This window comes from Metabacillus malikii (genome assembly GCF_030813355.1).
GTDB lineage: Bacteria > Bacillota > Bacilli > Bacillales > Bacillaceae > Metabacillus > Metabacillus malikii.
Genome location: NZ_JAUSUD010000011.1, coordinates 57,672 through 115,342 on the forward strand (window position 1 = coordinate 57,672; position 57,671 = coordinate 115,342).

A 57,671-nucleotide genomic window follows, 5' to 3' on the forward strand; every position below is an offset into this window, starting at 1 on the left:
AAAACTTAGAATTATTACTAGTGCGAGTACTACTATAGTTGTGCGTAAAGCAATCTTACTCCTCATGCTGTGACCCCTTCCAGTTCGCTATCATTGTATGTACTTTTCCTAATTGCTTATAAGCCTCCTGTTCCCCAATTTCGATAATCTCTTTAATATTTGTAAATGCCCGGGAACTAAACTGCTCCACATGTGGTCTTATCATAATGTCTGACGCTATTTCTCGATGATGCACAAGTTCATCCTGCATAATATCGAGACTTTGTAAAATAACATCGAAAATTGACGTTATCTCTTCATTTTTCTTTACATGTGAAACATCCACAGCGATGACAATATCAGCCCCCATCTCTTTTACAACAGATACAGGAACTCTGTCAATGACACCTCCGTCAACTAAAAGTCTACCATTAATTTTTTCTGGTACAAAAATACCTGGAATGGCAATGCTAGCTCTTACTGCATCCGCTACAAGACCACTGTTAAATATCACCTTTTTCCCTTCATACAAATCGGTAGCAACGACTGATACTGGTATATTTAATTGTTCGAACGTCTTATTATGAGTAAACAGTTGGATTAACTCCTTTACACGATTACCTGCTATAAAACCCATTTTTGGTACTGTAAAATCCAAGAAATATTTTCGCTTGAATGCGAGGGCAAATTGATACATCCTCTCGATACTTAAACCAGAGGCATAAAAACTACCAATTAGCGCCCCCATACTACTCCCTGCTATATAATCAATCGGTATATTTTCTTCATGAAATACTTTTAAAATACCTAAATGAGCAAACCCTCTTGCGCCACCTGAACCGAGCGCTAGTCCAATTTTTGGATAAGTCAAGAAAATCCCCCTTATCATCTAATATCTTATGACAAAACGTAACTATTTACATATATTCTAATTATTCAAGGCATTAGAAATGAAAAAAATTTATATACTTCAATCTTATGGTCTAAAATGTCCACCTATTCTCGTATATTAAATTAATGGTTAGTACAACCCTCATGATTAGATTAAACCTCACAAACAGTATACATACATAGGAGGCATCACATTTTGAGTCTTTCAAAACTTAAAACAATATTCATCGCCTTATTTATTAGTGGACTGACGATCGCTATTATAGTTAATCCAAAGGAAGCTTTAGAAGCCTCACTTAGAGGGTTAGATATTTGGTGGAAAGTCGTATTTCCATCGTTACTACCTTTTTTTATCGTTTCTGAATTGCTCATCGGATTCGGTATTGTAAAATTTATCGGCGTCCTCTTGGAGCCTCTTATGCGCCCGATATTTAAAGTGCCTGGTGTCGGTGGATTTATATGGGCAATGGGAATGGCTTCAGGAAACCCTGCTGGAGCTAAGCTAACTGCACGAATGAGGCAGGAAAAACAGCTTTCAAAAATCCAAGCCGAAAGACTTGTATCTTTTACAAGTTCTTCCAACCCCCTTTTCATTTTCGGAGCTGTTGCGGTTGGTTTTTTTCAAGATCCTGCCCTAGGAATTCTCCTAGCTGCTGCTCATTATTTAGGAAATATATGTGTTGGTCTAACAATGAGGTTTTATGGAGGTACTGATGATGAGTTAAAAGCTGAAAACAAAAAAAGTCTTCCTTCATTTAAAGTTGCATTCAAAGAATTACATTCGACCCGCATAAACGATAAAAGACCACTTGGAAAAATGCTTGGAGATGCAGTAATTTCTTCTATTCAAACATTATTAATGATTGGCGGGTTTATTATTTTGTTTTCGGTATTTAATAAGATTTTAGCCATCATCCATATAACAGCTATTTTTGCTGCTTTAATCTCTGGAGGATTAGCCTTATTACAAATTAGCACAGATTTAAGTATTCCGCTTATAACAGGGATATTTGAAATTACATTAGGAAACCAATTAGCTAGTGAGACTACTGCAGATTTAATCGATAAAGTCATAATTGCCAGCTTTATTCTTGCATTTGGCGGATTGTCGATACAAGCTCAAGTCGCAAGTATTTTAGCAGATACCGATATTAGATTCAGGCCATTTTTTATTGCAAGGATATTCCAAGGTGTCTATTCAGCTATCCTAGCATTACTATTATTTAAACCTTTATACTTAAATCTAAAAGAGGAACAGCCAACTTCATTTCCCGTCTTTACTATGGGGTATAACCCGGAATGGTTTACACAATATTGGACCCCCATAGTTCAATACGGCCCAATCATAACCATTTGTTCATTATTATTATACGTATACTTATATAGTAAACGTCATTTGGGCAACCGATTATTATAAGGCTAACTGACTTCTTCGTAGTTTTTACTATATTCTTTTGGAGTGTCCTAATTAATAGTTACTCCTCACTTAAAGGTGAATGTTTTCATAATCACTTAGAAACGTGCCGACCGCCACAATACTTTGGAAACAAAAAGACGACTTCATTCATTTGTTGAATGACAGTCGTCTTTTTTCGTCTTCCATTAGTATGGCAAGCTATTTTATTGTCTATATAAGCTATTGGAGGTATGTTTCAGACCCTTTCTCCTTCTCTACAAGCAAGGTTATCGCCTTATTTTCTTATTTATAGTGGGACCTATATGTTCTCAATAAACTTCTTATTTAGTGCCTTTTCTACTGCTTCAGGGACGAGCTCTGAAATATCTCCCTTATATTTTGCGATTTCTTTAACAATACTAGAACTCAAAAATGAATATTGATTGTTTGTCATCATAAAAAAAGTTTCAATTTTATCATCAAGTACCCGATTCATTGAAGTAATCTGCATTTCATATTCAAAATCAGACACAGCTCGTAAGCCTCTTAAAATTGCTTTAGCTTTCTTTTCATTAGCATAATCAATTAATAACCCCTGATACGTTTCAACAACCACATTTGGGATATCATTTGTCACCTCTTGAATGAGGTTACAGCGTTCCTTAACAGTGAAAAGAGGTTGCTTAGATGAATTATTCAATACGCAGACATAGATCGTATCAAAAACTTTTGAACCTCTTTTTATAATATCTAGATGCCCGTATGTAATTGGGTCAAAACTGCCGGGGCATACTGCAATATTCTCCATTATTGTTCCTCCTCTTCGATCCGACTGTTTCCATAAACAGTAACCGAACTCATTCCATATGTTTCATGTTTTATTTGAGTGTACTTACCAATAGCAGGAGGTAACGTAATACTTGCATCATGTTCAGTTACAATATAGCCATTTTCTTTTAATAATTGATTTTCGTTCATTAAAGATATAAGCGCTTTCAACTTTTGTTGCTTATACGGTGGATCAAGAAAAATTAAATCAAACTGAAGCTCACGTTTAATTATCGCCTTCAAAGCCCTTTCCGCATCATTTCGGTACACCTCTGAAAAATCTTTCGCCTGGCAAATCTCTAAATTCTTATGTATCGTTTGTATAGCTTTCATTTCGCGGTCTACAAAAATACTAAGCTCAATACCACGACTTATTGCTTCAATTCCTAAGCCACCGCTACCTGCAAATAAGTCTAAACTAATTCCACCATCGAAATAAGGACCGACCATATTAAAGATTGCTTCCTTCACTTTATCTGTTGTTGGTCTCGTTGTAACACCTGGAACTGCTTTTAATTGTCTACCTTTAAATTTCCCTGATACTACTCTCATCATTTCACCACTACTTTAAATTTGTAGATATAGTTTATAGATAACTCATGCACATATTACTTTCGAATAAACCTTATTCCTTCACCATTAAACAAAGTTCATTTAATAACGATAATGAAACTTTATAATTAAAAGTTCTGTTAAACTAAAGACCAATAGAAAAGGTACACTCTATCCTACCATAGCAATTAGTCTGGAGACAATATTTGATGATTTAGATAAGTTGTAAAAATTTATGATTATATGTATACAGATGTATGATTTGGTGATAATGATAGTAACAACATCGATTCGTTGATGTTGTTGCCAACCGCGGAGAAGACTTACGTTTCCCCATAAGTTCTTCCTCCGGTTTCTCCTCTCCCTTTGCCTTCAACCTTTTAATTTCTAAAAGGTTATGAAGGACCCTACAGGTTTCTGTAGGGATTTTTTTTATTTAATTATCGTTTCCGATTGATCACTACAGAGTACTCTCCACGTGTAGGTGGCAAGCCTCAAATGTACAGCTGCACGAGAAAGTAAAACTTCAAGTCATCGACGATTCTTCAAAGGCGATCATTAAAAAAATTCATTTATCTCATTCTGTTCCTCTCGAGATTGTATGTCAATTGACAAGCAACCCTCCGCTTTTCAAACTCCCTGGCTTATGCCTCTACATGTGATACTCATTAGCTCCATCACCCAAAATAAGTTTAAGAGCCCATATTATATAGTAATCACTTCACATGTACATTTCTAACCTATGGCATACTCTTTCAAATGAACGAAAGGTGAAACTATTCAAAACCTTTACAATGAATAAACATCAAAGATTAATTGTGATTTACAAGGTGGAGCTATATTGTATATCATAAATAGGGATTAAATTATTAGGGGGAATTAGATGATTCAACGATTTATTGAATTAGGTGAAGGTTATTCAGATATATATGAACTTATTGAGACAGCAAAATCAAATCACCATCGTGTTTCAAATTTACTGGCTCTACATACTACTGTTAAAGATAAACCTTTAACATCATTAGTAGTTGCAATGTCTCCAACTAATACAGGAAACTTTCAGGCTTTGTATATTTGTAGAGAAGGGATACCAAATCCACATATCACTCAAAATAAGCGCTACGATTTATTTAAAGAATTAAGTACATATTTAAATAAGGATATTATAGAGATGGATGTAAAGCCTTCTACTATTTTTAAAGAGAAGGAGCTTTATTTTCATTATCTTATCGGTATTTTACGTCTTAATCACTTAATTCCACCACTACAATAATAAAAAAAGGCTGCTTTCGCAAACATAGTTGCTTATTACTTAGTTGTCGTTTTGGTTTCCACTATAACCAACCATTGATAAAGTCTATGCGAAAAGCAACAATCTTTAAAAAAAGAGCCTAAAAAAACGAGAGTGACTTAGTTAACGTGGAGATTCTTCTAAAAATATATAGGCTGCATAATTGTCCTTATGTAAAAACTATACATTGTACTTTTAGAGGTTATACTCTTTCGTTATGAGTCACCCTCAAACAGTTTAGGGAAACTATATGTTATCAAGACATCAGTAATCACACTTACAGTCCAATTTTATAGTCATACTCTTTAGCCTTATCGACCTTTGTCTCAAATTCCTGTTTTAGAAAAGGTTTATATGAAGGTTCAGCATGTTTAACAAAGGAATATGAAGTTAGCTTCTGTATTGTTTGTTCGACGGCTTCCATATTACAATACAAAACGACGTATTTAAGACGCTTTGAAACATAATGAATATTCCCAAATTTCCTTAACATCTTTACTTGCTTTAAAGAATGAAGCCAGATTACAACCCCTTGACGCTTTTCATACATATATATTCTCCTTGTAAAAATATAATAATCAACATATCGATGGTTTCGTTTACTAAAATATGAAATTAGTTCGATTTCATTTATACTAATTTTAGTCTAGCAAATATATGATTTTGTCACAATATATACTTAATTAAAATGGATATGAGTAGCACTACTTATGTTATGGTAATCAAAAGAAAAAAACGAGTCAAAGACCCGTTTTTTATGAAGCACAACCGCAGCTGCCACCCGAACCACAACCTCCACCACAGCTTGATCCAGATTCAAAAAATGGATTTCCTGTAGGGACCTTTATATATTTTGAAACAGCTTGCCCTACTTGAATACTAATTTCATCAAGTAAGCCTTGAAGTTCAGTTTCTGCCACTTTAAAATTAGCAACACTTTCGTTAAGGTCTAACTCCCTTTTTATATCTCGCATTTCTTTTGATATTTTACGATAGTCAGGATGATATTTACCAAAGCGTTGGACATCTTCGTAAAGTTCCTTAACTTTTGAAAATTGTTTAATTAAGTTCTGAGCATTCTTATCATTCTTTAATATATGATAATGACGACGATATTCTTCAGCTAATTCAGATTGGAGAACTAACTTAGCTAAATTTTCCGCCTCATCGAGTAATTGTATACTTTCAATTGTTGCAAACATAGAGTTCTGCACCTCCATCATTTATTTTACCATGGATAGAGGTAAATGAAAAATTAGTACACTTATTTGGTTATATTAACATCGAATGATTCCTTTAAATGATATGTTGTAGAATCGTTATGAAACACCTCAACTGTTAGTACATGTTTGCCTATTGGTAAATTTTTCACCACAAATGCTGCTGTATCGATTTCGTCGATTAACTTTCCATCGACATAAACTGCTAAATACCCTTCACCGTTTTTCTTCTGTCCCCCCTTTTCTTTAAAACTGAAATTTGGAATGTAAGATTCAACAAAGACATCTTGATTACGAATATGAAAGTTTAGCTTTAATTCAGATTTTATATTTTGCTGAGAAACTTGAATGACTTCTTCTGAATTTATATCGGTGACATGTAGTGGCTGAACTTCTAGAATATCCGCTTTTGGTCGGTCTTTAGCACAGGCTGTTAATACTAAACATACAATGACGATTATCATGTTTAACGGCTTCATAAGATTCCTCCTTATATGTAATTTACCTTACACATTTATTAGTAACTTTTTTCTATTGTTAACAAATACATAGTAAAACATGAAAAAAAGGCTTAAAAAAAACGACTATTTGAAAAAGTCGTTTTAATCTTGGTTCTTCATCGCATGAAACATTCCTAGCATCATTTGTGCCATTTGGATAGAATTAGATAATTGACCAACTCGATGTGGAATCGTCTTTTGGTAATAATTCATCATGTTAATTTGGAAAGCATCAAGTTCGTTTGGGTTTCTTGACAATTTCCGATACCATTGTGGTTGTTCCCTAATAAATTGCTGCCGCTCGCTGTTTCCTTGCAAATATTCCTGTACGTCTTTTCTCATTTAGTCCATCCTCCTTGTAAAGTACTATTAGGATTTGTTAATCTTTACGAAAGGAAAATGGTTGATGATTTCCACCTGACTGGTGTTGTTTAGGTCCTTTTGTCCCGCCAAATTGATTAAATAAATCTTGTATTGTTGCCAATGTGGAACTTACATTTGTAATATGATGATTCACTTCGTTCATATCCATCTTTTTTATTGCAGAAACCATTTGCGTCATAAAGTCTTTTTTCTGCTCCTCTGTTTCTGTTTCCTGTTCCTCTTTGTATGGTTTCCAGATAACGTCATTCTCACCTAACAAGTACCAATCTTCATATACATCTTGCCATTTTTTATTTCCCTTTCTTACTTCTTGAATTAACTTAGGATGTTTCCTTACAAATTCCTTAAATTTGTCGACCGATGAATTTGATTTTTTTGTTGACATAGACTTCACCTCATTGTTACATTTGCCTACAATATTGTATCAATGTGGTTTATTTATTGTTCGCCCATTTTCTAAAACATCCTGAGAATGTATTAAGAAATATTATGATTTGCCATCTCAAAATGATAACGAAAAAAGTCAGCCCTCAAACACTGTATAGATATATCTATACCTGCGTAATCGGTCTGACTTTTAACTTACTCACTTAAAGAAAATGGTTTCCAGATTTTTATAAAATTTTGTGTATAATATAACCCATCTACTCCAACACCTAGATGAGTGAATTCTTCGTTTAATAAAGTGTCACGATGTCCTTTACTATTTAACCAACCTTCAGAGGCAGCAATTGCATCCACATATTGTGCAGCGATATTTTCTCCTGCCATTTCATATTTAATATCCAGTTCTGAAAGTCGGTCTACTAATGTTTTACCATCAGGTGTTTCATGAGAAAAATAATTTTTCAGTCTCATATCTTCACTATGACGAAACGCAACTTTAGACGTATCTTCATCCCACTCGACTTTCGGTACATTATGTCTAGTTCTCAGCATATTTGTAATTGATAATATTTGCTTTTCGGCTCCGACTTCAATGTTACTCCACTTATCCTCATTTATTTCTTTTGGTTCGATTAACTCACCACGGTATGTAACCTCATAAGAACGTTGCTTAATAAATGTTTCAGCATCCATGATGCGTACACTTGATAAGATGCCGTCAAATTTATCAATGTACAACTGAACGTATAACTCACCGATTTTCACTGTCGGTCGTGTATTCATGTCTTCTTCTGAAAATTCAAAGCGATACGAGTTCCCACTATATTCCATTGATAAATTTGGTGTAACTGTTACAGTCTTAAAGACGTCTTGTACTGATTGTCCAATTTTTAAAGGCTTAGCATTTATTTCAGGACCAATTCCATACACAGTTACAACTTTTTGATTTAGTATACCAATTTGTATATATTGCTGGTCAGAAATATGATAAATCCACCAATCATAGTCATAGGCAGAAGGATCAATACGGTCTGGTTCTCCTAATATTGCATTAATTTCTTCAGAGGATTTATGCATAAAGGACAATAATCCTTCTTCAGGTAGCTTATCATTAGCTTTTTCATCTGAATTTTCATCACTTTCTAATTCTTCATTAGAAATTTTAACATCTTCCTCCTCATGCTGTTCTGAAGGCGTATATTGACCAAAATAGATAAATAATGTATAACTGATAAAGATAATTATAAAAATAACAATTGTACGTAAAATAATTCGTATGATGATCCCCTCCTTCAGTACTAATTTCTCTATCATTATATGAAAACAATCGATTGATATTCTAGTTAATTGTTTCAATTAGTAGTATTACTATTATTCCCATACAACGTAGGTCATAAACGTATCAACTTTGATTAATCATCTCGTAATTATAATCATAATTATAGTATATCATTTTGTCTTCATAGAGTTAGACTATTTCTTAAGTTGTATTTCAATCTTTCTACTTAGCCATTACTTGCTTTACTATTTTTACGATGTCCAGTAATGTCACAGTCTCCAGTACTCCCAACGGAAACTTTACTTCTGCTTCAACCTTAATAGATACAAAACTGCTCCTGGCTACTCTTCGTAAACAATATTTCTTTATTCGACTATTTGTAGTGTTCATATTTAAGTATAGACGAATAAATAGTCGATATTAATCATACACAACATTTGATTCATTGAACAAATAATAAGCAACAGACTTATAAAAAAGATGACAATCTACTCTAATAAATTATGGCTCTTTTCTAAAGGATTTTTGCTTTTTGCATTGACTTTATCAAGGGTTGGTTGGAGCTGATTGCGAGACTCCTGCGGGATGAGTGGGAGCCTTGACAGTTTCGTTCATATCAGGAGGCTCACCGCTCACCCGCTATTGCTGAGTACTGCAAGAGGAAACCAATTCAAAACGACAACTAAGTAAAAAGCAACAATGTTTGCGAAAACAGCCTAAATTTTAAAAAATAATCTCAGAATTATAACTAAGCATTGCAAGTTCATTGTATTCATACTATTATTAAAATTGGAGATTTTTCAAATCATCAAATGATTTAGCAACTACATACTTTTTAACCATGATTCTTTATTAATTATTTATCATTCCACTATACTATTAAAGTGAAAAGGCTTTAGGAGGGACTTTGTATGAGGATAGAAAACACAGGACTTGAAGGAGTTACGATAGATTTAGAACTATTAGATGATATAGCTGAAAATATCGGCCTCGTCCGTGCAGGTCAATGGGATTATGAACGTGTTACATATGACCGTAAGATAGAATTCAAAGGAGATATCTTTTATTTGCGTGTCCAAGGATATGCAATTGAAGGTGAAGTAGATGGTAAACATGCTGTTATAAAATTAATTACACCATTACTTGGAAAACATTACTATCCACATGGCGTAGAGTATGGTGAAGGTGAACATTTTCCTAACACTGTTTTAAATACGAGTAAAAAATTATTAAACGATTTATCAGAAGCGATAAAAAATCTTAATAGCTCACAATGATTATTTATCGATTGGTATAACTCACACTTGTTAATTAAAAACTTTATTAAATAAATTTATTTAAGATTAAAAGCAAAGGGTTTCCTTTGCTTTTTTTATGCAAGTTAGTCATCAATTGTATTTGGACGAGATTAAAAGATATTCTACACTAAAGGGCCTAGAATAAAATTTTATAATTATTATCAGAAGTAGTCTGCATGGGTTACTCTATTTATGCTGAGAAGTAATGTAGCTACCCCATTGACATCGATTTAAGTTTTTTCGCACAGCTAATAATAGCAATTGCCTCAATCTAAATCAACATTCTTCTTTTAAACCGAGCCTATTGAAAAAATATTTCAAATAATGATGTTTTTCTTATAATTCTTATGTAATTCGTACTATAATGTAAGAAGAGAATTATTCTGTACATTTTATGAGAGAGGGGCAACACCATTTTGACCGCATTTCTAAACAAAAGAACATTGATGATTATTTTAACTATTTTATTAGTAAGTGCCATCATATTTCTTATCTTACCAATATCTATTCCTTTAATCATTGCTTTTATTACAGCCCTTTTTCTTGAGCCATTAACACGAGTATTACAACAAAAAGGAAAATTAAAAAGGAATTTCTCAGTATTAATCGTTTTCTTAATTTTTCTTATAATTATAAGTGTAAGTGGATATTTTTTAACAACAAAAGTTGTTGGTGAAGTAGTACAACTTGCACAAAATGCACCTTCATATATAAATGATATTGCAAAAGTATGGGAAGGTTTAGAAGATGATTTCTCAACAACTGTACAGGATTTACCACCCGAAGTAGTTCAAGAAATTACGAATCAAATAACAAATTTCCTCCAAAAGTCGAGGACAGAATTAGCAGGTTACTTAAATATTGAAAATGTCAAAACTTTGTTTACAAACATTCCAAATGTTTTAGTTAATTTAATTGTTTATTTAATAGCTTTATTCCTGTTTATGCTCGAATTGCCTAAACTAAAAACAAAGGCTTATTCTTATTTAACTGATAAAACAGCTGAAAAGGTTTCATTCATGTTATCGCGCTTATCCTTTGTTGTCTTAGGCTTTATTAAAGCTCAATTTTTAGTCAGTATACTTATTTTTATTGTCACATTTATTGGTTTGTTGTTTATAACACCAGAGTTAGCCCTAATCATGTCGTTAATTATCTGGATAATTGATGTTATCCCGCTTATCGGTTCAATAATAATTATGGGACCTTGGACGTTATACCACCTTATTACTGGTGATATGGCACTCGCAGCACAACTTGGAGTTTTAACAGTCATCCTATTAGTTATTAGAAGAACTGTAGAACCTAAGGTTATGGGTTCACATATTGGATTATCTCCGTTAGCCACACTTATCTCAATGTACTTAGGATTAAAATTATTCGGTATTTTAGGCTTCTTTATCGGTCCAATGATATTAATTATTTATAATTCAGCACGGGAAGCAGGAATTATTAAATTTAAATTTAAAATATAAGCAGTTTCGAACTGTTAAATGTTAAAGGTGATAATAAAGAAGATGAAGATGCTTCTCACCCAATCGAAAACAATAGCTACAAATCTTCAAATGAGCTGTACATGTACATTCATTAATCATGAAATCTTAAAAAAACTAATATTGCAATTAAAAACGAGGTGGATTAAATTCACCTCGCTTTTTTGATCAATTTAGATATACAGACTTTGTCATATATCCTTCTACCACGATTTCAGAAGGTCAGCTACTAATTGATTAATCCCCCTTACTAATTTCCCAAATTAACACTTTCCCTTCCTTTTTTTTGCACACTAACCCCAGTCTCGTATAGAGTGCAATGATGTCATGTTGTTTTTCATCACATTCCATCAATACTTTATTAACCTTTTTTTGATATGTTAACCAATCTATAAATGCATCAATTGCTTCGTATGCTATTGTTTCATCGAGGTCTTGATTTGTATGATATGATAACTGTACAGACTCGTCTATAGATGGCCGACCTTGTAAAACAATATCACCAATTATTTTCTTATCTTCGTAATAAATAATTAACCATAAACCACATTCATACTCTTTTTCTATCGTTTCCTCCAAGTTTTCAATATAAAATGGTAGAAAACTTTTAATGTACGGAGATGGCCAATTATGCGGGAATTCTATTGGTGATCGTTGATTTAATTCTGTACGATGGAAAATCAACGACTTAGCAATATCTAAAGAGCATGGAATAATCATTAACCTATTTGTAAGAATTTCAATCAACAGATTCTCTCCCCTCTTTGATCATAATCATAAAAGAGACCCGAATGAACCATTAAAAGTCACATCTAGTTCATCGTGTAAATCGTAATATTGATAAAACTAAGTGGAACAAGAAAAGATATGAACGAGAGAGTAATTTTTTAATGCTTTAACATGTATCCTAATCATCAATTGAAAGCTATATTGACAACAAAAAAGGTGGTATAGAACATCATATTCTATACCACCTTATAATTATGTTAAAAAGCATAAGAACGATTATATAATCGTAATAAAACATAAAGTCTAAAAAATTTAATTCGTTTCATTTTTATTACTTAACAGGTTCCGGATTGTAATCTTCTTTAAATACAATTTCATCTTTTTGACGTTCCTTATTTGCCCATTGGAAGAAGACATAGGCTAAAATTGATCCGTAGACAATTTCCTGGATAATCTTCATCAATACTCCACCGAGCTGTTGATCATCAATAAGCGGTAAAATGTTAAACATATCAGGTCCTGTTAATGTTAAACCAGATAGCATATCTGCTGGTACACATAATTGTAATGCATTAATCCATGCCTGCGGCTCTGAATATGTCAAATAGAGCGGTTCTGGTGCAAAAATAATTAAAGCACACGCTGGTGTTAAAAGAACTCCATCGGCAAAAATATATCCGATTTTTTTAATACCTGTTAGCGTTCTCCACTCAGGAATTGTATTTAAAAGTGGCAACCACATCATTAAAGCCGCAATAAAAATTAACGATGTCATGCAAGCATGGTAAAATGCGTTTGTTTTTACAAAGTCAAACACTAAGGGCACATGGTATACCGAAAATAAACCATTAAAGACTATTAGCGCTAGAATCGGTTTCGTAAAGAATTTAATCATTGGATAAATAAATGGTCTTTCAATAATTGCTTTCCATAACCAGTTTGGAATCCCCAGTATAAGTAAAGGTGGAACAACTAAATATAAAATTGCCATTTGGGTCATATGCGCACTAAACATGATATGACCTAATAAATCAACAGGACTTCCTTTACTGATATACAACGAAATAATACCTGAAATAAAGAGTAATTTTTGTTTAGTTGAGACAGGGGTACTATTGTTAAATTTATGACGCCACGGTCCTATGATTACAAAATACCCGATTAGTATTAAAACCATAATCGACAAATAATAAGGACTCCATAGTGCACGAAATCCAAATATATCAAAACCCATTCTTTATTGCTCCTTTCAAATGCTAATCCTACCAATTAATTATACACATCAGTCAGTCTTGTATCAATGAACGTTCAGTGAAATAGAGTTAGGGATTATATATAGTTTTTTCAACACGAACTTATATGTACTAGTATATTTTCTATGCAAGATTATCAACCATCGTATTTAGGCTGTTAACATTCAAATTGTATAGAAAAGAGCAATCAGCATAATTGCCAATTGCTCTTTTTGTTTTTACCACCAAATAATTGTCATAAAAGCCAATACAGTTAGCACTGCTACGAACACACCTGAAAACAGGAATAATGCAGATGCTTCATGTCCTTTATGTTTCATATGCATAAAGTAGTAAAGTTGAAAAATTACTTGAATAACTGCAAGCGTAAGGATGAAAGGAACTTTGAACCATTCACCAATTCCGTCATATCCAACAGCTATAAAAGCAACGATTGTTAAAAAGATCATCATCGAAAATGTAACAACTTGTTGCTTCATTTCCTCTGCATTTCTTTTCTTACGGTAAATTAAATCTACTTTAGGGTTTGTTGAATTATGATTATTTGCCATCACTTTATCCCACCATTCCCATTAAGTATACGACTGTAAAAATGAATACCCAAACAACGTCAATGAAGTGCCAATAAAGACTTGCAGTATAATACTTAGGAGCATTATAAAGGCTAAGACCACGTCTTGCATTACGAACAATTAACGTAACAATCCAGCATAAACCGAAAGTGACGTGTAAGCCATGTGTTCCTACTAACGTATAGAAAGATGAACCTAGCGCACTTCCTGTGATTGTAAAGTGATATTCATGAACATAATGAGTGAACTCATAAATTTCCAATATTAAAAATGCTAACCCTAAAAGGACTGTTATGATTAACCATAATTGCATTTTTGCAAAATTGAAATTTTTCATATGGTACATTGCATATACACTCGTTAAGCTTGATGTTAATAATAGCATCGTTGCCGCAAAAACAAGTGGTAAATCAAATATTTCTTGGGTAGTAGGTCCACCTGCCGCAGAATCTTTCAAAGCTAGGAAGGTAGCAAAGAGACTAGCAAAAAGAACTGTCTCTCCACCTAAAAATAACCAAAACCCTAAGAATTTATTTTTACCTTCTAATGTTGCCTTTTCTGGAGAGGCAGGAAAGTTTTCTGCAGTTAATTTTTCTTCAACATGTGCCATTATGCTTTCCCTCCTTTTCCATCGTTAAGCAAATCTTCCTTATGGATATGGTATCCATGGTCATCGAGAATTGAGCGGAAGAACATTGCACCGAATGTAATGACAAATCCGAGAATTAAAACAGCTAAGCCCCAACTGTAATCTTCGCGATATAAGAACCCAAAAGATGCAATAAATAGACCTAAAGAAATAATAAACGGTAAAATAGAACCGTTTGGCATATGAATATCACTTAACGGCTCAGCCGGTGTGATTTCTTTATTTCCCGCCATTTTCTCAACCCATAATGGATCTAAACCACGTACAAGTGGTGTCTGTTTAAAGTTGTATTCTGGTGGTGGTGACGGAATTGCCCATTCAAGCGTACGTCCATCTCCCCACGGATCGTTTCCAACTCTTTCTCCCTTAATTGACGTTTGGATAACGTTAATTAATAAAACAATTGTTGCTACCGCCATGAAGAATGCACCAACTGAACTTACTAAGTTCGCTGCTTCCCACCCTTGATTTGGTAAGAATGTGAATACACGACGCGGCATTCCCCAAAGACCTACAAAGTGTTGGATAAAGAATGTTAAGTGGAATCCGATAAAGAATAATACAAATGTAATTTTACTTAACGTTTCATTTAACATTTTACCAAACATTTTTGGCCACCAATAAGTTGTACCTGCAAAAATTGCGAAGACAACTCCACCAACGATTACATAGTGGAAGTGAGCAACAACAAAGTATGTATCATGGAATTGATAGTCAGCTGGAGCAGCTGCTAGCATGACACCTGTTACTCCACCCATTACAAATGAAGGGATAAATGCCACAGACCATAGCATTGGTGATGTGAATTTAATTGACCCACCCCAAATTGTAAAGAGCCAGTTAAAGATTTTGATACCAGTTGGAACCGCAATTGCCATTGTCGCTACTGCAAAAATAGCATTCGCAATCGGTCCTAAACCTGTTGTAAACATATGGTGAGCCCATACCATGAATCCTAAAAAGCCAATTAATACTGTTGCAAACACCATTGATGAATATCCAAATAATCGTTTTTTAGCAAACACCGGTAAAATCTCGGAGAAAATACCGAATGCCGGTAAGATTAGAATATAAACCTCTGGATGTCCAAAAATCCAAAATAAGTGCTCATAAATGACTGTATTTCCACCTAATGCTGCTTTAAAAAATGCAGTTCCGAAAAGGCGGTCTAACATAAGTAATGCTAAACCTACTGTAAGTGCAGGGAAAGCAAATAAGATTAATGCAGATGCTACGAATGTTGTCCAAGTAAACAATGGCATCCGCATATATGTCATGCCCGGTGCACGCATATTAATAATGGTTACTAAAAAGTTAATACCTGCAATAAGTGTTCCTAATCCAGATACCTGTAAACCTAATAAATAGAAATCAATCCCATGTCCAGGCGAGTCAATTGCTAACGATGCATAAGATGTCCACCCTGCATCAGGTGCTCCACCTAAAAACCAACTAAGATTAAGGAAAATCCCTCCGAAGAAAAATAACCAAAAACCTAAAGAGTTTAGGAACGGGAACGCAACGTCACGTGCCCCAATTTGTAAAGGTACAACTGCATTCATCAATGCAAATAATAATGGCATAGCCGCTAGGAATATCATTGTTGTACCGTGCATTGTTAAGATTTCATTATATGTTCCAGCTGCAACAAAATCGTTGTTAGGTATTGCTAACTGGATTCGTATCATTAACGCTTCTAATCCACCTAGAAGGAAAAAGAAACCACCGGTTATCAGGTAAAGGATGGCAATCTTTTTATGGTCTACTGTTGTTAAGTAATCCCATATAACTGCACCTACCCCTTTTTTCTGAGTTAACGTGCTCACAGTGTTACCTCCCTTATCATTGTCATCCAAAAATTAATTATTCGATACTTTTAACCCCATTAAATATTCTGTAAGTGCATCCAATTCTTGGTCATTCAGCTTAGGATACGTATTTGTCATTTTATTTCCTGGTTTATATTTTTCAGGGTCTTTCAACCAGTTTTTAAGACTTTCTTCGTTATGATCCATGAAGCCAGCTATTTTTGACCGTTCTCCGAAATTAGCCAAGCTTGGTGCTGTTCTTGCTGCAGAAGGTCTTTCGTCCTTAGGAGTAACTGCGTGACAAGAAATACATCCTTTTTCTTCAAAAAGTTGTTCACCTTGTTGAGCTAAGTCAGTTGTTGCAGATGGTTCAGTATTTTGCATATCTGCAATCCACTTATCGAACTCTTCACGAGAAACTGCTTTTACCTTAAAGTCCATTAAAGCATGTGATGGTCCACAAAGCTCAGCACACTTACCATAAAAGTACTCTCCAGCTTGGTCAGCTCGTTTTGAGTCGAATTTTAACCACATTTTGTTAAGGTTTTCACCTGTCGCATAATTACCTTCTACATTTGTATCCATTTTCCCCCCGATTGAAGGAATCCAAAACGAGTGTTTTACTTCATTTTGTTTTGATGCCAAATTAAAGTATACTTTTTCATCAGTTGGAACGATTAATTCCTGACTTGTAACAACCCCATAGTCAGGATATTCAAATTCCCACCAATAAAGATTAGCTGTAACATTCACAACAATCTCTTCGTCTGGATTTCGGTTTTCGTCTGCCATTGCATCAACTTCTCCAAGTTTGAAAGTTGCAGAAATAACCGGAACTGTCAGGATAATTAATAAAAGAATAGGAATAACTGTCCAAATAATTTCTAGCTTATGATTCCCTTCTACTTGAACAGGAATGTTGTTTTCTTCACCTTTGCGTCGACGGAATTTTACGACAACATAAATGAAGATGACCGTTACGACTGCAATGACTACAACCATGATTAGTGTACTTAACACCATTAGGTCATATTGCATATCCGCTACCTCACCAGCAGGTTGAAGCGTGGAAAGAAACGGTTCACCACAGCCGGCTAGAACAAGCGTCAATGCCGTAAATAAAGATAATAGACGCCATTTTGTCAGCCTTTTTCTCATAGCTAAATCAAACCCCTCTTTCAATAATTTATAATTCCTATTAGATTAATCAGGAACTTATTTATAAATAAATTCTTTTATAAGAAAGAATTCCAACGATACTGCGGAGTTTTCCGCCCAAAAATTTGTAATTAATTTTAAATTTCACTATTTCAAAAACAGAAAAATAGAATCAATCTGGTAGAACAGAATGTATGTAATGAACGTACATAATTCTTATAAGAAGAACTGATATGTAAATTGTAGGCGGTTCCACCATATAAATGATAGCGAAACTAATTAAAAACAGTCCTGTTGATATTAAATCATACTTCTTAGGTAATTTGTGAACAAATCATGAAGAATTTATGTCTAAATTGTGAAAATGACCTTTTATCACCATATCATTTTATCATAAAATAGAAACATTCTTTAACCGTTTTCAAAAGTTTTCCCATTATTATCTTTTATAACACATACCTCATATATTTCTAACAAAGTGTAAAAGATATTTCAACCTTTTTTAGAATTTTTTAATAAATGTTTTTTACTTAGTGGATGTCGTAATCATTGGTACTGTTTACTTAGTTATCGTAGAGGACTACTTATGCGCTAAATAGGCAAAATGCATCTATCTTACTTCGAGATAAAAACATTAATCCACTATGATTCTATTTATCTCAATCAATTCCGATTTCTAATATATTCTGCAATCTACACATTTCAACTCTCAGCGTTTTGCTCACATGTATAATACCTCCTAGCAAACATCTCGAGACCAGCAACCATCATACTCGAACAAGCGTATTTCATTATTAATTGCCTATAAAAAAATCATTTATGCGTTATTCAGTCGTTTATAAAGCGATAATATATCTTATAATTTTGTGAACTTTTAAGCTATTTCATTGTCTTTTTCCCTTACATTGTGTAGTATACGATGAGTATTTACTATTTAAAATTGTTATCATGAACGAGATAAAGAAGGTGAAGTTAATTTGCAACGTTCTTTAAAATGGTTTGCCGTATTTACGACTGTTATTATGCTATTTGTCTTAATTGGCGGTGCCTTAGTAACAAAAACAGATTCCGGTGCAGGGTGCGGAGACTCTTGGCCACTATGTCATGGTGAACTAATTCCAAGTAATATTACATTTGAATTAGTTATTGAACTTAGCCATCGTCTTGTAAGTGGACTTGCCGGTATTGTCGTAACGATTTTATCAGTATGGTCATGGATAAAAATAGGCCATATTAGAGAAACAAAATTTCTCGCAATTCTATCTTTCGTGTTCCTAGTATTACAAGCACTTATTGGTGCAGCTGCTGTAGTATGGGGACAATCTGATGCAGTGTTAGCTTTACACTTTGGAATTTCATTAATATCGTTTGCTTCTGTTCTATTACTTACGTTGTTAATTTTCGAAGTTGACAAAAAGTTCGATTCGCAATCGGTTGTCATTGATAAACAAATGAAGTTTCATATGATCGGGATAGCGGTCTATACGTATCTTGTTGTTTACACTGGTGCATATGTACGTCATAAAGGAGCTAGCCTAGCTTGTCCTGATTGGCCTTTATGCAGCCCCCGTGCAGGTGGATTACCAACTACATTACATGAATGGATCCAAATGGGACATCGTGCTGCAGCAGGGTTAATCTTTATATGGATTGCCTATGCTACATGGTATGCGATAAAACATCACAGTAATCAGAAAGTCTTGTATTGGGGCTGGTTACTTGCTTTTCTATTAATTATGTTACAAGCTTTATCAGGCGCTATCGTTGTATTTACTAATTTAAATCTATATATGGCACTTGCACACGCGTTAATCATTGCTTGTTTATTCGGGCTATTGAGTTATTTCTTACTATTAGTAAGCAGAAGTAAGAATTGAATCTAATCAAAAAAGGACTATCCTAAGTTGGATAAGTCCTTTTTTGATCGCCACCGTTTATACAATTTCATATCTTTAAGTTGTTGATTGTCTAACTTGTTTTTCCTTTACAATGGAGACGGTTTTAGTATTTTTTTCGCTCGGTTTTTGGTATGTTTCACGATAATTTGTAAACATCGAGACATTAACAAGTAGTCCCATCGATATCAATAATAGAAGCAATGACGAGCCACCATAACTAATAAACGGAAGTGGCACCCCTGTAATCGGAATCAACCCAGTTAATCCCCCTAAATTTATTAAGGACTGTATCGCAATCATGCTTGATATACCAACAGCTAACAAAGTTCCAAATGGATCCTGGCATTTTCTCGCAACTGAAAAACCTTTTAATATAATAAAACTTAAAAGCACGAGAACAAACACAACCCCAAATATTCCTAGCTCCTCAGCTATAATTGCCATGATAAAATCTGTATGTGATTCAGGAAGATAGCCATACTTTTGAACACTTTGTCCTAACCCTAAACCCTTTAAACCACCTGAGCCTATCGCATAGAATGAGTTTACAAGCTGGTAACCATCACCCTGTATATCACCAAAAGGATCTGCTACACCTTTAAAACGGCTAAGTTGTTCTCCACTAAAGATATTTTTTCCACTAATAAATAAAAATACGACCATCATTAAACCAAAAGTAACAACTAGCGATACTAATTTTAGAATTGTTTTCAGTCCCATGCCAGAGCATAAAATCATACATACTGCAATGCTGCTAATGATAAATGCTGTACCAAAATCCGGTTGTATCAATACAAAAAAGCAGATGAAACCAGTAAAAATCAATGGCGGTAAAACACCTTTACCAAACTGATCAATATAATTTTGTTTTTTATCGTATACGGCTGCAAGATAAAGGATTACACTTAATTTCACTAGTTCACCAGGCTGTAAATTTAGGGCACCAAGATTTAGCCAACTCTTCGCGTTCCCTGCAACATGTCCCACAAAAAATAAGGAAACTAGCAGCATGATTGAGCCAAGTACAATCATTTTAATTATTGTGCTATTTAGGAAAGCACGGTATGGAAATATCATCATAATGATAAAGGCAACTCCGCCTACAAACAGGGCCAGCCTCTGTCGTTGAAAGAAATGGTCAGGTTCTAGTCCCCACCTAGCAACAGCTGCAATCATGCTAGAACTATATACCATCACAAGACCAAAAGCACAAAGTAGTATTATTGCTAATATTAATGAATAATCATATGACCTGATAATTCGCTTTACCATATTATCTCTTCCTTATCATACATGGTGTTTATCGTGTGTTGATTTCATTTTACTATAATCTTCGCTTTTAAAATGTCAAAATCCTTTAAAACATAAAGAAAAATAAAAAAACCCAAACTTACGAACAGTTAGTTTGAGTTTCATTCATTATTTGCCTGTAAATGCTTCGTGTAATGCAGACAACTCACGTTCAAGCGTGTCTAACAATTCCTTTCCCTCATGTTCCCCAACTAAGCCTAATCTAACAGCAAAATCTATTTCTCTAGATAAACCAAACATTTGAGTATCTAAAACCTCTTCATAAAGAGGACATTGAGGCATTGTTAAATTGTCCATTTGGACTTTTATCAATTTCATGATTTTATCAGCATCAGCTTTTAGTATTGACAATGCTTTCTCACGATGATTAATAGCAATTTCAGACGCCAAATGAATCCCTCCGTTTCCGAGCGATTACCCTATTCTTATTTATTAATATTATATCCTAATCATTGAAATTGCAAGGACAATCATTTTTAATCTCTAATTATTAGACTCCTTTTCCTAGAAACAGTTTAGTTTGCATATCAATTTTTTTATAATCCTATGACTTTTACTCAAGAAGGATACATTACCCCTAATGCTTTAAGACCACTTAAATCCATTTCGTTAGATATTTTTCAGTCATATCACCTTTCGTAGTCCCTTAAACATGTACAAAATTCATAAAAAAGTTTATACTTGCGATGGAAAGGGAGGGTTATTTATGGAGTCTATTATTAATATAAAAGGTAATGTTGTTTACCCTATAACATTAGATCCTGGTGTTTGGATATTTGATGATAGAAAGGTTGATTTAAAGACCTATTTTCAAAAAGAAAATGTAGAAACAGACGAATTAGCAGAATACACGAAGTCAGTATCTAAGCATTGGGAGCGCGAAATTATGGAGGGTGCCGTATTTCCTCCAACATTAAAAACAGAAAAAATTTATGAAAAACAGAAAGTTCTTACTGGCACTTTTGGAATTCCGTTAAAGCCTTTTCTAACAAACGCTCATATTAATGACGATGCTAAAAGCGTTACATTTGTAACAAAGGATGAACATTTCACAATTTCTATTGAAGATGCATATCATGTTATTTTAGGTTTTAGTATAGACGGAAAACCATTGCGTGAGGACGGCCCTGTCCATATTTATTTTGGTGACGGTTCCAACGTAAATTCACCAATTAAACATTTAAAAGAGATAATTGTTAGCTAAACATTGCTATATCCTAATTTATGTGACCCCTCAAAAAGCAACGATTACTTCATTTTTGAGGGGTTTGACACGTTCGTTTGGAATTACTAATCTACTTGTTATACGTATAAGTTAGTATTATTAAAAGTATCCGACTGACAATGAACATAATAACATTAACTTGTTGTATCGATACGAGTCATTTATTTCGATCTCAAAGTAAGTCTGCTGCCAATTGAGCCAGCCCCGACCTTTCTCCTTTAACAAGTCTAACATGACCCGATATTGGTTGTTCTTTGAATTTTTCTACTACATATGTGAGACCATTATTGTATTCATCTAAATATGGGTGGTCAATTTGCTCTGGGTCTCCCATTAATACAATCTTACTTCTTTCTCCAACTCGTGTTAAAATTGTTTTCACTTCGTGTTTTGTAAGGTTTTGTGCTTCATCAATAAGAATAATTTGTTCAGGAATACTTCTTCCCCTTATATAGGATAATGCTTCTACTTCAATTGATCCCATTCCAGCTAAAATTGCATCTAATTCACCTGGCTTCTTCGTATTGAATAAGTATTCTAAGTTATCATAAATCGGTTGCATCCACGGTCTTAACTTTTCCTCTTTTTCCCCTGGTAAAAATCCTAAATCTTTTCCAACAGGCACAATTGGTCTTGCGACGAGCAACTTTTTATATGTGCCCATGTCTTCAGTTTGCATTAGGCCTGCTGCTAAAGCGAGTAAAGTTTTACCTGTGCCAGCCTTACCAATTAGTGTAACTAAAGGTATATCTGTTCTAAGGAGTAATTCCAATGCCATCGTTTGCTGAACATTCCTCGGTTTTATCCCCCAAATATGATCATGGTCAAAAACTAACCTTTGTATCTTCTTTCCAGTAGCATCAACTTTGCCTATTGCTGATGAAGACCCACCTAATGCATCTTTCATTACGACAAATTGATTTGGATAAAAAGGATGATTCGTAATTTCCGATAAAATTAACTCATTTTTTTCATAAAAACGGCTAAGATTATCGTTACTTATATATAAGTCTAAAAAGCCTGTATAAATATGGTCAATTTCCACTACTCTGTCACTGAGAAAATCCTCTGCGATTAACCCTATTGCATCTGCTTTAACCCTTACTAAAGTATCTTTACTAACTAAAATTACAGCTCGGCCATCTTCCTTTGTTTGTTCCTCTAACGATAAATTTTTCGCTACAGCTAATATACGATTGTCATTTGTTTTCTCTACGAATATTTCTTGTAGCTGATGAAATGAACGATGATTTAATTCTATCCTTAATGTTCCACCGTTTGGTAATGGTATTTTTTCATGAAGTTTTCCAGTTTCTCTAAGTTGGTCAATCAATTTTGAGACCTGCCTTGCATTTCTACCGATTTCATCCATATATCGTTTTTTTGAATCGACCTCTTCTAATACGACTGCAGGAATAATAACCTCATTTTCTTCGAAGGAAAAAATCGAATTCGGATCTTGCAACAATACATTCGTGTCTAATACATAAATCTTCCTCAAACCTCCGCCTCCTACTCCGTTGCTATTTTTTTATGGAGTGAAACAATTAGAAATTAGTCAAGCTGTGAATGAAGCGTTGCTAAAATATATGAAAAGATGAATAAAGATAGAAGGTTTATTAGACAATAAAATTAAAAAGCAGGAAAAAACATTTCAAAAAGTGGTTTATTGTACCTTTTCATATCTTAAAAATTAAGTGAAGGAGTTGTGACCTTATGAATAAATTTATGCTAACAATAGTACTTAGTTTTTTAGCTTTAACTGGTTGTAACGTGAATGAGGGTGCTCAAAACACGGATGGAGAAAACAATAGTGGAACTCCGATAAAGGTGAAAAATAGTATCGAAAATAATGTAGATAAAAAGTCTGGACAACAAATCTCCGAACATCTTGTTAGCTTAGCAAGTGAAATACCTGAAGTAAATGATGCAACCGCAGTTGTACTAGGTGACTTAGCTGTCGTAGGGATTGATGTTAATTCAAAATTAGACCGTAATAAAGTGGAATCAATAAAATACACGGTTTCAGAAAGTCTACGCCACGACCCATACGGTGCCAATGCCGTCGTCATAGCAGATGCTGATACGACAGCTAGACTACGTGAAATGGGTAAAGAAATCGAAAACGGCAGACCGATAGCAGGCATTCTAGATGAATTGGCAGCAATCGTCGGAAGAGTAATTCCTGAGATACCAAATGACGCTCTTGATAATCAGCAAAAACAACCAACTAAATCTAATAATGACCAATTAAAAGGTAAAAAACAGGAAAATTTAGAGAAACAACAGCAGGAACAATCAAATCATCATAAGGAATAGTAATGTAATGAGGATGACTCAAAACAATGACCAGCCTTCCAAACAAAATATATAGATACGAAAGCAACAAATCATCACTTTCTATCTATATGTGTTTGAAGGGTCATACGCTTTTGAGTCATCTTCTCTGTTTATCACATATACGGTATTCAAACTTATTTCATAGAAATTTGCGGGATGCGTAGTATACTGTTGAATAAATCGCCCTATTACAAACAAATTCCATCTGTGCAATATTCTTGCTCAGCCCCCCGCGGAAAGCGAGTACTGTAGCGAAAATCAAACTGAACGTTAACTTTGTAAGATAAGCAAACAGCCAATAAAAACTACAATAATAATTCTTAATTTTTCTGACCATGCCCTTGATTAACAACTCTTCATTTTCTACACGATATCGTGATATACTTGACATTATATATTCAAATGTCGATAAAGTATGACAACAATTGTGAGGTGAAAGAATGAGAGTAAAATGTGTAATATGTGACAAAATTGAAACAATCGATGATGAAACATTAACCGCAAAACGTTTGCGGAATCGACCAATCCATACATATATGTGTAAACCTTGCAATGAACGAATCGAATTGAAAACCAATGAACGATTTGCAACTGGGAAATTCAAATTATATCAAGATAAGAAAAAAGAAGATACGTGGTAATACTATCACAATTTAAAAGCTGCCTCATGAAAAACTGACATATAACAGTTTTTAGAGACAGCTTTACTTATTTTGCTTGTTCCGCTTCTTGTTTCTTTGATTGATGTAGTCTAATTTTATAAATAATTAAAATAAGCGCAGCTACTACTAACCCTTCCGCAATCGGAAGAAAGATACCTAAGAAAGTAAGTACCGTACAGCCTAATGCTAAAAAGATATAGATAATGACTGATTTTAAAATTGGTAGCTTTTTAGCAAATCCTAATTTATATACAATAACTGATAGCAAGAAAATGGTTATGTATAGCATCCACATCCCTAAATCTGAGTTCTCTGTAACACGATATAAACTCGGAAAAAAGGACAGCCTATCCTCTACATTCATTATTTAACCTCCTTTACTTTATAAAAAAGGCTGATTCATCTATACGTCAATATATTAATAAATAATATACGTCGCTGAATCAGCCCTGTTTACAATATTTTCATCTTAATTGATAATCAATTATCTTTCAATCGATTTCATTTAAATCCCAGCTAATTTTTTCTTCTTCGCTGCTTTTTCACGTTCATTTTTATCAAGTATTTTCTTCCTTAATCTGATTGATTCTGGAGTTAATTCACAATACTCATCATCATTTAAATACTCAAGTGCTTCTTCTAATGACATTATACGAGGCTTTTTCATTGTATTAGTTTGATCCTTTGTTGCTGAACGAATATTTGTTTGTTGTTTCATTTTACAGATGTTCACAACTAAGTCATTTTCACGTGTATGCTCTCCAACGATCATTCCTTCGTAAACATCTACTCCTGCTTCAACAAAGATAATACCACGGTCTTCAACGCCTTGAATTCCATAAGTAGTTGATTTTCCATTTTCCATCGATACAAGAACACCTTGACGTCGTCCACCTACTTTACCAGGCTGCATTGGCTGGTAGCTATCAAACGTATGATTGATAATACCAAATCCACGTGTTAATGACATAAATTCTGTTGAATAACCAATTAATCCACGAGCAGGTACGTTAAAGATTAAACGAACTTGGCCATTACCATTATTAATCATGTCAATCATTTCACCTTTTCTGGCACCAATTGACTCCATAACACCACCTGTATGTTCTTCAGGCACATCAATTTGTACACGCTCCACTGGTTCACATCTTACACCATCGATTTCCTTTACAATAACCTCTGGTTTTGATACTTGAAGCTCAAAACCTTCACGTCTCATATTTTCAATCAAGATTGATAAATGCAATTCACCGCGTCCAGAAACTACCCATGCATCAGGTGAGTCTGTTGGGTCTACACGCAAACTTACGTCTGTTTGTAATTGTGATAATAAACGTTCCTCGATTTTACGTGCTGTTACAAACTTACCTTCACGTCCTGCAAAAGGACTGTTGTTAACTGCAAAAGTCATTTGTAAAGTTGGTTCATCTATACGTAGTATCGGTAATGCTTCTTGATGTTCAACAGGACAAACTGTTTCACCAACATTAATATCTTCCATCCCTGATACAGCCACTAGGTCTCCAGCAACCGCTTCTTGAATTTCGACACGCTTTAAGCCTTGGAATCCGAATAATTTCGTTACTCTGAAATTTTTAACTGAACCATCGACTTTCATGAGGGAAACTTGTTGTCCAACATGCATAGTACCTCTAAAGACTCTTCCAATCCCAATACGGCCAACATAATCATTATAATCAAGAAGGGCAACTTGGAATTGTAATGGCTCTTCACGATTATCAACTGGAGCAGGAATATGATTTACAATCGCATCAAATAATGATGCCATATTTTCCTCTTGTTCTTGTGGATCAGGACTTGTACTAGCAGTACCATTAATCGCAGAAGCAAATACGACTGGAAATTCTAATTGATCTTCATTTGCATCAAGTTCGATGAATAAATCTAAAACTTCATCTACCACTTCAGATGGTCTTGCAAAATCACGGTCAATTTTGTTAACAACAACAATTGGAGTTAAATTTTGCTCTAAAGCTTTTTTTAGAACAAATCTTGTTTGAGGCATACAACCTTCATATGCATCTACAACAAGAAGAACACCATCAACCATTTTCATAATACGTTCAACTTCTCCTCCAAAGTCTGCATGCCCTGGAGTATCCATTATGTTGATACGTGTATCTTTGTAATTAATAGCTGTATTTTTCGCTAAAATTGTAATACCACGTTCCCGTTCAATATCATTTGAGTCCATTGCACGTTCCGCTACTTGTTCATTTGTACGGAATGTACCAGATTGATGTAACAGCTGGTCAACTAGTGTTGTTTTCCCATGGTCAACGTGGGCAATAATAGCTATGTTTCGGATATCGTTTCGTAAATTCACTCTTTCATCTCCCAAAATATATATTCAAATAGTCTACTTAAAGGTTTTCCATACTTCTATCAAGTAATACGGGTTTACTTTATCGCAGTATTCTAATTGTTATTATCATTCGACTACTAACTTTGTGCTAGGTTGTTGATTTCCACTGCAGAGCATTTTACCTGCACGTCTAACAGCAAAATGCGTCTAAATCAACAACTTTCTAAGACATCGTCATCTTTCTTAAAATAACTTTGATATTATACCATAAACTGATAAAAAAAGTGATAAGATGGAATTAAAAATATTTATTGTTGATGGGAGAGACAGACATGAAGGCCGGAAAGTGGATTTTTTTAGTATTAGCGTCACTTGCTGCACTTAGTATGGTTGGTATTGGAATCGCTATAGGTTTGAAAAGTTTGTTAGGCGTAATTATGTCTATTATTGCCTTGAATGTCATTATGGCATCAGGATTTATTCTGAAGAAAAAAATGCGCGAAAACGGAATATTAGACTAATATTTGTCTGCCACTAAAATTGAAAAAGAGGGTGACAAACCACCCTCCTCATTGAACATTATGAAAAGCTAATCACTTTACAATTATTGCTATAGACTTGTTACAAAGGCTTCACTGTAATAATATACTCCTTTAACTTCTCCTCATCTTTTTCATATTTAAATTGCTCAAACCCGCAATTACTTAGAAAAGTTAACCACGAATATCTATGTGAAGGACATGCAGCAAATATTGCACTATGTCCTTGTTGTTTAAGCTTATCGGCTATTTGATTAATTATTAGTTTTGCAAATCCTTTTCTCCGATAATCTGGATGAATAAGTATCGTACCTAGCCACGGTTTTTCATTTGATGGAGACCATTCCATGGAATATACAATCCCGATTATATGCTCGTTATACTGCCAGACTCTCCACTCCCCATTATACATTTTGTAGTGGGTTAGATATATATGAAGCTGGTCTACGTCAGTTTCCTCCTGTCGCCATTCATCACTGGCAGCAATTATTTCAGCGAAATCTCCGAAATCTTGCTCCTCCAATTCTCGGCTAAAAAGAATTGGCTTTAATGTCATTTATTTATGTAATCCTTTACAATTTGTTGATGAAACTGCTTTTCTCCACCAAAAAAGGAACTTTTTGATAAAATGTCAAGTTTTTCACCATTTATATCTGATACTACTCCACCAACTTCTTCGATTAGAATAATACCAGCTGCAAAATCCCATGGTGCAAGTCTCATTGTTAAATATCCATCTAGACGTCCTGCGGCAACATAGGCACATTCTAAAGCAGCAGAGCCATATGAGCGGGTACCACGAACTTTTCTTACAATAGGTGCAATCAATTCATAATCAACACGAGGGTTTTCCGTCACCCAGACAGGATTGATTCCTAATATCGCTTCCTCAATAGAGACTTGTTTCAACATTGGTAGTCGTATTTCATTCATAAATGCACCCTCTCCTCTGAGTGCGTGATATAACTCATCGTGGACAACATCATAAATCAGACCAATATATCCAATACCATTCTCATAAATTCCTATTGATATCGCAAAATTTCGTTGCTGATGCACAAAATTCATCGTTCCATCAATCGGATCAATAATCCATATGATTCCATCCGTTGTATCGATTTGATGACCGTAGCCTTCTTCCCCTAATATTCGATGAGATGGATAGGTTTCTTGAATTTTTCGAATAAAAAACTGTTCAATTTCTTTATCCATATTTGTTACTAAATCATTAGGATTTGATTTGAATTGAATAGACAAAGTAGATTCAAAGGAATCCCTGATTCTCTGTCCAGCTTCTCTTACCCATATTTTCGCTTTTTCGTCTATTTCCTTCCAATTCGTCATAAAAAGTTTAACCTCTTTCCTATGTAGAAATCACGTAATCTCTTCTTAGCATACTGTAAAAAAAGAATGAAAAGCAAGTTAGAGTTACTTACATGTAGCGCAGATAAAAACGAACCTACCTTAGGTTCGTTTGGAGGCTTCATTACCCCTGAAGCTTTAACCACTCTTTCCTTAACTTCTCTAATTTTTGTTTACATTCCATTTTCTTCTTATTATCTTTATTCTGCATTGCTTCATAAAGGGTGGCTAATTCATAATCTAACTCGAGTCTTAACACCCCGATACGATTGTTTATCGTTTTTTGCCCGCTTTGTTTTACAATTTGCTTCATCTTTTTACCGCCCCTTTCCAATTTTTTTCACATTTTCATTAGAACTAGAATAAATAATAAAGTTAAAGTTGTTTTTTTATATAATATGTAATATGAAAAAGGGTTGGAACTAACCAAAAGAAATTGTGTATCTACCTACGAAATGTATATATTTCTTTACTCAGGTGAACGAATAAAAAGTGCGATTTTTCTTAGTGTATGTCCTTCGATTTAATAAGCATATTACTATCTTTCGTACAAATGTCGATTTATAATAGAAAAGACATAATCTAGTGCATTCGTAGGAGGTATGTAACAGTGGCATTTAAAGGATTTACAAATGAAGACTTTCAAACTTTTCAAATAGATGGCTTAGATAAAAGAATGGCAGCAATTAGAGAAAGAATCCAACCAAAATTCAATGAAATTGGACAGCTATTAACGGATGATCTTTCAGCACAACTACAAAATGAAATGTATCTACATATCGCAAAACATGCAAGAAGAACAATAAACCCACCTAAAGACACTTGGTTGGCTATCGCAGCAAATAAACGCGGGTATAAACAACACCCTCATTTTCAAGTCGGACTATTTGATGACCATTTATTTATTTGGTTGGCATTCATATATGAACTACCTGAAAAAGAGAAAATCGCTAAAACATTTTTAAAACATCAAGATGTATTTACGAAGAATTTGCCTAATGATTATTACGTGTCACTAGACCATACTAAAAAAGATGCTTCACCATTAAATCAATTAGATGTAGAGAAAGCGTTAGAGCGCTTTAGAGATGTAAAAAAAGCTGAATTTTTGGTTGGTCGTCACATTCTCGCTGGAGACCCTATTTTACGAGACGGAGACAAATTATTAACATTTATCAGACAAACATTCAAAACATTAATACCATTGTACAATTTATCTTATGAATAAACTCGTGGTGATTTTATATTTTTTCCTACACGCATAGAAGTAAAAGTTTACAATTTACTATGGAAATTACAATCTTCTGTTGTCAATTCAAATAAAGATGTAAAGGGTAACCCTTTACATCTTTATTTTTTGAATCGATTCATCAGCATCTTTCATTCTTTTCGTTACTCTGTAAATAGAATAGCCACTGACTTGTTCGAACTCATTGCCAATTTGTTTTTCTTCAGATTTACTCGGGACGATTTCTTTAAATCTACGATATGCATTTAATAAATCTAACCGATTAATCCCCTTTTCATATGCCAATTCAATACAATGAAAAAAGTGTATGGCGTCTACTGTTTCTTCAGTACTCCAATCTAGTGAAGTTGGATATTGATAATCCATTGTATGTCACCTCTCTTTTAATTGTAACTTCATTAGTTTAACAAAGTGATTCTATTCATACAATTCACTTATTAACTTGTATATTTTTATTGACTGACAATAGTGATAACGGTATAATTCATTTGTTTTATGACATATACTATTCGACATAAACAAACAATTATTTTGTATTCTATATACTTTTATAAAGAAGGTGGAAATATTTGTCTCAACATGAAACACCGTTGTTCACTGGCTTAGTAGAGCATGCAAAGCAAAATCCTATCCAATTTCATATACCCGGACATAAAAAAGGTGCCGGTATTGATCCAGACTTTCGTCAATTTATTGGTGACAACGCTCTCTCAATTGATTTAATTAATATTGGCCCATTAGATGATTTACACGCTCCAAAAGGAATGATAAAAAAAGCACAAGAATTAGCTGCAGAAGCATTTGGAGCTGACTATACATATTTCTCTGTACAAGGTACTAGCGGTGCGATTATGACAATGGTGATGGCTGTTTGCGGCCCTGGGGATAAGATAATCGTACCTAGAAATGTTCATAAATCCGTTATGAGTGCGATTGTATTTTCCGGCGCTACACCTATCTTCATTCACCCGGAAATTGATAAGGAAATTGGTATTTCCCATGGAATTACTACTGATTCTGTTGAAAAAGCATTAGAGCAGCATCCCGATGCTAAAGGAGTATTAGTTATTAACCCAACGTATTTCGGAGTTTCTGCAGATTTACAGAAGATCGTTGAAATAGCCCATTCCTATCAAGTTCCAGTATTAGTTGATGAGGCACATGGAGTACACATTCATTTCCATGAGGATTTGCCAATGAGTGCTATGCAAGCTGGTGCCGATATTGCTGCCACTAGTGTACATAAGCTTGGGGGGTCAATGACCCAAAGTTCCGTATTAAACGTTCGAAAAGGACTCGTTTCCCATCAACGTGTACAAAGCATCTTAAGTATGTTAACGACTACATCGACATCTTATTTGCTCTTAGCCTCATTAGATGTAGCGAGAAAACAACTTGCGACTAAAGGTCATGAATTAATTAGTAAAACAATCGAGCTAGCAAATTATGCACGTGACCAAATAAATAAAATGGATTCAATCTATTGTATAGGTGAGGAAATAATCGGTACAAGAGCAACACACGATTATGATCCGACAAAACTTATCATTCCGGTATATAAATTAGGGATTACAGGACATGACGTAGAGGTATGGCTTCGCGAAAATTATCGAATTGAAGTTGAAATGTCTGACCTTTATAATATTTTGTGTATTATTACACCAGGTGATACAAAGTCTGATATCGATGCACTTGTCAATGCTCTTCGTGAATTAACTACTGCTAGATTAAATAAAAAAGATGCATTAAAAACACGGATTTTGTTACCAAACATACCGGTCCTTGCTCTTACGCCAAGGGATGCTTTTTATTCTGAAACAGAAGTTATCCCATTAGAGGAATCTTCTGGAAGAATCATTGCAGAATTTATTATGGTCTATCCACCTGGAATTCCAATCTTTATCCCAGGCGAGATAATCTCTGAAGATAATTTATCATATATCATCGAAAATCTTGAAGCGGGCTTGCCAGTTCAAGGACCTGAAGACCCATCATTAAAGATGATTCGAGTTATTAAAGAACATAAAGCTATTCGTTAACTGGATTAATATATAAAGAAACTGACCTGAAAAAAGGTCAGTTTTTTTGTTTTTGGAAGTTGATTTCATAATACTATATATTTAGTAGATATGATTATTTTAACTATTGGTTGTTTCCTTAAAGATTTTGGTTTTTAACGAACTTTCTAAAGGTTTGTTGGAGTTGATTGTAAGACTCCTGCGGGATGCGTGGGAGAAGTGAGACGTGAGCAGGCGTTTACGCATAAGGAGATCGATAAGCGTAGGGAGTTTGCCCATCGACTACAAACTAGAGACGCGCATCAAATAAGACTACAGGAATCACTGTGATATATAGCATCGATGATGACTTATCGTTGGGAGATGACTAGAAGGCTGGTATCGGGTAGCCGCAAGGAGCTATGAGGCTCAGCACCCCCGCCGCTATTGCTGAGTACTGCAAAAGGAGACAAACCCTAAACGATACCTCAATAAAACGCAACAATGTTAACGAAAATAGCCTAATTTTTAAACAGGTAAACAAATCCAAAACTTGATTATTTTTCATTAATTTTGAAGTTGATTTATGTTATTATGAGCGATGGAGTTATATAATCAGCTTTTAGAAAGGGAGAAAATCATTGAAAATTCACTTAGTTATTTTTGTATCATCCACAAAAGAACCTACTGTTGGAAAAACACTCATTAAAACACTTGAATCAAATATTCGCCCAGTTAGAGGTGATATAATAGACGATTCAGGATTTCATCCGGAATATCACAATGGTTACGAAGTTGTAAAATGTACTCTGAAATATGATACAAACGAGTGCTTCGTATCTCTTGCCCCACTAGTTTTAGAAAAAGAAGATATCGAGTTACATACATATATTGACAGACTAAAAGAGCATGAATGGAGAATTGTTACAAAAGAAGAACTAATAAAAAATGAAACAAATTAAATGCGCTACTTGAACTAACATCGAAAGAGGATGACTCATAATAAAAATCAAGACTCACCCACATTCTACTGCTTGGGGGGCAAAATCTTGTTAAGTCATCCTCTTTGTCATATTTAAGAACCCATGTTATAGTATCAATCTTAACAAATAATCATCAATTATTATGTTGATTTACTCCCCTTATGTGCCGACGAACTCTACACTTTTTACCTGGTAACCTTTACAATGCAGAAATGGGCAAGCTTATTTAAATAGGACTCTTCAACCTTTTTCTCGTCTATCCTTCTCCTTACAACAATTAGGGTGATTACATTTCCCATAAAAAGTTGTTACCTTCTCATTTTCAAAATGTCCGATAGTTGAATTACATTGTTGACAAATGATCGTTCCCATTTTCATACCCCATTTCACTTTTTTTCAACCATTAACTTTGAAAGCGCTTGAATTAATACTTTACAATATCATATGAACGTTTTCTTAGCGTAAGAACTATATAAACTGTACCTTTTCTTCTTTTTCTTCATGGAATTTATATATATGCGTTACAGCTAGATTAAGGATATACAATTTTTACATCTGATGGTTTTGTACGCCTTTGTAATGGGGTAAGGTTATTAAATAGTATAGATTAAGCTATATTGAATCAACCTATAGATAGCATTCCGTGTTAAGGAGGAAAAAATTTTGCAAAAGTACACTTCTGTTTTCATTTTATCTGTTATCATTACTTCTATTTTTATTATTTGGGGGTTAATACCTGAGAGTGTATTACCTTATGGAAACTTAAATCATGTTACATCTGTTATTCAAGCCTTTATAATCGAAAAATTTGGATGGTTCTATTTACTAACCGCTACCTTCTTTCTTATTTTCGCTTTAAGTTTAATTTTCTCTAAATATGGGAAGATAAAGCTTGGTCAAGATTCAGATGAACCAGAATATTCTTATCTCTCTTGGTTTGCAATGTTATTTAGTGCAGGAATGGGAATTGGTTTAGTTTTTTGGGGTGTTTCAGAACCAATATTTCACTATAGTGCCCCTCCTGTAGGTGAAGGCTATACAGGACAATCTGGTAGAGATGCAATTAGATATTCATTTTTCCACTGGGGTTTACACCCTTGGGCTATATATTCCACTATAGCCTTAGCATTAGCATATTTTACATTTCGCAAGGAACAAAATGGTGTTACAAGCAACATTTTACGTCCATTATTCGGTGAGAGAGTTGATGGAAATCTCGGCATTCTAATAAACTTTATCGCTGTATTTGCGACTGTCTTTGGTGTTGCTACTTCTTTAGGGTTCGGTGCAGCACAAATCTCTGGGGGATTATCGTATTTAACTCCAATCGATAATAGCATTCAAACACAGTTGATCATCATACTGGTGGTAACGATTTTATATATGTTATCTGCCCAAACAGGGTTAAATAAAGGAATAAGATACTTAAGTAACTTAAATGTAATCCTAGCCTTTTCACTAATGTTATTTCTTTTATTTACAGGACCTACAAATTTCATTATGGATTTATTTACAACATCATTAGGAAGTTACCTACAAAATCTTCCTTCAATGAGTTTTAAAATGACACCATTCCAAACAGAAAATACATGGGTTCAGGATTGGACAATTTTTTATTGGGCATGGTGGATTTCATGGGCCCCATTCGTTGGAACATTTATTGCGAGAATTTCCAAAGGTAGAACAATCAAAGAATTTGTTATTGGCGTATTAGCTGTACCGACTGTATTCGGTGCACTCTGGTTTTCTGTATTTGGAGGTTCGGCCATTTTTTTAGATTTTATGGAAGGAGCGCCAATCGTTGATATAGTTAACGAACAAGGTCAGGAGGTTGCTCTTTTTGCAGTATTAGACCATTTCCCTTTAGGAACAGTAATGTCTATTATCGCTATATTTCTTATTACGACTTTCTTTATAACTTCTGCGGATTCAGCTACATTCGTTTTAGGAATGCAAACTACAAATGGATTATTAAATCCTCCTAAAAAAATCACCTTTATATGGGGGGTTATCCAGTCTGCTTCTGCAGCAATTTTACTTACTGCCGGAGGCCTAGATGCACTGCAAACATCGGCAATAATTGCCGCCTTGCCATTTGCAGTCATTATGATTTTGATGGTATTCTCTTTATTAAAATCATTGCAAGAAGAAACAAAGCCAAAAAGACAAAATAAGTAATGGTGACTCAAGACTCAAGTGTTAAAAACTTCAATCACAGTATATAACTTAATTGTAATATGCATTAAGTTTACTAAGCTTGTTTGCAAGGAGCGACACTATGAGTCACCTTCATTACATTTGAATACTCGGCCTGTGGGAACTGTACAATTTGTTTTGTCAAACTACTATTAAACAAATATGTAATTATAAAGTTCTCTGCCGAGCATAAAGCAGAATAAACTTACTATCGATACAGCAAATGCTTTTCTTCTAGTTTTCAATAATTTAAACGCAATTAAGTAAGCTAAATAAAAAAAGATTCCGAACAGTATAGCTTTTGAGATATGACCATCCTTCTTTGATAACCACCCTACCACACTATAACCACTCCATAATATAAGATGGTAACAATATACTACGAACCAATATACCCTCATACCACCTTCTCCCCTCCACTTTTCTAAAAGTGTATGCTTTTTTCTTGCACTACATCCCACTTAATCGATATTTTTGACTTCATACATCTGCTCAATCAAAGACTTTTCTTACCATCATAATTTAGGTTAATTGAACGAACAAATTCATCTCACGGGATGCTAGATTTTAAATAAATTACAGAAGAGCCGTACAGAAGGGCAAATACTAATTAACACACAAAAATTCCTTCTAAGTGTCACTATTGGACAAGGGCCTCATCAAGACAGAAAACTGCAGCGATAGTTTTCCAAAAAAGTTTTTTCATAAGACAATTATTCATTATTTCTTATATATTTTTCATTTATGTAACAAATGGATGACATAAGGAAGATTATACAAATATTATGATAAAATAGGTTTAATTTAACATACAAATCTGTGTTTTTAGACGTTAAGACACGAAATTATATAATTATATTTACCTAATTACAATATTCAAAAAAGAGGTGGGCAACGGTGAAACGATCAATACTCATTGCCTTCATAATACCAATTTTCATATTATCTTCTTGTGAGAATAGTTTCGTTACAAAAAAAGAGCAAGTCAATCATTCCATTGAGGATAAACAGATTATTTTTTTCTCTGACAATGAGAACATTGATCAAGAAGCGGTCTATTATGATGCGTTACTCGCAATAAAAAATGATTATCCGAAAGAATTTAAAAACATGAAAGTTATCTTTGAAAAAGAAAAAAAGTACAGTAAGCTATATGAGATTGATGAATTCCCTTCTCTCATCGTTATCAAAAAGGATTTAGTAGTGGCTAAAGTAGAGGGAACATCTAAAACTAAGAATGATATAGTTCAAACAATTACACAAGCACTGTCAACTCAATAAATAACATTGTCATAACTGTTCAAACATTTCATACTGAGACATAACGTAAAAAGCCCCTAAAAACGTGAATCATTGTTTCTAGGGGCTATTTGTGTTGAATATGAATGTTGATCGGAGCTGACAAGAGAGAGCGCTTAACTCAAGTCAAGTATAAAAAAGCTACAATTTTAGGAGCGCATAAAAAAAAGGTAAGACTTATTGACTAATTTCGTCAACGTCTCACCTTTTCAAATTATTTCACAATATGAATTGGGCTACCAATCGCAACTTCAGCAGCTTCCATTGTAATCTCACCTAATGTAGGATGAGCATGGATTGTCATTGCAATATCTTCAGCAGTCATACCAGCTTCAATTGCTAATCCTAGTTCAGAAATCATATCTGAAGCACTTGGCCCAGCAATTTGAGCACCGATGACTAAGCCATCTTCTTTTCTTGTAACTAATTTTAGGAATCCATCAGATTCGTTTAATGATAGTGCACGACCATTTGCTGCAAATGGGAATTTAGAAGCAGTGACATCAAATCCTTCATCCTTCGCTTGCTTTTCTGTATAACCTACAGAAGCAAGTTCAGGTTCAGAGAAGACAACAGCAGGAATTGCAAGATAATCAATTTCAACTTTTTCTCCCGCAATTGCTTCAGCAGCAATTTTACCTTCATATGATGCTTTATGAGCTAATGGAGGACCTTCTACAATATCACCAATTGCATAAATATTAGAAACACTTGTACGGCATTGTTTATCAATTTTGATAATACCTCTGTCAGTCATTTCAACTCCAACTTGCTCTAAACCAAGCTCATCTGTGTTAGGACGACGTCCAACTGTTACTAATAAGTAATCAGCTTCAACTGATTTTTCTTCACCATTTACTTCAAATGTAACTTTCACACCAGTATCAGACTCTTCTACACCTTTAGCCATTGCTTTAGTGAAGATTTCTACGTTGCCTTTTTTCTTAAGGTTACGTACAACCAGTGAGCTCATTTGCTTTTCAAAACCAGCAAGAATGTCGTCACCAGCTTCAATGAATGTTACTTCTGTACCGAAGTTTGCATAAGCCGTTCCAAGTTCTGTACCGATATATCCTGCACCGATCACTACTAGCTTCTTAGGAATTTCTTGTAGATTTAAAGCACCTGTTGAGTCTAAAACACGTTTAGAATATTTAAATGCAGGAATTTCAATTGGTCTTGAACCAGATGCGATAATAACATTTTTAAATTTATATGTTTGTGAGTTTTTCTCATCCATCACTTTAACAGTTTCATTATCAACAAAGTATGCTTCACCATAGACAACGTCAACTTTATTACCTTTTAGTAATCCAGCAACACCACCAGTTAGCTTCTTAACTACACCTTGCTTGAATTCTTGAACTTTAGAAAAGTCAACTGTTACATTATCAGCTTTAATCCCCATATCTTCGGAATGTTTTGCTGTTTCATAACGGTGACCAGCAGCGATTAGTGCTTTAGAAGGGATACATCCAACGTTTAAGCATACGCCACCTAATGTTCCTTTTTCAACAACTGTAACTTTTTGTCCTAGTTGAGCAGCTCGAATTGCTGCAACGTATCCACCAGGACCTGCTCCAATGACAAGAGTATCTGTTTCAATTGGGAAATCTCCAACTACCATCGATTACGCCTCCATTAATATTAATTGTGGGTCATTTAATAAACGCTTAATATGGTTAAGAGCGTTTTGTGCTGTAGCACCATCAATCATTCTGTGGTCAAAGCTTAATGATAATGCAAGAACAGGTGCTACGACGATTTCACCGTCACGTACAACAGGCTTCTCAGCGATACGACCAATTCCTAAAATAGCAACCTCTGGGTGATTGATAACTGGAGTAAACCATTGACCACCTGCAGAACCGATATTAGAAATTGTACAAGAAGCACCTTTCATTTCGTTAGGAGCTAATTTACCATCACGTGCTTTTGTTGCAAGTCCGTTAATCTCATCTGAAATTTCAAACACTGATTTACGTTCAGCATTTTTCACAACTGGTACAAGAAGACCTTTATCTGTATCTGCCGCAATACCAATGTTGTAGTAGTGTTTTTGTACAACTTCATCAGTGCTGTCATCAAGTGAAGTGTTTAGCACTGGATATTTTTTAAGCGCTGATGTAAGAGCTTTAACAACGTATGGTAGGTAAGTTAATTTAATTCCTTGGTCTGCAGCAACAGCTTTAAACTGTTTACGGTGTGCAACAAGGTTTGTAACATCAACTTCATCCATAAGCGTTACATGTGGTGCTGTATGCTTAGAGTTAACCATTGCTTTTGCTATTGCTCTACGAATAGGGCTCATTTTTTCTCTAGTTTCAGGTAGGTCACCTTCTGGAATTGCTTGCGGTGTTGCAGCTTGTTTTTCTTCCTTAGCAGGTGTAGCTTCAGCAGCTTGTGATTGTGGTGCTCCACCTTGAAGATATGCATCAATATCTTCTTTTACAACACGACCATTTTTACCGCTACCAGAAACAAGACGAATGTCAATATCTTTTTCACGAGCATATTTACGTACTGAAGGCATTGCAATCACACGTTTATCCGTGTCAACTTCCTCACTTGCGGGCGCTTGAGCAGCCTCAGCAGCAGGTGCCTTTTCTTCTTTAACTTCTTCTTTCGGTGCATCTTCTTCGTGATCACCTTTAAATTTTAAATCTTCATATCCAGGTGCGTCAAAAGTAATAATTGTTTGACCAACTGTTGCAACAGTACCCTCTTCAACATTTACTGCTGTAACAGTCCCTTTAACTGGTGAAGGGATTTCTACAACAGCCTTATCGTTTTGTACTTCTGCTAGGACATCATCTTCTTCAACAGTGTCCCCTGCTTTAACGAACCATTTAACGATTTCACCCTCATGGATTCCTTCTCCGATATCAGGCAATTTAAATTCGAATGCCAAATCATTCGACCTCCTTAAAGTTTCAAGTGGGAGTTAATCCCTCACTTATTTGTGTTTAGACTTGTTTTTGTATGAATGGGGTTTGACCTAACATAGGTTTCCCATTCATACAAAAACGATGTTAAAGGTAATTAAATATCTAGTATTGAAAATATATTAGAAGTTAATAACTTTCTTCGCAGTTTCAATAATATCTTTATAAATCGGTAACCATACATTTTCAGCTTCTGTAAATGCATATACTGTATCAGGTGCTGTAACACGTAATACAGGTGCCTCTAAGCTTAAAATTGCACGTTCTGTAATCTCTGCTACAACGTTAGCTGCAATACCAGCTTGTTTTTGTGCCTCTTGAACAACAATTGCACGGCCAGTTTTTTCAACTGATGCAATAATTGTCTCAATATCTAAAGGACTAATTGTACGAAGGTCAACAACTTCAACAGAAACGCCTTCTTTTTCAAGTTCTTCTGCTGCTTTTAATGATTCATGCACCATTGCACCGTACGTGATAATTGATAAATCAGATCCTTCACGCTTAACATCTGCTTTACCGATTTCAATTGTGTATTCTTCCTCTGGTACTTCTTCACGGAAAGAACGGTAAAGTTTCATATGCTCTAAAAATACAACTGGATCATTATCGCGAATAGCTGAGATTAATAGACCTTTTGCATCATATGGTGTAGATGGGATTACAACCTTCAAACCTGGCTGTTGAGCTACTAAACCTTCTAAGCTATCTGCATGTAATTCTGGTGTATGTACAAATCCACCAAATGGAGAACGTATTGTAACTGGAGCAGTCCAGCGTCCGCCTGAACGATAACGCATACGAGCTAGCTGTCCGTTTAAAGAATCCATTACTTCGTAAACAAAGCCGAAGAATTGAATTTCCATTACAGGACGGAAACCAGTTAAACCAAAACCTACTGTTAAACCACCAATACCTGATTCTGCAAGAGGAGTATCGAATACACGGTCTTCTCCAAATTCCTTTTGAAGCCCTTCCGTTGCACGGAATACACCACCATTTAGACCAACGTCTTCTCCATATACGAGGACGTTTTCGTCATTTTTTAGCTCAGTGCGTAGAGCATCAGTGATGGCCTGGATCATTGTCATTTGTGCCATGGCTTATTTCGACTCCTTTTCTTTATAAATTTCATATTGTTCTTTAAGGTTAGCTGGCATTTCTTCGTACATAATTTCCATTAAATCAGTAACCTTTTGTTTTGGATATTTATCAGCTTTTGAAATTGCTTCTTTTATATCTTCTTTAGCTTGTTCAATCGTTTTATTTTCTTCTTCTTCGTTCCAAATACCTTTAGCTTCAAGATATTTGCGGAAACGAACTAGAGGATCTTTTGCTTCCCACTCATTTTCTGTTTCTTTCGTACGGTAACGTGTTGGGTCATCACCCGCCATCGTATGAGGACCATAACGGAATGTTAATGTTTCAATTAACGTTGGGCCTTCACCATTAATTGCGCGCTCACGAGCATCACGAACAGCTGCGTAAACAGCTAATGGATCCATACCATCAACTTGAACACCGACAATTCCTGCTGCAACAGCTTTTTGAGCAATTGTTTGTGCTGCAGATTGTTTTTCTACAGGAGTTGAAATTGCATAGCGGTTGTTTTGAACAACAAATATTGCAGGAGCTTTATATGCGCCAGCAAAGTTAATTCCTTCATAGAAATCACCTTGTGATGCTCCGCCGTCACCTGTATACGTAATTGCTACAGCTTGTTTCCCTTTCTTTTTAAGACCAAGAGCTACACCAGCAGTTTGGATGTATTGTGCGCCGATAATAATTTGTGGCGATAAACAATTAACACCTTCTGGCATTTGGTTACCATGGAAATGTCCACGTGAGAATAAGAATGCTTGATATAAAGGAAGACCATGCCAAATAATTTGTGGGACGTCACGATACCCCGGCAAAATCCAGTCTTCTTTCTCAAGTGCAAATTGTGAAGCAAGCTGAGAAGCTTCTTGTCCAGCTGTAGGTGCATAGAAACCTAAACGACCTTGACGATTCAAAGAAATAGAACGTTGGTCAAGTATACGTGTATATACCATACGACGCATTAATTCTTTTAGTTGTTCATCACTAAGCTCTGGCATAGCTGCTTCATTAACAACTTTACCCTCTTCATTTAGTATTTGTAATGTTTCAAACTGCTTAGCAATTGCATCAAACTGCTTTTTACTGTCAACAACAGCATTTTTCGTTTTTGCAGCCATTTTATAACCTCTTCCTTTCCATATTAAGAGTGTTGTTACGTCAATAAATAGTAGGTAAGAGAGAATAATTCACATAATTCACTTCCTACTGTCCTTTGACCTTAACTTGTTAGTTAGTAAGAGAATTCCATTAAGCACAGCATTAGGTTACCCTAAAATGACTTCACTGACACATTTTTTTCGAATTCATTCCTACCCTATTTACCACCCATTGAGATATAAATATTTTGTACTCTATGTATGGTCATGAATAATCATATCATATAGTCTGTATTAGTTGTTTAAATAAGCAAACTAATACAACATCATTTAGTTCATTAACAATCTTACACCAAGGATTTGAAGTCCGTCAATTAGTTTGCGTAAGGTTTATTGAATTTTTCAGTTTGTATTTTTCTGGTTGTAGGTTGCTGTTTTAATTACTGTACTAATATAAATTCGAATTCTGTTATAGTTTTTTGTAGTACAGAATTACTTTCAGAAAACTCTAACTACTTTCTTCATTTTTTATTACTCAAATTTCATTTTTTTAGAGTAAGATGAATCATACTAATCCCAAATATTTTGAGCATAATATGACCGTTATTTTTGTAACCACTTACAAAAATAGTTTTTGAAAATAACTTAATTCCAAATAAAGAAAAAGCCATCTCATACGGCAAAACGATATCGCCACATGAGACAGCCTCTAATCTTTTATTCACTTTCTTTTATATTCAAATCCGTTGATTTATAAAAATCCATTTTCAGCTTATTATAATTCTCTGTTAGTTGATTAAAACTTTCATTATATTTTACAACTTCTTGATAGGCGGCATTTACCTTTGCAAGATGGGCATCAAGTTCCTCTAATGAGAGATTTTCATTTTGGAAAATCGTATATAATTCTTTATCTAAAGATATTGACTTTTTATAGGCATCATGTAACTCTTCATATTGAGAATAACGTTCAGCCATCGTATCTTCTAGTTTATTTGCTTTTTCAAGTAATGCCTCATCCTTAATTTCTTCAATTACAGGTTGTATCTTTTCAAATTCCTCTTTGGCGGACATAAGACTATCATATTCCATGTCGATTTTTTCTTCTCTTTGTGAAACAAGTTTAAGTCCCTCTTCAGAAAGCTTAACAACTTCATCAAACTTGCTCATACCAATGTCAATGATTTTGTTATAAATTTCTGTTTCTTTTTTTTCAAGCTCTATTAGTGGTTCTTGCTGGTTTTTAAATGTTTCTTCTAATTTGACTACTTCTTCTAATGTTGTATACATTTTCTCTTCTGGTGACGGACCAAAACAACCAGTTAGGAAAATCAGTAAAATTAAGAACACTGCCAGAAAAGCTTTTGCCGGATTATACTTAATTTTCAAATCTTACTCCCCCTTACGCTTCAAATTCTACTATAATCTGTCAAAGCGTATTTTACAATCTCATTTAAGAAAATAGTTCTTCTATGCTTGTCTCATAAAAATCAACTTCCAATTAGACTTGTACTATTAATAATTATGACAGGGATTTAAGTGATAGACCTATAAATCAGCTTTTTGTCCAGCTATCGAAAAAAATTAAAAATGACTAGTACATAGGCAGATGACTATACATAAATAAATGTCCCACATATGGTGTATTATACGTCCGTTGGATGAATGCAAATATGAGGAGGATGTAATAATGTATCATTGTGGATGTGAATATCCTTATAGCTATGGGTATGTAGCACCTGTTAACAATTGTGGAAATGGTTTTGCATTAATTGTTGTTTTGTTTATCCTTTTAATTATTGTTGGCGCAGCATATTTCGGTTGTTAATCCTTAGTTAGCGAATGAATTAGAACCCGGCTTTTAATGGTCGCAAGTGTGGTTGGAGCTTTACATCTAATGTAAATCTCCAACCACTCAATTACAATTACTATGTATGGATCGCAGATATAACTAAAATAAGTTTTAATTTAACGTTTAAATCATGTATGATAACATGAGTTGTTTATTATTATTGTGAATTTTGCTTTCCTTCTAATGAAGGATTGGTTGTTTGACCCCTAAAAAAGATGCGTTCTATAAGAACCCGCTCGCTGGTATTTGTGCTAAACATGACTATCGAAGTATCTCATCCAACCGCAACTATGCTTACGAAACAATCTATTAAAAAGATAATTACATAAACAGTGTTTCTTTTCGTTTTCACATAAATTCGTTATAATTTATCTATCGTTCATTTATTCTAAGTGTATTTCCCTTTGTATACTAACCAAAATGAATCACGAAAACACCCATAATAATTAACAATGTTAATACGTCATGACATATTTATGAAGGAGTGTATAAACAATCATGATTACAATGAAAGATATAGTAAAAGAAGGACATCCAACTTTACGTACAGTTGCTGAGGAAGTTTCATTTCCGTTATCTGATAGCGACAAACAAACCTTACAAGAAATGCTTGAATTTTTAAAAAACAGTCAAGAACCAGAGTTAGCTGAAAAATATGGACTTAGACCTGGAATCGGACTCGCCGCACCACAAATAAATATTCCTAAACGAATGATTGCGATTTATACTGAAGATGAAAAAGGTAACCAGCATAGTTATACCTTAGCTAATCCGAAAATTGTCAGTCATTCCGTTGAGAAAAGTTATTTATCGAGTGGTGAAGGCTGCTTATCTGTTGATAGAGCTGTACCTGGCATTGTACCACGTTATGCCCGAATAAGAGTAAAAGCATTTGATATGAACGGTGACCCAGTTGATATTCGCTTAAAAGGACTTCTTGCCGTCGTTTTCCAGCATGAAATAGACCATTTAAATGGTGTTATGTTTTATGATCATATTAATGAAGAGAATCCATATCAAGAACCTGATAATGCTATAGCAATTGAACGATAAGGTTATATTCGGTGGCTCTTCACTAAAAGTTTTTGACAAATTTATACTAACTTTATTAAGGGTTTGTTGGAGCTGTTTAGAACCTCCAGCGTGATTAGTAGAGGCTAGACCACCACCTCCCTCTTAGATAGTACTTGAACTGTGAACAGCTCATAGTGACAACTATGTATAATACAGAGATTATTTAAAACTTTCCATTCTAATTAGATTAAGACTTCAATAATCAACTTAGACTATAAAAACATACCCTAACTGCACATTTCTTCTTTGGATAATGTTCGAGAGGCTGTGCAGTTTTTCTTTGCGTAAAGTATGTAACAAGCGATTATTTTTCCACGAATAACCATGTGATTGAATTTGACAATTTACATATACTAACAGTGGAAGTTTAAATATCGGACGGTTCAGTAACTATTAAAAGGAGGTTCATCATCATGTTAAAGCGATTAAAAAAGACCCTTCAAAAACAATGGAAACATTTATTAAAACGAAAAACAATAGCATAATACCCCTTGTCCATGTTCTAAAATGTTAATTATATTCACTCATTTTATCGATACAATTATTCAAATACTGAAATAAGATGCTCGCATATTCTCTGCTAGGGTTGGCTTGTTTGCCAATATCGAATATAATAGAAAAAGCTAGTCTAACATACGGAAGTTAAGGAGAGATTTGGTAAATGATTTTCAAGGTTTATTTTCAAGAAAAAATATCTGAGGTTCCTGTTCGTGAAAGAACACAAACTCTATATATTGAAGCAACTACCGAAGGGGAAGTACGTTCAAAATTAAAAGATCGTCCTTACAATATTGAATTTGTAACTCCTCTACAAGGAGCGAGCTTGGAGTACGAAGAACAAAGTGAAAACTATAAAGTATTGGAGATTTGATGTTTATGAAATTTGTTAAAAATGACCAAGTTGCCGTTTTTGCCCTTGGTGGGCTCGGTGAAATTGGTAAGAATACGTACGGTGTACAATTCCAAGACGAGATTGTGTTAATAGACGCCGGTATTAAATTTCCAGAGGATGAACTTCTTGGAATTGATTATGTTATCCCCGATTATACTTATTTAGTAAAAAATGAAGACAAAATAAAAGGCTTATTTATTACGCACGGACATGAGGATCATATCGGTGGGATTCCATATTTATTACGCCAAGTCAATATTCCAATATACGGTGGTAAGCTTGCATTAGGATTATTAAGGAATAAACTCGAGGAACATGGATTACTTCGTCAGACGAAGCTGATTGAAATACAAGAAGATGATATTATTAAGTTCCGTAAAACGTCTGTTACCTTTTTTAGGACAACCCATAGTATCCCTGATTCTTATGGCATTGTCGTTAAAACTCCACCTGGAAATATCGTCCATACAGGTGACTTTAAGTTCGACTTTACCCCAGTAGGAGAGCCAGCCAACTTAACAAAAATGGCAGAAATCGGTAGAGACGGCGTGTTATGCTTACTTTCAGACAGTACGAATAGTGAAGTTCCGAATTTCACAATGTCTGAAAGACGAGTCGGTGATAGCATTCATGATATTTTTCGTAAAGTAGATGGAAGAATTATTTTTGCTACATTTGCATCAAATATCCACCGCCTTCAACAAGTAGTTGAAGCTGCAGTGGCTAATAACAGAAAAATCGCAGTATTTGGAAGAAGTATGGAGGCAGCGATTACGATTGGACAAGATTTAGGTTATATTAATTGCCCTAAAGATACTTTCGTTGATGCCCATGAAATCAATCGGATGCCGGCCCATCGAGTAGCTATATTATGTACAGGAAGTCAAGGTGAACCAATGGCTGCCTTGTCTAGAATTGCAAATGGAACGCATCGGCAAATTCAAATCATTCCTGGAGATAATGTTGTATTCTCTTCGTCGCCAATCCCAGGTAATACGCTAAGTGTTAGCAAGACTATTAATCAGCTTTTCCGTGCAGGTGCAGAAGTTATTCATGGCTCATTAAATGATATTCATACATCTGGTCACGGTGGTCAAGAAGAGCAAAAATTAATGCTTCGCTTAATGAAGCCAAAATACTTTATGCCTATTCACGGTGAATATCGTATGCAAAAAATGCATGCAAAACATGCAGTGGACTGCGGTGTCGAAGAAAAAAATTGCTTCATTATGGATAATGGTGAAGTTCTCGCAATTGGTGAAAACGAGGTCGGGGTTGCAGGGAAAATCCCTTCAGGTTCTGTTTATATCGATGGAAGTGGCATTGGTGATATTGGAAATATCGTATTACGTGACCGTCGGATTTTATCTGAAGAAGGCCTAGTAATCGTTGTCGTAAGCATTAATATGAAGGACTTTAAGATTGCTGCTGGACCCGATATTATATCTCGAGGATTTGTCTATATGCGTGAGTCAGGTGACTTAATAAATGATGCACAATCACTTATTTCCAAACATTTAAATAAAATTATGGAGCGTCGTACTAGCCAGTGGTCTGAAATAAAAAATGAAATTACAGACACTCTTGCTCCATTCCTATATGAAAAAACAAAACGCCGTCCAATGATTCTTCCGATTATTATGGAAGTATAAATACACTAAAAAAGAGGTTACAAAGACACATTTTGTCATTTGTAACCTCTTTTCTTTTCAAATCTATCGTTAATCACCGAGTAGCCGCTTCTCAAATCTGTTAATATCTGAATCGGCTCCAATCACGATTAGAACATCCTGACTTTGAATAATCTCATTCGCTTGTGGCGAAACGATGATTTCTTTATTTCTTTTTATGGCAACTATATTTACGCCATATTTCGCTCGGATATCTAAATCTATTATAGATTGACCATTAATTTTATGATTAGCACTAATTTCGACTATACTATGTTCGTCGGATAATTCTAAATAATCTAGTACGTTATTTGAGACAATTTTATGAGCAATCCTTTTCCCCATATCTCGCTCAGGGTGAACAATCCGATTAGCACCAATTTTCGACAATACCTTTTCATGGTAATCATTAGTTGCTTTAACTGTAATATCATTTACACCTAGTTCTTTTAGAATAAGTGTAGTTAATATACTTGCCTGAATATTGTCTCCTATCGCAACGATAACATGGTCAAAATTTCGTATGCCTATACTTTTTAATACTGTTTCATCTGTTGTATCACCTACGACAGCATGTGAAGCTATATTTGCGTATGCATTAACCTTATCTTCATCAATATCAATTGCCATCACTTCTAAGCCCTCTTCACTTAACGCTTGACAAATACTTCCACCAAAACGCCCAAGACCAATAACTGCAAATTCCTTTTTCAAACAAATTACCTCCAAGACAACAAGTCGGGATATCACAGTTTTTATTACTGTGCAAAACGGAAATAAAAGATTACTATAAAACATGACCATTGGAAATATATAAGCTATGTATATGCACCGGATAAATTGTATCCCAAGAAGATACCATCTCTAAAGCAGAAAGCTAGTATACTTTAGGGAGATTCAATCAAAAAGCGGATACAAATTAATAGATAACAAAGAATACATTAAAGCTTTTTAAAAATCGTATCACAAACTAAACAATTTTAACAGAGGAACGAGAAATAACATTGAGTAATACTAAAATGAGTAATTGTAGAATTATATATATTAACTTGGAGGTTTCAATGAAGAACTTATTTGCAGTACTTATTCCATATGCAATCGGCACTGCTGGAGGGATGATTTTTTACGTCTTAGGTGCGCCTCTTGCCTGGATATTAGGACCGATGACCTTTCTCATTATTTGGAGATCATTCACGAAATGGCACATTAACTATACTCAACCATCCATCTTAAAAAATCTATCTCTCTCCATATTGGGCAGTTCATTTGGACTTTCCTTTACGATAGAAACGTTTAAAATCGTTACACCATATATATTTCCTTTTATACTTCAAACGATCTTACTAATTGGATTAAGTATTTTAAACGCCATCATAATTAGTAAAATTGTAAATATCGATTATAAAACAAGCATTTTTGCTTCAATCCCTGGTGGCTTGACCGAAATGGTTACTGCAAGTGAATCATTACATGCTAACGCTTCACTTGTGACAATATTCCAAACTGTACGTCTATTAACAGTTGTTTTCTTTGTCCCTTACACTATTTTACATATGTTTGAGACAAGTTTGGAAGGAAATCAGCTTCAGTTACAAACAGTTGAGGTATCAATTATTTCATATGGGTGGTTCTTTCTTGCCTTTTTTATTGGATACCTTATGAAATCCATTATACCAGCATCATATGTAATTGGGCCCCTACTGACAATCGCTTTACTTAATATCCTTGGAGTAAATTTACCTGTTATTCCTAACTTTTTATTAATCTTTGCTCAAATAACGATCGGAATTGGATTTGGTTTAATGATTACAATTCGTGATTTAAAGCTCGGAGGAAAATACTGTGGTCTATATTTTCTGTCGACAGTGTTCCTCATTGCGGCCAGTATGGGTGCCGGTTATTTATTTACTCTTTTTTCAACAATTGATTTAGGAACCGCTATGCTGTCACTTGCTCCGGGGGGACTAGTTGAAATGGTTCTAACCGCATCTACAATCGGAGCTAATCCTGCTATCGTAAGTTCCCTTCAATTTATAAGGTTACTTTTCATCATCAGTATCGTACCAAGTTTACTGAAATATTTAATACAAAAAATTGAACAAAAAACATTTAGTAAGGAGTGATTATTCGAAGAAAGCACATCAAAAGGTCTTACTCACTTTTTAACATTACTTTTTAACGAAGTTGAATACGATGTTTAAATTAAAAGGTTGAAGAATAATAAATTCAGCTCTGATAATGATGATGAGTACATTCTTGTTTCCATCTTTTTCTTTTTAAATCTCACCAATTATGAAAGACATGTTGCTTGTGCTCCTTTCTCTTTTTATTCTTCATTACTTTTATGAAGACCACTTTTGCTCATGTTTCTATCTCTTTTTGGTCTTCATCACTTCTATGAAGACCACTTTTTCTCATACTCCATTGTCATTTTAGTCATCATCACTTTTGTGTAGAACTTTTTACTTGTCCATATTTCATATTTTATCTAATAGGATGTTCTGCAAGCCCTAGTTGCTAGTACTTTTCGATTAAGAGACTTGTAGTAAAAAAGCGCTCTACAAAAAATACCCAATATAAATTGAATATTATTTTCAATTTATATTGGGTTTTCAGGGGACTTATGGTGGAGTCACCCACCACTTTTCACTTCATTTAATTGTAATTTACATATCGTTGCTTTGATTTGAAAATAAGTAATTTGATCGGGCAAGGCTTCTTTAATAGGTTTTAATAGCTCTGTCCCTAGTTCATACACTTTTTCAATGATGAGAGTCTCTTGTTCATCTGTAAAAATTCTTTCCCAATCAAATGGGAGTCCTTCAGATATTGCTTTTGCAAGATGGTTTTGTACGGTAATCTCGGTTAAGTCCCTGTTTTTAGCAATTTCTGAAACAGTAGCCCCTTCAACAAATTGTTGATAGCTAGTTAGATAACTTGCAACTTTATTTTTATTATCATCCGTTTCCGTTTTTATGTCTTCCATTACGGATTCCGTACTATGCTCCTGATTTACTATATGGTTTTCATCAAGAAATTGTTTTATCGCAGATATAAAGTCGTCTCCGTACTTTTCCAATTTCGTTTTTGCAACACCTTTTACCGATAAAAATTGTTCAGCTGTTGTTGGACACTTACTACTCATATCTTTTAAACTGCTATCTGAAAAAATAATATATGGTGGAACGTTATGTTTACTAGCCAAATCGCGACGAACTTGTCTTAATCTATCAAATAATTGATCATTTGACTCAATTGCTTGAATCGTCACAGATTCCTTCTTATAGACTGGTTGTTTATCAATAAGAACTTTTCTAGCTTTATTTGTTAGCTCTAAAACCGGGTATTGGGCATTAGTCATCGCTAAATATCCTTCCGCAATGAGAAAGTCGATTAAGTCAGTAATTTGCTTTTCTGTTTTATTCGACATTAACCGATATGTCGTTAATTTATCAAACCCAAATTGAATAATTCTTTTATTTTTCGAACCTTTTAATACTTGTGCTACTAATGTCTTCCCAAATCGTTCATTCATCCTTTTAATACATGAGAAAACCATTAATGCTTCATTCGTAATATCTATTTTCGAACGAGTATCCCTGCAGTTCATACATTTCCCACAATCTTGTGCTGATTCACCAAAATATTCAATTATATATGATTGAATACATTTCTCAGTATGACAAAGGTCCACCATTTGCTGAAGCTTTTGATATTCGTGGATTTTCTTCTCATCACTTAAAGCAGTTTGTTCGATTAGAAACTTTTGCAACTGAATATCTTGTCCAGCAAACAGAAGTGTACATTCGCTTCTTTCCCCATCTCTCCCTGCACGACCTGCCTCTTGATAATATGCTTCAATATTTTTTGGAAGATTATGATGGATAACATATCGAACATTTGATTTATTTATACCCATTCCAAATGCATTAGTTGCAACCATTACATTTAACTTGTCAAACAAAAAATTGTCTTGCTGCTCTGATCGTTCATGTTCAGACATTCCAGCATGGTATTTCCCAACCTTTATGCCCTGCTTCTTTAAGTAGTTATAAAGTTCATCTACCTCTCTTCGCGTTGCAGCATATATAATCCCTGCCTGGTCATCATTTGCTTTGACATAGTTTGAAATATAATCACGCTTATTCTCACCCTTAATGACGTTAAATGTTAAATTATCTCTAGCAAAACCAGTTACATACGTATTGTCAGGAGAAATATCTAATAATTCACAAATATCATTTGTCACTTCCTGTGTAGCTGTCGCCGTTAAGGCAATGACAATTGGGCGCTCTCTAAAGCCTTCAATCATATTTCTAATTGATCGATAACTTGGGCGGAAGTCATGTCCCCATTGTGATATACAATGCGCTTCATCAATTGCAACAATTGAGACGTTCATATCAAAAAGAAGTGAACGAAATGAAGCTGATTCTAATCGCTCTGGTGCTATATACAATATTTTATATTGATTGTCTTTTAATTCTTCTATGCGTTCATTTAATTCACGAGCAGATAGACTACTATTAATATATGTTGAGCTGACTCCTGCACTTGTTAACGCATCTACTTGATCTTTCATTAAAGAAATAAGAGGTGAAATTACGATTGTTATTCCCTCTGCAAGAAGTGCTGGAATTTGATAACAGATTGATTTCCCGCCACCCGTTGGCATAATCGCCAATGTATCCATGCCATTAAGTACACTGCCGATAATTGACTCTTGGCCTTCGCGAAAAGTTGAATAACCAAAGTACTCCTGCAATTTCCTTTTTGCTTGCTCTAACATTTTATCACCCTATATTACTTTCATTTTTTTGGTTCTATCGATAATTATAACATGTTTTTTCCATTTACATTTTCACTGACGAATACTACCGTTATATAAATGTCGCAGCTGATAATTTTATTGTTTGCTAGATATATAGTAGTATTTATAGCTCATTTTCATTTGCAAAATAGCAGTTTATTATTGTAACAAATATCACAAACTGATGACGTTTTCGTATCATACTTATAACTATCCCCAAAAAACAACATACTTCTACAAATTTCTATATATGTAATCATCACTAAAAATGAAGGCTACCTAATGTTTGGCCTTTCGTTAATAAAATGGACGTATAAGAAAAGAGGTTTGATATATGTTATCATCAAATGAAATAGGAATTGATTTAGGGACTGCTAATATACTAGTTTATAGTAAAAATAAAGGGATCCTTTTAAATGAACCGTCTGTAGTCGCAATTGACTCTGATACAAACAATGTGTTGGCTGTCGGAACCGAAGCTAAAAATATGATTGGTAAGACGCCTGGAAAAATAGTAGCTGTTCGTCCGTTAAAAGATGGTGTGATAGCAGATTATAATATGACTGCTGATATGCTAAAGCATGTGATGAAGCTAGTTTCTCGTAAAATAGGTAAAACATTAAGAAAGCCTACTGTAGTCGTTTGTACACCTTCTGGAGCAACATCCGTCGAGAGAAGAGCAATCCAAGATGCAATTCGTAGCTCGGGAGCAAAAGATGTTCACCTTATTGAGGAGCCTGTTGCAGCTGCAATAGGTGCAGATTTACCTGTTGATGAACCGATCGCAAATGTCATCGTAGATATCGGGGGCGGTACGACAGAAGTAGCGATTATTTCATATGGCGGCATAGTCTCCTGTCATTCTATTCGTATTGCTGGAGACCAATTAGATGAAGACATCATCCAATATATCAGAAAAAAATATAATTTATTAATCGGTGAACGTACAGCTGAGAGAATGAAAATTGACATTGGTTATGCATTAATTACCCATGAAAAAGAGGAAATAGAAATTCGAGGTAGAGATTTAGTAACAGGCTTACCTAAAACAATTACAGTTTCTTCTTATGAAATGCAAGAGGCCATGAAGGAATCCTTATTACACATATTAGAAGCAATCCGCGCAACATTAGAAGACTGTCCTCCTGAATTGAGTGGAGATATTGTTGATCGTGGTGTGATTTTAACCGGTGGCGGTGCCTTACTAAAAGGAATTCAGGAATGGATCTGTGAGGAAATTGTTGTCCCTGTTCACATCGCCCCGAGTCCGCTGGAATCAGTTGCCATCGGTACCGGCCGTTCTCTTACAATTATTAATAAAATTTTAAAAGCTGCTAAATAAATTGCTTTTGAAGATTTGTTAGGTTTAGCCCTTAAAAAAAGAAAGAACTTTTTAAGGGTTTTACCTCTCTCGTCTATTCATTCAACTATTTTTTACATAAATTTTACACAATTGAACTCATCAAATTACGAAGTTATGAATATACTAGCTTTGGTTTCAAATGGAAATGATGCAATCCTAATACATGCATGATTTCCCACATTTTGATAAGAGTAATTATAGGAGGTAAGTTAGTGAAGGATTTTAGCAGAAGAATAATCATTAGTTTAACATTAGCAGTTATTATTATGGGTGGGATGAGTGTTTCACTTGCTAATATGCCGACGACATCAAATACTAATGATGAAATTGTCCAAGTGCAAGGAAAATAGGTAAACGGGTAAGACAGAAAAATGCACCTTACTTATATAAATACCGCAGAGCTTACCGTAGTTGTTAATCCTTACCTTGTCAGGTTTTTTAACAATCAATTGTTAACATGTTAACATATAACAGTTTGTTAAGGTACATGATTATTAACAGTGATCCTTGCTACATACTAAAGCATTCAAGCATTGATTATGTAATCAACACTCGAATGCTTTTTTTAGCTTCATCACTTTTTCAGTACTACTCGCATTTACTGGCATCTCATATACACGATTAATAAATGTTCAGTGAGTTCTTAGAATATGATTATAAGGTAATTATTTAACCTACTTTTCAAGTATTGCAAATACCGCTGCTTCACTCAAAACGAAATGCCCTATCAGCTAATAATTTTGTTGTGATATCATCAGAAGGTGGATTATGTAAACCTGCACGAACATCACGGTAATGCCTTTGAAGTGCATTCGACTTGAACAGGCTCTGACCACCAACAATTCTCATCGCTAAATCAACTACCTCTACAGCTGTATTTGTTACAACAGACTTCACAATTGCCAAGTCATAAGCCAGTTCCGAACGGTTCTCAATATTGTTATCCCACTTTTCTGCCGTATGATACATTAATGTTCTGGCAGTTGTAAGTTTAAGGTCCATTTCCGCTGCTTTTCTTCTTACCTCTGGCACGTTCATAATAGGGTGTGGCAAACTAGTTGGTTGATACGTCTTAGCGAACTCAATTGCTTCATTTCTTGCGGCAATGGCAATTCCGCTATAACAGGCTGGGATATGAAGCAGCCAACCTTGTGCAACAGGTTTTCCTTTTTTTTGTTTTCGTTCAACTAGTGCTTTAATTGGTACTTCTACATTGTTTAGGACTAAATCATCACTTCTCGTCCCTCTCATCCCCAATGTATCCCAAGTTTCCTCAATAGATAAACCATTCGCGGTTCTAGGGATTAAAAAGTCACCAATTTCCTCTGTTTCAGCAATAGTTGCTGGGACAATAAAGTAATCTAATGCTGGTGCAAGTGATGTGAAAATTTTCCTCCCGGTTATCCTCCATTTATCATTTATCTGTTCTGCGGTCGTTTCAGGTTTACCACCCCGGGCAGGACTACCTGAGTTTGGTTCAGTAGCTGCGCTATTTATTAATTTATTTTCTGCAATAATTTCTCTGCATAAATTTTCAAATACAGATGGCTCCCACTTTCTCGTTTCGCGCATGTGCATTAATAAACCTAGATGCCAACCTAATGATAAAGCTGTTGCAGCGTCTCCTTGTGCAATTTTTTCCTGAACTAGTAAAAAGTCGTATAATGACGCTCCATCTCCTCCATATTCACATGGTATGGTCAACTTTAAATAACCTTCTGTTTTCAATTTGTCAAAGTTTTCAAAAGGAAATTTACTTTCTTTATCATATTTTTCGGCACGTAATGCGAAATCCTTTGCAAGTTCTTCCGTTTCTAATAATATCTCTCTTTGACTAGATGTTTTAATAAATTGATTATCTAAATCGTTCATCTTCATCACCTCAATATGTCTATTGTAATGATTAATTTCTTTATCATAAAGTATTTTGTCTGTATATCGTGATTTCTTTTCAATCCAAACGATGTTTTGATAAAATAATATAGAAACTAAAACCTAGGAGGAATAGACTTGTCTACCTTTCAACAAAACTTAGAAAAATATGCAGAATTAGCAGTTCGCGTAGGAGTTAATATACAACCTAATCAAAATTTAATGATTAATGCCTCAATTGAAGTAGCTGAGTTTGTACGTCTCGTTGTAAAAAAAGCTTATGAGGCTGGTGCACGTAATGTCTACGTAGAGTGGCATGATGATGCTGTCACAAGGACCCGCTTTGAACTAGCACCTGAAGAAGCGTTAAGTGATTACCCTGAGTGGAAAGCAAGAGGCTTAGAAACTTTAGCAGAAAATGATGGTGCATTTATGTCAATCATCTCATCTAATCCCGATTCATTAAGTGGTATAGATCCGAAAAGAATTGCTGCTAGTACAAAGGCGGCAGGAACGGCTTTAACAAAATATCGAAATTACTTGCAAGCTGACAAGGCTAGTTGGACTGTTATTGCTGCTGCTTCTAAGGAATGGGCCGCAAAAGTGTTTCCTGATGAAGCAGCTGATAAACAAGTCGAAAAGCTTTGGGAAGCGATTTTTAGAACAACTCGAACGGATCAGGACGACCCTGTTCAAGCATGGCAGGACCATAATAACAATTTACATAATAAAGTTGAATACTTGAACAACAAAAAGTATAAAAAACTTCACTATAAGGCGAAGGAAACCGATTTAACAATCGAGTTACACGATACACATACTTGGGTTGGAGCAGGAAGTGAAAATGAAAAAGGTACCTTCTTTATGGCGAACATGCCAACAGAGGAAGTATTTACAGTTCCTTTAAAAACGGGAGTAGATGGTGTTGTGAAAAGCACAAAGCCGTTAAGTTACAGTGGTAATCTAATCGACCAATTTACTATAACATTTGAAAAAGGACGTATCGTTGACGTAAAAGCAGAAACAGGTGAAGAGATTCTCAAACAATTAGTTGAAACAGACGAAGGATCTCATTATTTAGGAGAAATCGCTCTTGTAGCACATGATTCACCTATCTCACAATCAGGAATCCTTTTTTATAATACACTTTTTGATGAAAATGCATCAAATCATTTAGCAATAGGTAACGGATATGCCTTTTGCGTTGAAGGCGGAAAAAAAATGACACGTGAGCAATTAGAAGAAGTTGGTGTAAACTCAAGTATTACCCATGTTGACTTTATGATTGGTTCAGCAGATATGGATATTGATGGCATATTAGAAGATGGAACAAGAGAGGCTATCTTCCGAAAAGGTACATGGGCTTTTTAATCAGCCACTATAAGTAGTAACGTTCTAAGTCATGAGTAAAGGCTCTATATCTACTCATGACTTATACTAGGAGGAAACTGATGAAGTCTGTTGAGGTTTATATATTATCAGGATTTCTTGGAGCAGGGAAAACAACTTTATTACAAAATATCCTGACACAAGAAAAACAGCTAGAAAGAAAGATAGCTGTCATTATGAATGAGCTCGGCGAAGTTTCAATTGATTCTAACGCAATTCCTGAAGAAACGCCGTTAAAGGAATTATTAAATGGATGTGTTTGTTGTACTATACAAGGGCAACTAGAAGTACAGCTAGAAAATATGTTAAGAGAATTTGAGCTTGATGCTATCTATATAGAAACGACTGGTGTAGCTCACCCTATCGAAGTGTTAGATGCATGCATGTCACCATTATTTGCAGAAAAGCTATCTATTCAAGGCATTATAACAATTATTGACGCAAACCGTTGGAAAGATCGTTCACATTTAAGTATCCAACTACGGAAATTACTAATTGAGCAAGTTCAACATGCAGATATTGTCTTATTAAATAAAATTGACCAATTAAAAG

The 57,671-nt window shown here is 34.6% G+C and carries 59 protein-coding genes (2 of these 59 cut by a window edge); 23 read left to right on the plus strand and 36 right to left on the minus strand.

What is annotated here, in order from left to right; genetic code table 11:
* Positions 1-66, minus strand: the 5' end (the start) of a protein-coding gene (locus J2S19_RS12030; RefSeq protein WP_307341950.1) for a SepM family pheromone-processing serine protease. It extends 966 nt beyond the left edge of the window; only the first 66 of its 1,032 coding nucleotides appear in the window; its start codon is at positions 64-66; its stop codon lies off the left edge, out of view.
* Positions 56-868, minus strand: coding sequence for a patatin-like phospholipase family protein (locus J2S19_RS12035; protein WP_307341953.1), 813 nt, complete (start codon positions 866-868; stop codon positions 56-58). Before J2S19_RS12035 ends, J2S19_RS12030 begins: the two co-directional genes overlap by 11 nt.
* A gap of 198 nt (positions 869-1,066) precedes the next feature.
* On the opposite strand from J2S19_RS12035, the gene spoVV reads away from it, so the two are divergent.
* The gene (spoVV, locus tag J2S19_RS12040) at positions 1,067-2,287 is read left to right on the plus strand and encodes a dipicolinic acid transporter SpoVV (RefSeq protein ID WP_307341956.1); all 1,221 of its coding nucleotides are present in this window, start codon (positions 1,067-1,069) and stop codon (positions 2,285-2,287) included.
* Between the two features lie 298 nt (positions 2,288-2,585).
* Here spoVV and coaD read toward each other — a convergent pair whose 3' ends face one another.
* The 3 genes from coaD to J2S19_RS12055 form a co-directional block, all read right to left on the minus strand.
* Entirely contained in the window at positions 2,586-3,074 is a 489-nt protein-coding gene (coaD, locus tag J2S19_RS12045; protein ID WP_307341959.1) for a pantetheine-phosphate adenylyltransferase, read from the minus strand.
* Positions 3,074-3,646 carry a 16S rRNA (guanine(966)-N(2))-methyltransferase RsmD gene (gene rsmD, locus J2S19_RS12050; RefSeq protein WP_307341962.1) on the minus strand — a complete coding sequence of 191 codons (573 nt, stop codon included), beginning with the start codon at positions 3,644-3,646 and terminating at the stop codon, positions 3,074-3,076. The genes coaD and rsmD overlap by 1 nt, the downstream gene beginning before the upstream one ends.
* Before the next feature lie 214 nt (positions 3,647-3,860).
* Entirely contained in the window at positions 3,861-3,983 is a 123-nt protein-coding gene (locus tag J2S19_RS12055; protein ID WP_307341965.1) for a hypothetical protein, read from the minus strand.
* A 546-nt stretch (positions 3,984-4,529) separates the two neighbouring features.
* Between J2S19_RS12055 and J2S19_RS12060 the strand changes: the two genes are divergently transcribed.
* Positions 4,530-4,919: a DUF7147 family protein gene (locus tag J2S19_RS12060; RefSeq protein ID WP_307341968.1), complete on the plus strand. Its 390-nt coding sequence runs from the start codon at positions 4,530-4,532 to the stop codon at positions 4,917-4,919.
* A gap of 295 nt (positions 4,920-5,214) precedes the next feature.
* Here J2S19_RS12060 and J2S19_RS12065 read toward each other — a convergent pair whose 3' ends face one another.
* The 6 genes from J2S19_RS12065 to J2S19_RS12090 form a co-directional block, all read right to left on the minus strand.
* Positions 5,215-5,487, minus strand: coding sequence for a YlbG family protein (locus J2S19_RS12065; RefSeq protein ID WP_307341970.1), 273 nt, complete (start codon positions 5,485-5,487; stop codon positions 5,215-5,217).
* A gap of 205 nt (positions 5,488-5,692) precedes the next feature.
* Complete coding sequence (locus tag J2S19_RS12070) at positions 5,693-6,139, minus strand: YlbF/YmcA family competence regulator (protein WP_307341973.1); 447 nt, start codon at positions 6,137-6,139, stop codon at positions 5,693-5,695.
* Positions 6,140-6,201: 62 nt separating this feature from the next.
* Positions 6,202-6,636 (minus strand): hypothetical protein, encoded by a 435-nt coding sequence (locus tag J2S19_RS12075; protein ID WP_307341976.1) that lies wholly within the window; start codon positions 6,634-6,636, stop codon positions 6,202-6,204.
* Between the two features lie 123 nt (positions 6,637-6,759).
* The gene (locus tag J2S19_RS12080) at positions 6,760-6,999 is read right to left on the minus strand and encodes a YlbE-like family protein (protein WP_307341979.1); all 240 of its coding nucleotides are present in this window, start codon (positions 6,997-6,999) and stop codon (positions 6,760-6,762) included.
* Positions 7,000-7,036: 37 nt separating this feature from the next.
* Complete coding sequence (locus J2S19_RS12085) at positions 7,037-7,426, minus strand: YlbD family protein (RefSeq protein ID WP_307341982.1); 390 nt, start codon at positions 7,424-7,426, stop codon at positions 7,037-7,039.
* A gap of 197 nt (positions 7,427-7,623) precedes the next feature.
* Positions 7,624-8,706 carry a CAP domain-containing protein gene (locus tag J2S19_RS12090; protein WP_307342199.1) on the minus strand — a complete coding sequence of 361 codons (1,083 nt, stop codon included), beginning with the start codon at positions 8,704-8,706 and terminating at the stop codon, positions 7,624-7,626.
* Between the two features lie 912 nt (positions 8,707-9,618).
* Between J2S19_RS12090 and J2S19_RS12095 the strand changes: the two genes are divergently transcribed.
* Positions 9,619-9,984 (plus strand): YugN family protein, encoded by a 366-nt coding sequence (locus tag J2S19_RS12095; RefSeq protein ID WP_307341986.1) that lies wholly within the window; start codon positions 9,619-9,621, stop codon positions 9,982-9,984.
* 437 nt (positions 9,985-10,421) lie between these two features.
* Positions 10,422-11,480, plus strand: coding sequence for a sporulation integral membrane protein YtvI (gene ytvI, locus J2S19_RS12100; RefSeq protein ID WP_307341990.1), 1,059 nt, complete (start codon positions 10,422-10,424; stop codon positions 11,478-11,480).
* A 255-nt stretch (positions 11,481-11,735) separates the two neighbouring features.
* Here ytvI and J2S19_RS12105 read toward each other — a convergent pair whose 3' ends face one another.
* From J2S19_RS12105 to coxB, 6 genes are all read right to left on the minus strand, one after another.
* The gene (locus J2S19_RS12105) at positions 11,736-12,245 is read right to left on the minus strand and encodes a GNAT family N-acetyltransferase (RefSeq protein ID WP_307341993.1); all 510 of its coding nucleotides are present in this window, start codon (positions 12,243-12,245) and stop codon (positions 11,736-11,738) included.
* 313 nt (positions 12,246-12,558) lie between these two features.
* A complete protein-coding gene (gene ctaG, locus J2S19_RS12110) occupies positions 12,559-13,461 on the minus strand; it encodes a cytochrome c oxidase assembly factor CtaG (protein ID WP_307341996.1) in 903 nt (300 codons plus the stop codon).
* A 237-nt stretch (positions 13,462-13,698) separates the two neighbouring features.
* Positions 13,699-14,031, minus strand: coding sequence for a cytochrome c oxidase subunit IVB (ctaF, locus tag J2S19_RS12115; protein WP_307341999.1), 333 nt, complete (start codon positions 14,029-14,031; stop codon positions 13,699-13,701).
* A 4-nt stretch (positions 14,032-14,035) separates the two neighbouring features.
* A complete protein-coding gene (gene ctaE / locus J2S19_RS12120; protein ID WP_307342002.1) occupies positions 14,036-14,662 on the minus strand; it encodes a cytochrome c oxidase subunit III in 627 nt (208 codons plus the stop codon).
* Positions 14,662-16,527, minus strand: a complete 1,866-nt coding sequence (gene ctaD / locus J2S19_RS12125; RefSeq protein ID WP_307342005.1) for a cytochrome c oxidase subunit I — start codon at positions 16,525-16,527, stop codon at positions 14,662-14,664. The genes ctaE and ctaD overlap by 1 nt, the downstream gene beginning before the upstream one ends.
* 33 nt (positions 16,528-16,560) lie before the next feature.
* Entirely contained in the window at positions 16,561-17,667 is a 1,107-nt protein-coding gene (gene coxB, locus J2S19_RS12130; protein WP_307342008.1) for a cytochrome c oxidase subunit II, read from the minus strand.
* Between the two features lie 977 nt (positions 17,668-18,644).
* Between coxB and J2S19_RS12135 the strand changes: the two genes are divergently transcribed.
* Positions 18,645-19,544, plus strand: a complete 900-nt coding sequence (locus tag J2S19_RS12135; protein WP_307342011.1) for a COX15/CtaA family protein — start codon at positions 18,645-18,647, stop codon at positions 19,542-19,544.
* A gap of 75 nt (positions 19,545-19,619) precedes the next feature.
* Here J2S19_RS12135 and J2S19_RS12140 read toward each other — a convergent pair whose 3' ends face one another.
* Both J2S19_RS12140 and J2S19_RS12145 read right to left on the minus strand, forming a co-directional pair.
* Positions 19,620-20,837 carry an FtsW/RodA/SpoVE family cell cycle protein gene (locus tag J2S19_RS12140; protein ID WP_307342014.1) on the minus strand — a complete coding sequence of 406 codons (1,218 nt, stop codon included), beginning with the start codon at positions 20,835-20,837 and terminating at the stop codon, positions 19,620-19,622.
* A 147-nt stretch (positions 20,838-20,984) separates the two neighbouring features.
* Positions 20,985-21,266, minus strand: coding sequence for an Fpa/YlaN family protein (locus J2S19_RS12145; RefSeq protein ID WP_307342018.1), 282 nt, complete (start codon positions 21,264-21,266; stop codon positions 20,985-20,987).
* Between the two features lie 316 nt (positions 21,267-21,582).
* Between J2S19_RS12145 and J2S19_RS12150 the strand changes: the two genes are divergently transcribed.
* Entirely contained in the window at positions 21,583-22,080 is a 498-nt protein-coding gene (locus J2S19_RS12150) for a molybdopterin-binding protein (RefSeq protein WP_307342021.1), read from the plus strand.
* 193 nt (positions 22,081-22,273) lie between these two features.
* On the opposite strand, the gene J2S19_RS12155 is transcribed toward J2S19_RS12150, so the two are convergent.
* Positions 22,274-23,602 carry a PhoH family protein gene (locus tag J2S19_RS12155; RefSeq protein WP_307342024.1) on the minus strand — a complete coding sequence of 443 codons (1,329 nt, stop codon included), beginning with the start codon at positions 23,600-23,602 and terminating at the stop codon, positions 22,274-22,276.
* A gap of 215 nt (positions 23,603-23,817) precedes the next feature.
* Here J2S19_RS12155 and J2S19_RS12160 point away from each other — a divergent pair, with 215 nt between their 5' ends.
* Together J2S19_RS12160 and J2S19_RS12165 are read left to right on the plus strand one after the other, a co-directional pair.
* Positions 23,818-24,420 carry a YhcN/YlaJ family sporulation lipoprotein gene (locus J2S19_RS12160; protein ID WP_307342027.1) on the plus strand — a complete coding sequence of 201 codons (603 nt, stop codon included), beginning with the start codon at positions 23,818-23,820 and terminating at the stop codon, positions 24,418-24,420.
* A gap of 461 nt (positions 24,421-24,881) precedes the next feature.
* Positions 24,882-25,082 (plus strand): YlaI family protein, encoded by a 201-nt coding sequence (locus J2S19_RS12165; protein WP_307342031.1) that lies wholly within the window; start codon positions 24,882-24,884, stop codon positions 25,080-25,082.
* Positions 25,083-25,149: 67 nt separating this feature from the next.
* Here the strand turns inward: J2S19_RS12165 and J2S19_RS12170 are convergent, their stop codons facing one another.
* Complete coding sequence (locus tag J2S19_RS12170) at positions 25,150-25,467, minus strand: YlaH-like family protein (RefSeq protein WP_307342034.1); 318 nt, start codon at positions 25,465-25,467, stop codon at positions 25,150-25,152.
* Between the two features lie 141 nt (positions 25,468-25,608).
* Positions 25,609-27,450, minus strand: coding sequence for a translational GTPase TypA (gene typA / locus J2S19_RS12175; RefSeq protein WP_307342037.1), 1,842 nt, complete (start codon positions 27,448-27,450; stop codon positions 25,609-25,611).
* Between the two features lie 311 nt (positions 27,451-27,761).
* Between typA and J2S19_RS12180 the strand changes: the two genes are divergently transcribed.
* Entirely contained in the window at positions 27,762-27,950 is a 189-nt protein-coding gene (locus J2S19_RS12180; RefSeq protein WP_307342040.1) for a YlaF family protein, read from the plus strand.
* A gap of 100 nt (positions 27,951-28,050) precedes the next feature.
* Here J2S19_RS12180 and J2S19_RS12185 read toward each other — a convergent pair whose 3' ends face one another.
* The 3 genes from J2S19_RS12185 to J2S19_RS12195 form a co-directional block, all read right to left on the minus strand.
* Positions 28,051-28,524, minus strand: a complete 474-nt coding sequence (locus J2S19_RS12185) for a GNAT family N-acetyltransferase (RefSeq protein ID WP_307342043.1) — start codon at positions 28,522-28,524, stop codon at positions 28,051-28,053.
* On the minus strand, positions 28,521-29,312 hold the full coding sequence (locus tag J2S19_RS12190) for an inositol monophosphatase family protein (RefSeq protein ID WP_307342046.1): 792 nt from the start codon (positions 29,310-29,312) through the stop codon (positions 28,521-28,523). The genes J2S19_RS12185 and J2S19_RS12190 overlap by 4 nt, the downstream gene beginning before the upstream one ends.
* Before the next feature lie 142 nt (positions 29,313-29,454).
* Positions 29,455-29,643: a YkzI domain-containing protein gene (locus J2S19_RS12195; RefSeq protein ID WP_307342049.1), complete on the minus strand. Its 189-nt coding sequence runs from the start codon at positions 29,641-29,643 to the stop codon at positions 29,455-29,457.
* A gap of 297 nt (positions 29,644-29,940) precedes the next feature.
* Here J2S19_RS12195 and J2S19_RS12200 point away from each other — a divergent pair, with 297 nt between their 5' ends.
* Positions 29,941-30,558, plus strand: coding sequence for a YktB family protein (locus J2S19_RS12200; protein ID WP_307342052.1), 618 nt, complete (start codon positions 29,941-29,943; stop codon positions 30,556-30,558).
* Between the two features lie 114 nt (positions 30,559-30,672).
* Here J2S19_RS12200 and J2S19_RS12205 read toward each other — a convergent pair whose 3' ends face one another.
* Positions 30,673-30,945 carry a UPF0223 family protein gene (locus tag J2S19_RS12205; RefSeq protein ID WP_307342055.1) on the minus strand — a complete coding sequence of 91 codons (273 nt, stop codon included), beginning with the start codon at positions 30,943-30,945 and terminating at the stop codon, positions 30,673-30,675.
* A gap of 203 nt (positions 30,946-31,148) precedes the next feature.
* Here J2S19_RS12205 and J2S19_RS12210 point away from each other — a divergent pair, with 203 nt between their 5' ends.
* Both J2S19_RS12210 and J2S19_RS12215 read left to right on the plus strand, forming a co-directional pair.
* Positions 31,149-32,618, plus strand: coding sequence for an aminotransferase class I/II-fold pyridoxal phosphate-dependent enzyme (locus tag J2S19_RS12210; RefSeq protein ID WP_307342058.1), 1,470 nt, complete (start codon positions 31,149-31,151; stop codon positions 32,616-32,618).
* Between the two features lie 599 nt (positions 32,619-33,217).
* Positions 33,218-33,538 (plus strand): hypothetical protein, encoded by a 321-nt coding sequence (locus J2S19_RS12215; protein WP_307342061.1) that lies wholly within the window; start codon positions 33,218-33,220, stop codon positions 33,536-33,538.
* 261 nt (positions 33,539-33,799) lie between these two features.
* Here the strand turns inward: J2S19_RS12215 and J2S19_RS12220 are convergent, their stop codons facing one another.
* On the minus strand, positions 33,800-33,937 hold the full coding sequence (locus tag J2S19_RS12220) for a GapA-binding peptide SR1P (protein ID WP_370875141.1): 138 nt from the start codon (positions 33,935-33,937) through the stop codon (positions 33,800-33,802).
* A 285-nt stretch (positions 33,938-34,222) separates the two neighbouring features.
* Here J2S19_RS12220 and J2S19_RS12225 point away from each other — a divergent pair, with 285 nt between their 5' ends.
* Positions 34,223-35,737 (plus strand): glycine betaine uptake BCCT transporter, encoded by a 1,515-nt coding sequence (locus J2S19_RS12225; protein WP_307342068.1) that lies wholly within the window; start codon positions 34,223-34,225, stop codon positions 35,735-35,737.
* 170 nt (positions 35,738-35,907) lie between these two features.
* Here J2S19_RS12225 and J2S19_RS12230 read toward each other — a convergent pair whose 3' ends face one another.
* The gene (locus J2S19_RS12230) at positions 35,908-36,096 is read right to left on the minus strand and encodes a hypothetical protein (protein WP_307342071.1); all 189 of its coding nucleotides are present in this window, start codon (positions 36,094-36,096) and stop codon (positions 35,908-35,910) included.
* A gap of 556 nt (positions 36,097-36,652) precedes the next feature.
* Here J2S19_RS12230 and J2S19_RS12235 point away from each other — a divergent pair.
* Entirely contained in the window at positions 36,653-37,036 is a 384-nt protein-coding gene (locus J2S19_RS12235) for a hypothetical protein (RefSeq protein WP_307342074.1), read from the plus strand.
* Between the two features lie 232 nt (positions 37,037-37,268).
* On the opposite strand, the gene lpdA is transcribed toward J2S19_RS12235, so the two are convergent.
* From lpdA to J2S19_RS12260, 5 genes are all read right to left on the minus strand, one after another.
* The gene (gene lpdA / locus J2S19_RS12240; protein WP_307342077.1) at positions 37,269-38,681 is read right to left on the minus strand and encodes a dihydrolipoyl dehydrogenase; all 1,413 of its coding nucleotides are present in this window, start codon (positions 38,679-38,681) and stop codon (positions 37,269-37,271) included.
* Positions 38,682-38,684: 3 nt separating this feature from the next.
* Positions 38,685-39,965, minus strand: coding sequence for a dihydrolipoamide acetyltransferase family protein (locus tag J2S19_RS12245; RefSeq protein ID WP_307342079.1), 1,281 nt, complete (start codon positions 39,963-39,965; stop codon positions 38,685-38,687).
* A 156-nt stretch (positions 39,966-40,121) separates the two neighbouring features.
* Positions 40,122-41,099: an alpha-ketoacid dehydrogenase subunit beta gene (locus J2S19_RS12250; RefSeq protein ID WP_307342082.1), complete on the minus strand. Its 978-nt coding sequence runs from the start codon at positions 41,097-41,099 to the stop codon at positions 40,122-40,124.
* A gap of 3 nt (positions 41,100-41,102) precedes the next feature.
* Positions 41,103-42,218 carry a pyruvate dehydrogenase (acetyl-transferring) E1 component subunit alpha gene (pdhA, locus tag J2S19_RS12255; RefSeq protein ID WP_307342085.1) on the minus strand — a complete coding sequence of 372 codons (1,116 nt, stop codon included), beginning with the start codon at positions 42,216-42,218 and terminating at the stop codon, positions 41,103-41,105.
* Positions 42,219-42,914: 696 nt separating this feature from the next.
* Positions 42,915-43,586, minus strand: coding sequence for a YkyA family protein (locus tag J2S19_RS12260; protein ID WP_307342088.1), 672 nt, complete (start codon positions 43,584-43,586; stop codon positions 42,915-42,917).
* A gap of 301 nt (positions 43,587-43,887) precedes the next feature.
* Here J2S19_RS12260 and J2S19_RS12265 point away from each other — a divergent pair, with 301 nt between their 5' ends.
* From J2S19_RS12265 to rnjA, 4 genes are all read left to right on the plus strand, one after another.
* The gene (locus J2S19_RS12265; protein ID WP_370875136.1) at positions 43,888-44,025 is read left to right on the plus strand and encodes a YjcZ family sporulation protein; all 138 of its coding nucleotides are present in this window, start codon (positions 43,888-43,890) and stop codon (positions 44,023-44,025) included.
* A gap of 522 nt (positions 44,026-44,547) precedes the next feature.
* Entirely contained in the window at positions 44,548-45,102 is a 555-nt protein-coding gene (gene def, locus J2S19_RS12270; protein ID WP_307342091.1) for a peptide deformylase, read from the plus strand.
* A gap of 682 nt (positions 45,103-45,784) precedes the next feature.
* The gene (locus J2S19_RS12275) at positions 45,785-45,994 is read left to right on the plus strand and encodes a DNA-dependent RNA polymerase subunit epsilon (RefSeq protein ID WP_307342093.1); all 210 of its coding nucleotides are present in this window, start codon (positions 45,785-45,787) and stop codon (positions 45,992-45,994) included.
* A 5-nt stretch (positions 45,995-45,999) separates the two neighbouring features.
* Positions 46,000-47,667: a ribonuclease J1 gene (rnjA, locus tag J2S19_RS12280; RefSeq protein ID WP_307342096.1), complete on the plus strand. Its 1,668-nt coding sequence runs from the start codon at positions 46,000-46,002 to the stop codon at positions 47,665-47,667.
* 69 nt (positions 47,668-47,736) lie between these two features.
* On the opposite strand, the gene J2S19_RS12285 is transcribed toward rnjA, so the two are convergent.
* Positions 47,737-48,399, minus strand: coding sequence for a potassium channel family protein (locus J2S19_RS12285; RefSeq protein ID WP_307342098.1), 663 nt, complete (start codon positions 48,397-48,399; stop codon positions 47,737-47,739).
* A gap of 347 nt (positions 48,400-48,746) precedes the next feature.
* On the opposite strand from J2S19_RS12285, the gene J2S19_RS12290 reads away from it, so the two are divergent.
* Positions 48,747-49,808, plus strand: coding sequence for an AbrB family transcriptional regulator (locus tag J2S19_RS12290; RefSeq protein WP_307342101.1), 1,062 nt, complete (start codon positions 48,747-48,749; stop codon positions 49,806-49,808).
* Between the two features lie 509 nt (positions 49,809-50,317).
* Here J2S19_RS12290 and recQ read toward each other — a convergent pair.
* A complete protein-coding gene (recQ, locus tag J2S19_RS12295; RefSeq protein ID WP_307342106.1) occupies positions 50,318-52,474 on the minus strand; it encodes a DNA helicase RecQ in 2,157 nt (718 codons plus the stop codon).
* A gap of 355 nt (positions 52,475-52,829) precedes the next feature.
* Between recQ and mreBH the strand changes: the two genes are divergently transcribed.
* On the plus strand, positions 52,830-53,837 hold the full coding sequence (gene mreBH, locus J2S19_RS12300) for a rod-share determining protein MreBH (RefSeq protein WP_307342108.1): 1,008 nt from the start codon (positions 52,830-52,832) through the stop codon (positions 53,835-53,837).
* Positions 53,838-54,025: 188 nt separating this feature from the next.
* Entirely contained in the window at positions 54,026-54,208 is a 183-nt protein-coding gene (locus J2S19_RS12305) for a protein YkpC (protein ID WP_307342111.1), read from the plus strand.
* A gap of 355 nt (positions 54,209-54,563) precedes the next feature.
* Here the strand turns inward: J2S19_RS12305 and J2S19_RS12310 are convergent, their stop codons facing one another.
* Complete coding sequence (locus J2S19_RS12310) at positions 54,564-55,730, minus strand: acyl-CoA dehydrogenase family protein (protein WP_307342114.1); 1,167 nt, start codon at positions 55,728-55,730, stop codon at positions 54,564-54,566.
* A gap of 138 nt (positions 55,731-55,868) precedes the next feature.
* On the opposite strand from J2S19_RS12310, the gene J2S19_RS12315 reads away from it, so the two are divergent.
* Together J2S19_RS12315 and J2S19_RS12320 are read left to right on the plus strand one after the other, a co-directional pair.
* On the plus strand, positions 55,869-57,101 hold the full coding sequence (locus J2S19_RS12315; RefSeq protein WP_307342117.1) for an aminopeptidase: 1,233 nt from the start codon (positions 55,869-55,871) through the stop codon (positions 57,099-57,101).
* Positions 57,102-57,181: 80 nt separating this feature from the next.
* Positions 57,182-57,671, plus strand: partial view of a CobW family GTP-binding protein gene (locus J2S19_RS12320; protein WP_307342120.1) — the 5' portion only. 440 nt of this gene lie beyond the right edge of the window; 490 of the gene's 930 nt are visible here — the first part of the coding sequence; its start codon is at positions 57,182-57,184; its stop codon lies beyond the right edge, outside the window.

What these genes read in the sequence shown, in the direction of transcription:
- J2S19_RS12035 (WP_307341953.1), bottom strand. Translation starts at nt 868, where the DNA reads ATGATAAGGGGGATTTTCTTGACTTATCCAAAAATTGGACTAGCGCTC.
- coaD (WP_307341959.1), bottom strand. Translation starts at nt 3,074, where the DNA reads ATGGAGAATATTGCAGTATGCCCCGGCAGTTTTGACCCAATTACATAC.
- rsmD (WP_307341962.1), bottom strand. Translation starts at nt 3,646, where the DNA reads ATGAGAGTAGTATCAGGGAAATTTAAAGGTAGACAATTAAAAGCAGTT.
- J2S19_RS12055 (WP_307341965.1), bottom strand. Translation starts at nt 3,983, where the DNA reads ATGGGGAAACGTAAGTCTTCTCCGCGGTTGGCAACAACATCAACGAAT.
- J2S19_RS12060 (WP_307341968.1), top strand. Translation starts at nt 4,530, where the DNA reads ATGATTCAACGATTTATTGAATTAGGTGAAGGTTATTCAGATATATAT.
- J2S19_RS12065 (WP_307341970.1), bottom strand. Translation starts at nt 5,487, where the DNA reads ATGTATGAAAAGCGTCAAGGGGTTGTAATCTGGCTTCATTCTTTAAAG.
- J2S19_RS12070 (WP_307341973.1), bottom strand. Translation starts at nt 6,139, where the DNA reads ATGTTTGCAACAATTGAAAGTATACAATTACTCGATGAGGCGGAAAAT.
- J2S19_RS12075 (WP_307341976.1), bottom strand. Translation starts at nt 6,636, where the DNA reads ATGAAGCCGTTAAACATGATAATCGTCATTGTATGTTTAGTATTAACA.
- J2S19_RS12080 (WP_307341979.1), bottom strand. Translation starts at nt 6,999, where the DNA reads ATGAGAAAAGACGTACAGGAATATTTGCAAGGAAACAGCGAGCGGCAG.
- J2S19_RS12085 (WP_307341982.1), bottom strand. Translation starts at nt 7,426, where the DNA reads ATGTCAACAAAAAAATCAAATTCATCGGTCGACAAATTTAAGGAATTT.
- J2S19_RS12095 (WP_307341986.1), top strand. Translation starts at nt 9,619, where the DNA reads ATGAGGATAGAAAACACAGGACTTGAAGGAGTTACGATAGATTTAGAA.
- ctaG (WP_307341996.1), bottom strand. Translation starts at nt 13,461, where the DNA reads ATGGGTTTTGATATATTTGGATTTCGTGCACTATGGAGTCCTTATTAT.
- ctaF (WP_307341999.1), bottom strand. Translation starts at nt 14,031, where the DNA reads ATGGCAAATAATCATAATTCAACAAACCCTAAAGTAGATTTAATTTAC.
- ctaE (WP_307342002.1), bottom strand. Translation starts at nt 14,662, where the DNA reads ATGGCACATGTTGAAGAAAAATTAACTGCAGAAAACTTTCCTGCCTCT.
- coxB (WP_307342008.1), bottom strand. Translation starts at nt 17,667, where the DNA reads ATGAGAAAAAGGCTGACAAAATGGCGTCTATTATCTTTATTTACGGCA.
- J2S19_RS12140 (WP_307342014.1), bottom strand. Translation starts at nt 20,837, where the DNA reads ATGGTAAAGCGAATTATCAGGTCATATGATTATTCATTAATATTAGCA.
- J2S19_RS12150 (WP_307342021.1), top strand. Translation starts at nt 21,583, where the DNA reads ATGGAGTCTATTATTAATATAAAAGGTAATGTTGTTTACCCTATAACA.
- J2S19_RS12160 (WP_307342027.1), top strand. Translation starts at nt 23,818, where the DNA reads ATGAATAAATTTATGCTAACAATAGTACTTAGTTTTTTAGCTTTAACT.
- J2S19_RS12165 (WP_307342031.1), top strand. Translation starts at nt 24,882, where the DNA reads ATGAGAGTAAAATGTGTAATATGTGACAAAATTGAAACAATCGATGAT.
- J2S19_RS12170 (WP_307342034.1), bottom strand. Translation starts at nt 25,467, where the DNA reads ATGAATGTAGAGGATAGGCTGTCCTTTTTTCCGAGTTTATATCGTGTT.
- J2S19_RS12180 (WP_307342040.1), top strand. Translation starts at nt 27,762, where the DNA reads ATGAAGGCCGGAAAGTGGATTTTTTTAGTATTAGCGTCACTTGCTGCA.
- J2S19_RS12185 (WP_307342043.1), bottom strand. Translation starts at nt 28,524, where the DNA reads ATGACATTAAAGCCAATTCTTTTTAGCCGAGAATTGGAGGAGCAAGAT.
- J2S19_RS12190 (WP_307342046.1), bottom strand. Translation starts at nt 29,312, where the DNA reads ATGACGAATTGGAAGGAAATAGACGAAAAAGCGAAAATATGGGTAAGA.
- J2S19_RS12195 (WP_307342049.1), bottom strand. Translation starts at nt 29,643, where the DNA reads ATGAAGCAAATTGTAAAACAAAGCGGGCAAAAAACGATAAACAATCGT.
- J2S19_RS12205 (WP_307342055.1), bottom strand. Translation starts at nt 30,945, where the DNA reads ATGGATTATCAATATCCAACTTCACTAGATTGGAGTACTGAAGAAACA.
- J2S19_RS12220 (WP_370875141.1), bottom strand. Translation starts at nt 33,937, where the DNA reads ATGAAAATGGGAACGATCATTTGTCAACAATGTAATTCAACTATCGGA.
- lpdA (WP_307342077.1), bottom strand. Translation starts at nt 38,681, where the DNA reads ATGGTAGTTGGAGATTTCCCAATTGAAACAGATACTCTTGTCATTGGA.
- J2S19_RS12250 (WP_307342082.1), bottom strand. Translation starts at nt 41,099, where the DNA reads ATGGCACAAATGACAATGATCCAGGCCATCACTGATGCTCTACGCACT.
- pdhA (WP_307342085.1), bottom strand. Translation starts at nt 42,218, where the DNA reads ATGGCTGCAAAAACGAAAAATGCTGTTGTTGACAGTAAAAAGCAGTTT.
- J2S19_RS12265 (WP_370875136.1), top strand. Translation starts at nt 43,888, where the DNA reads ATGTATCATTGTGGATGTGAATATCCTTATAGCTATGGGTATGTAGCA.
- def (WP_307342091.1), top strand. Translation starts at nt 44,548, where the DNA reads ATGATTACAATGAAAGATATAGTAAAAGAAGGACATCCAACTTTACGT.
- J2S19_RS12275 (WP_307342093.1), top strand. Translation starts at nt 45,785, where the DNA reads ATGATTTTCAAGGTTTATTTTCAAGAAAAAATATCTGAGGTTCCTGTT.
- rnjA (WP_307342096.1), top strand. Translation starts at nt 46,000, where the DNA reads ATGAAATTTGTTAAAAATGACCAAGTTGCCGTTTTTGCCCTTGGTGGG.
- J2S19_RS12290 (WP_307342101.1), top strand. Translation starts at nt 48,747, where the DNA reads ATGAAGAACTTATTTGCAGTACTTATTCCATATGCAATCGGCACTGCT.
- recQ (WP_307342106.1), bottom strand. Translation starts at nt 52,474, where the DNA reads ATGTTAGAGCAAGCAAAAAGGAAATTGCAGGAGTACTTTGGTTATTCA.
- mreBH (WP_307342108.1), top strand. Translation starts at nt 52,830, where the DNA reads ATGTTATCATCAAATGAAATAGGAATTGATTTAGGGACTGCTAATATA.
- J2S19_RS12305 (WP_307342111.1), top strand. Translation starts at nt 54,026, where the DNA reads ATGATTTCCCACATTTTGATAAGAGTAATTATAGGAGGTAAGTTAGTG.
- J2S19_RS12310 (WP_307342114.1), bottom strand. Translation starts at nt 55,730, where the DNA reads ATGAACGATTTAGATAATCAATTTATTAAAACATCTAGTCAAAGAGAG.